Source organism: Acinetobacter sp. ABJ-A23_2 (assembly GCF_044538765.1).
GTDB classification, from domain to species: Bacteria; Pseudomonadota; Gammaproteobacteria; order Pseudomonadales; family Moraxellaceae; genus Acinetobacter; species Acinetobacter nosocomialis_A.
The window spans coordinates 1-57671 of record NZ_JBIUCP010000019.1 but is presented as its reverse complement, the minus strand read 5'-3'; the positions used below and the strand labels follow the sequence as shown (position 1 = coordinate 57671).

Sequence of the window (57671 nt, the reverse complement as noted above, 5' to 3'; positions counted from 1 at the left end):
ACGAATTAAGTCTTGCAACTTAAGCATGATGCGCATACGTGCCTGAATTGGGGTCTGACGCCAAGAAGCAAAAGCATCTTGTGCAGCCTGAATAGCAGCGTCGACTTCTTCAACCGTTGCAAAAGGCACGCGGCCAATCACTTCCTGAGTTGCAGGGTTAACAATGTCTTGCCATTCTTGTGTTTTAGATTCGATAAACTGTCCGTTAATAAGTAATTTAGCGGTGTCCAATTCGATTTTCTGGATTGTGTTCATAACCTCTCCGTAGGTCATATTTTTATTGTGTTCAGTTATTAGAAAATACTGATCTATGTATTTTCTTTATTCAGGTTTCATTTGAGACTAACAAAGAAAGCTTTGACCACCAACGGAAATTCATGCACGATTGTTGTGCAAATATGCACAAGGATGACAACAAAAATGAAAGTGGATTGGGATCATCTACATTTTTTTCTGGTTTTAGCTCGGACTAAAACGCTGACCAACGCTGCGCGGATTATTGGTGTCGAGCACAGTACAGTAGCTAGACGGATTCAGGCACTAGAACTTGCTTTGGGTACAACGTTGTTTAAGCGTGAAGCGACTGGTTATGAGTTGACACTCGAAGGGATGGCACTTGTTCCTCGAGTTGAGCAAATGGAACAAGCCTTCTTACAAATTGAAAAACCACATCAACCTTTGCAAGGTCGTGTGCGAATTGGCACACCTGAGGGCTTTGGAACTGCATTTTTAGCACGCTTACTGGCTGAGTTCTCAATTCAGTATCCACTGCTGACCATCGATCTAATTCCAGTACCAAAAATGATTAAGCTCTCACACCGTGAAGCGGACATTGTGGTATCGATTGAACGCCCAACCTCTGGGCCTTATATCATTACGCGGTTATCAGACTACTGCTTAAAAATTTATGGCAGCCAAAACTATCTAGCGCAAAACCCTCCTATTCGACGTCTAGAAGATTTAACCCAGCATCGCTTTGTAAACTATATTGATGATCTGGTGTATAGCCCCGAGCTGTACTGTTTAGAGCGGTTACCTTTAAAGCTCAATGCTAACTTCCGTAGCAGCAGTATTTTGGCCCAGCAAATTGCGGTCAGTGCGGGTGCAGGGCTTGCGATTTTGCCCAAGTTTCTAGCAGACGATAAACCTGAACTCGAAGAGGTATTAGAGCAGCAAGTTCGCTTTACTCATACCTTCTGGATGCTGACCTTTGTTGATTTACAGCATGAACCGCGCATTAAACTGGTCTGGGATTATTTGCGTAAACAAGCCGATAAATATCAGCACCTACTGGTCGATTAGACACCTCAATAAAAAAGCCAATCAATCATGATTGGCTTTTTTGGTAAATCGAGAAAGGATAATTAAAAGACTTCACGGCCTAGTTTTTTCATACGCGGCTTATAGAACGCATAGTAAGTTACGCTTAAAACCACTAACCATACTGGGCTAACGTAGAGTGCTTTCAATGTATCTGGCTCTAGTGCCAAAATCACTAAAGTAAACAAGAAGAATGCAATGACAACATAAGCCATCAACACTCCGCCCGGCATTTTAAAGGTCGATTTAGCATGTAACTCTGGACTCAACTTACGGTAACGTAAATAGCATGCCATGATCAGAAGCCATACACTAATAAAGAGAATCACACAGAGTGAACTTGCCAAAGTAAATGCTTCCATGGTGTTTGGAACAAAGTACTGAAGCACTGCTCCACCCATAATGAAAATACATGAAAAGATTAAACCATTTGAAGGTACGGCACGTTTTGATAAACGCCCCAATGCACTTGGCGCCTGACCATCTTTCGATAAACCGAACAGCATACGACTGGTTGAAAACACACCGCTGTTCATTGAAGACATCACTGAAGACAGTACGACCAAGTTCATGATGATGGCTGAAACAGGAATACCCGCATTTAAGAACAACTCAACAAATGGGCTTTTATCTGCACGAATGTGATCCCAAGGTGTTACTGACATCACCACAAAGAGTGCCAACACATAGAATAGAATAATACGTACAGGAATCGCGTTAATTGCCTTAGGCAGATTTTTCTCTGGATCTTTGGTTTCAGCGGCTGTTGTACCAATCAATTCGACGCCAATAAAGGCAAACACGGCAATCTGGAAACCTGCCAAAAATCCGCTTACGCCTTTTGGAAATATGCCACCATGCGACCAGACATTACTGATACTTACAACCTCACCATGCGGAGCTTGAAAATGAGTAAGGAGCATGTAGCCACCGACTCCAATCAGGCCAATAATGGCCAAAATCTTAATGAGTGCGAACCAAAATTCAACTTCACCAAACAACTTCACCGTAAGAAGGTTAAGCCCTAAAATGAATAGTACACAGCCTGTACTGATCATGGCCTGTTGCATTGGTGAAAAACTGGCGCCTTCGGGCAACCAGAAACTTAAATAGTTAATGACCGCAGACAAATCAGCAATACCGACCAGTACCCAGCCTAACCAATAGGTCCAACCTATATAATAGCCAGCCCATGGTCCAATCAAATCATATGCCATATCAACAAATGATTTGTAATGTAAGTTGGCAAGCAGTAGTTCACCCAATGCACGCATCAGAAAAAAGAACATACCACCAATTATCATGTAGATAACGAGGATTGAAGGACCTGCGAGGGAGATGGTTTTGCCCGAGCCCATAAATAGGCCGGTTCCAATTGCACCGCCAATAGCAATCATTTGTAGATGGCGATTATTTAATTTCCGTTGTAAATGATCAGGGGAGCTTGCCTCATCGGGATGATGAACCATTGTCATATTAGAAGTCCTTTTTATATTTGCTTAATTTCAATCAGCAACATATAGGGAGAAAATGAACCGTATATCATGGGTTGCTGAGTCTATACATCGGGACAATATGTTCAAGTATATTTTTTCCTTAATTGAACTATCTTTATCCCTGTTTTTTTAAATTGCATTATTTATGTACTGCCTTCACGGCAATTTTAATTATCCAATCTCGATTCACCAGATGAGCCGAAGTGTAGCATGCGATAATGCTTGATGTCGCTTTCCCTCCCCCCTCCAAACTGCACTAGTGATTCAAAAATAAACAACATTATTCCGATAAAAAATAGAAAGAAAATAAAAAAAGCCAATCATGTTCGATTGGCTTTTTAATAAAACTTAATGATCGTTAACGAGTTCACGTCCTAGCTTTTTCATGCGTGGTTTGTACAACATATGATAGGTAACACCTAAAATGATCAACCATACTGGGCTGACATACAAAGCTTTTAAAGTATCTGGCTCTAGCGCCAAAATAACTAAAGTGAAAAGCATAAATGCTAAGACAACATAGCTCATCCAGATGCCACCCGGCATTTTGAAAGTCGATTTTTCATGTAATTCAGGACGTAATTTACGATAGCGTAAATAGCACACCATAATGAGACTCCAAACACTAATGAATAGAATCACACAGAGTGAACTTGCTAACGTAAATGCCTCCATGGTGTTTGGAACAAAGTACTGAAGCACTGCTCCGCCCATAATAAAAGTACAAGAAAAAATTAAACCATTTGAAGGAACTGCGCGTTTTGATAAACGACCAAATGCACCCGGTGCCTGACCATCTTTCGATAGACCAAACAACATACGACTGGTTGAAAACACACCGCTGTTCATTGATGACATCACTGAAGACAGCACCACCAAGTTCATGATGATGGCAGAAACTGGAATACCCGCATTTAAGAATAACTCAACAAACGGGCTTTTATCTGCACGAATGTGATCCCACGGGGTTACTGACATCACAATAAAGAGTGCCAATACATAGAACAGGATAATACGTACCGGAATCGCATTAATTGCTTTCGGTAGGTTCTTTTCTGGGTCTTTGGTTTCAGCAGCTGTTGTACCTACCAGTTCAACCCCGACAAAAGCAAATACAGCAATTTGGAATCCTGCCAAGAAGCCTTCTGTACCTTTCGGGAATAAACCGCCATGTGACCAAACGTTACTCATACTTGCAATAGCGCCCTGTGGAGCTTGGAAATGACTGAAAATCATGTAGCCACCCACTCCGATCAGGCCAATAATCGCCAGAATCTTAATAAGTGCAAACCAGAATTCAATTTCACCAAATAGGCGTACTGTTAGGAGGTTAAGTCCCATCACAAATAATACACAGCCAGCACTAAGCATGGCCTGCTGTATTGGGGAAAAACTTGCACCATCGGGCAACCAGAAGCTCAAATAGTTAATGACTGCTGAAAGGTCCGCAATACCCACCAGCACCCAACCTAACCAATAGGTCCAGCCCAAATAGTAACCGGCCCAAGGACCAATCAGGTCATGAGCCATATCAACAAAAGATTTGTAGTGCAGATTTGCAAGGAGTAACTCACCCATTGCACGCATTAAGAAAAAGAACATGCCTCCAATAATCATATAAATAAAGAGAATTGAAGGGCCTGCGAGGGAGATGGTTTTACCTGAACCCATAAATAGGCCAGTTCCAATTGCACCGCCAATAGCAATCAGTTGTAAATGACGGTTAGACAGTTTTCGTTGCAGATGATCAGGAGAATTTTCCGTATCTGGATGACGAGCCGTTGTCATATTAAAATTCCTTTTTGAATTCCTTTGTTAAGATCAGCAACCTATGGCGAAAATCGAACCGTATGCCATAGGTCACTGAATCTGTTCACCAAAAAATGACTGGATAAACCGTATCTATCTTCCTTCTGTTAGATACATCATCATTTTTGGAGTAAAAACGAATTACTTTTGTGCTGCCATCACGGCAATTTCAATTAACCAATTTGGATTAACCAAATCGGCCTGAATTGTGGCACGCGATGGCGCAACACACCCTTTTAACCAATCAACCCAAATTGCATTTACGGTTGAAAAGTCAGAAAGATTTTTTAAATAGAGCTGTGCAGAGAGCAAACGAGATTTGTCGGTATTGGCTAATGCCAAAAGTTCATCAATTGTGGCAAGAATTTCACGAGTTTGGCCTGCCACGTCTTGCTCGGTATTTTTAGGTACCTGACCTGACAGATAAACCACTTTGTTAAAAACAGTCACGGCGCTCATGACTTCGTTAGTGTTAATCTTTTGTATATCTGAATTAGACATTCGGATTTCCTTATACCTGATTAATAAATTGAACACGGGCGGTGACGGCACACATCAGTTCATAACCCACCGTACCGGATGAAACTGCAACATCATCAATAGGTAAAACAACGCCTGTACTTGATTGGCCCCAAAGCACGACTTCACTGCCGACTTTGGCACTCTCAATGCCCGTTAAATCGACTGCCAACATATCCATGCTGACGCGGCCAATTGTACGAGTGCGGACAGAGTCCACTAAAACAGGCGTACCTGTTGGTGAAATACGCTGATAACCATCGGCATAGCCGCAAGCCACAATCCCAATCGTCATGGGCTGCTCTGCGACAAAGTTTGAGCCATAACCTACGCTTTCATTTGGTTCTAAATGCTGAACGGCAATAATTTCGCTGCGTAAGCTCATGGTCGGTTGTAAGCCCCAATCCGCAATACTATGCGTCGGGTAATCTGGCGAGCTGCCATAGAGCATGATGCCGCTACGGGCATAATCTGATTTGAGCTGGTCTTGATAGCGCAGAATTGCCGCGCTATTACTTACCGATCTTTCACCCGGTAAGTCCTTAACAATTTCTTCAAAGGCAGTGATTTGATAATCAATGCCTTGCTGGCCGAAACGATCAGCATCTGCATCTGAAAAATGCGTCATGTGCGTAATCTTGGACACATTTGCCAAGTTATTTAAACGTTCCCAAGCCTGAACATAGTGTTGTGGTTTAAAACCAAGACGGTTCATTCCACTGTTCATTTTCAAGAAAACATCAAATTGGGCCGAATAAGGATGCTTTTCTACCCACTCAATTTGCGCTTCACTATGAATGGTGAAACTAAGCTGATACTGCACACAATCAAATAAGTCTTGAGGAGAAAAAACTCCTTCGAGCAACAAAATTGGACCTGTCCAACCTAAAGCACGAATGCGTTTTGCTTCATCAAGATCAAGTAAGGCAAAGCCATCTGCTGCTTTAAATGCTTCATAAACACGTTCAATTCCGTGTCCATAAGCATTGGCTTTTACAACGGCAAAGACCTTACTATTTGGCATAGCCTTGCGTACCACCGCCAAGTTATTTTGTAAGGCTTGACGGTGGATTACTGCGGTAATAGGACGAGGCATGATTACTTTCCTAACGTCCGTTATGCAGCATGCGCGTGTGAATAACGCTGAATTGAAAGGCCATCGGTACTGATTTCAGTCTTATGATTCAATACGATGTCACTGATTAATTTTCCTGAACCACATGCCATGGTCCAACCTAAAGTACCGTGACCTGTATTCAAGAACAGATTTTTAAAGCGAGTCGCGCCAATAATTGGAGTACTGTCTGGTGTCATCGGACGTAGACCAGTCCAGAAAGATGCCTGTGCCATATCACCGCCCGGGAACAAGTCCTGAGTAACCATTTGCAAGGTTGCACGGCGGTCTTCGTTCAGACCTAAATTGAAACCACTTAACTCAGCCATACCACCTACGCGAATACGTTGATCAAAACGCGTAATCGCAATCTTGTAGGTTTCATCAAGCACTGTAGATTGCGGAGCAAAAGCAGGGTCAACAATAGGAATCGTCAACGAGTAACCTTTCACAGGATATACAGGCAACTGTAGATCAAGTGGTTTCAAGAAATCACGTGAATAGCTACCAAACGCTAGGACATAACGATCTGCAGTTAAAACTTTACCATTGACCAAAACGCCCTTAATTTGATCGCCTTCAACAATCAATTTTTCTACGTTCTGATTGAACTGGAAGTTAACACCTAGCTCTTTAGCAATTTGAGCTAAAGCATTGGTAAATAAATAACAGTCACCTGTTTCGTCATTTGGTAAGTGTAAACCACCAACCAGTTTATCTTGTGCATTAGCCAAAGCCGGTTCTACACGACCAAGTTCGTTGCCATTTAATAATTCGTAGCTTACGCCGCACTCTTCAAGCACGCTAATGTCGCGTTGAACCGCTTCCATTTGTGCTTCTTTACGGAATAACTGCAACGTACCTTTAGCGCGGTTTTCGTAGTGAATGCCTGTGTCTTTTCTAAGTTCACGTAAGCAGTCACGGCTGTATTCAGCCACGCGCATCATACGTTCTTTGTTCACAGCATAACTTTGCGGATTACAGTTTTTTAGCATTTGCGCCATCCACTGTAACTGCCACATGCTGCCATCTAAATTAATCGCAAGCGGTGCGTGATGTTGGAACATCCATTTCACAGCTTTAAAAGGGATTCCTGGTGCTGCCCAAGGGGTCGAATACCCAGGCGAAATTTGACCTGCGTTACCAAAACTTGTCTCTTCAGCAGGACCTGACTGGCGATCAAGAACAGTGACCTCAGCTCCTTGTTGAGCTAGATAATAGGCACTTGCCACTCCAATAACGCCGCTACCTAATACAATTACGCGCATTTCCATTCCCTCACGCACACCAGTTTATTTCACTAGTATATTTCTGCTTCAATAGTTTATTTCACTGTTTTTCAGGGTATAATCTAGGTAAATTTATGTTTTTCTCGCGAGAATTTTAAAAAAAGAGGAAATATCTATGCGCCCCTTAGATCGTATAGATCGCATGATTCTGGACATTTTGCAGCGTGAAGGACGAATTGCGATTAGTGAATTGGCATCGAGAGTCAACCTCTCTACCACCCCTTGTTCAGAGCGTGTAAAACGCCTAGAACGCGATGGCATTATCATGGGTTATTACGCACGGCTAAACCCCGCCTACGTAGATCGTAACCTGCTTGTCTTTTTAGAAATTAAGTTATCTGCCAAATCAGGCGATGTATTCGACCAAGTGGCTAGAGACTTAGTTGAGATTCCTGAAGTGCTCGAATGTCACCTTATTTCAGGTGAATTTGACTATCTTGTAAAAGCGCGCTTAAAAGAAATGAGCGCATACCGCCGCTTATTGGGAGATCTATTAAAGAAACTTCCTGCTTCGGCATCTTCACATAGTTATGTGGTCATGGAAGAAGTCAAAGAAACTTTATATTTAGATGTGAGTAAATAAAGCGAGCATTATTGAACTCGCTTTACTCAAGTTTTGAAAATTAGAAATATTTTAAAATCGAAATATGCTTGTTTTGGTGCTTGAACTTAGAGAACCATTTAACTGCTGGATAGAGTGCAAAAGACAGCACAATTGTGATTAACCACAGCATCCACACATGGCTGACCGACAAATAGTTTCCGTAGTTAGCTCCCCACACACTGAGTGCCAACAAATACATCAGTTTCAGCACATATAAATGCAGTAAATAAAAGAACATCGGCACCGAGCCAAACACGACCAATGGTTTTAGAAATGAATATTGCTGCATACGTTCAAAAGCAACGAGCACAAGCAAGCCAATTCCAACATTCAGCAAAATAAACAGTAAAGATGGCGGATACTTGGTGAGATTAAAAAAGCTCATTAACGTCAGTTGTAATGACTCAAAATGCTGCCACGGCTGGTCACCATAGACGTTGATTAAACGCAATAAAACAAATAGCCCAATACTTGCTAAACCAAGGCTGAGTAAAGCACGGCCTCTTTGCTTTGCTGTATATTTTGAACTAAAGAACTGACCTAAAACGTAGCCTAATAAAATTACCCCAATCCAAGGTAAAACAGGGTAACTTGTACGTAGCTTAATACCTGCAAACTCAAGCCAGCCACGTTCATGTAAAACGAACCATATATTCTGTAGGATGCCTTGTGAGAAATGCACAGAATCTAATAAGTTGTGCCCAAAAATAATGACCAACGCTACACCAGCAAGAACTGGCAAAGGCAAACTTACACAGCACGCTAGCACCACCATGCTAATACCTATCGCCCAAATCACCTGTAAATAAATGACTTCAGGCGGAAAAGTTGCTGTCCATGCAAAATTCACCAGGGTAAGCTCTAACACAATTAAAAATAAGCCGCGTTTTAATAGAAACGCACGTGTTTGTTGTAAGTCCTGTTTTTTTGATTGAAATAAAAATGCAGAAATACCGGTTAAAAGTACAAAAACCGGAGCGCAAATATGTGCCAATAATCGACTGCCAAATAATGCTGGTTCTGTTACTGTTACGTCCATTGGATCGGTAACCTGTTTATGTAAATAGAAAGTTTCTCTTACATGGTCGAGCAACATAATGATGATCACCAAACCACGCAATGCATCAATCGACTGTAAACGTTCAATATTCTTTTCTAAAGACATAGCGGTAATCAATAAAATAATGTAACGTTATACTATTACATTATAGTTCTTTTGTCTTTCATGGCTGATTATTTATGCAACACAAATTAGGATTGTTGTCTTCGTTGGGTCTATCATTTATATCGACATTCACTTGGGCAGAAGAAACGTCAACGGTACTTGAGACCATACGCGTTCAGGCTGAAAGCACCCAAGAAGGTGTGAGCCAAAATAGCTCGGCGACTAAATTTACTCACGATGTTTTAGATGTTCCTTTTAATCGTGCTTATGTTTCAAAACAAATGATAGAACAACAAGACGTTCAACGGATTGATGACGCATTAAGCTTGGTGAGCGGGTTTTTTCATCAAAACAGTTTTGGTGGCGGCTTTTGGGATAACTACTCTTTCCGTGGTTTTAGTACTGATCCCAATTTAGGTGCATCTATGATCCGTAACGGTTTGAGTGTCAACCGAGGGATTAATGCGCCAAAAGATGTCGTAAATATTGAATCTTTAGAGTTTTTAAAAGGGCCAATGGCAGCTTTATATGGCCGCGGCGAAACAGGTGGTTTGCTGAACCTCAACAGTAAAAAACCACAGTGGGAAAGCGAAAGTGAAGTTAACCTACGTGCCAATACCCAAGAACAATATCGAATTAGTCTGGAACACACTGCCCCTATTAACGATGAACTGGCTTATCGTGTAGCAGTGGCTCATGAAGATAATCAAAGCTTCCGTGATCATGTCAGTAGTGAACGCTGGTTCTTTTCACCGCAGCTCACATGGAAAATTTCAGACCAAACACAACTCGACTTTGACAGTGAATTTACAGAGCACAAAGGAACCTTTGACCGTGGTGTAAGTACAGTCAATCATGAGTTTGTGATGGACCCGAAAACCTTTACAGGTGAACCTGACGACGGCGATTTGAAAATAAAAGATTACTTTTACCAATTACGTCTTAGTCACGAATTTAACCCTGACTGGAAGCTAAATAGTGCAGTCAGTTATAAAGATGCCAAAATGGTCGGCTTTGCAACCGAACCTCGTCGTATGCAAGCCGATGGCCGTACTTTAGAGCGTCAACGTCGCTATCGTGATTATACAAGTCAAGATGTTCTAGCTCAGACAGAGTTACTTGGCAAGGTTGATACTTCGTGGGCGCGCCATGAAATTTTACTTTCAACCGAGCTTGGTCAACTCGACTATAAACAAAACCAGCTTCGTCGTAATCACAGTGCTGGCATGCCTAACACAATTGATATTTACCAACCTGAATATGGCAAATATTTACCAAACCTAGCACCGTTTACCAACACCAAAGAACAGCAGCGTTACTTTGCACTCAATATTCAAGACCAGATCTTCTTTAATGATCAATGGAGTGTGCTATTTGGTAACCGTTTTGATCAGGTCGAGCAAGACTTTAAAAATCATCTGACGCAGACTGAAAGCAACCAGATACTTCATCAAAATAGTCCGCGTTTCGGAGTAAATTTTAAAGCCTCTGAGCAATGGGCGTTTTATAGCAACTATGGCCGCTCATTTGCCATGAATAGTGGTATGAACCGAAATGGTCAGACTTTTGCCCCTGAAAAAGGCGAAAGCTATGAGGTCGGCACCAAATATAAATTGAATGACCAAAGTGTGCTGAGTCTCGCTTTGTTTAAAATGAAAAAACGAAATGTACTCACAACCGATCCGATCGACAGTAACTTTCAAACCGCAGCAGGCGAAGTGAGTAGTAAAGGAATTGAGTTTGACTTAAATAGCCAAATCACTGACCGTTGGTTCGTCAATGCCAACTATAGCTATACCGATGCTCAAATTGAAAAAGACCAGGACTTGCCAAAAGGTGCCCGTCTGAGCAATGTGCCAAAACACCAAGGTGCTGTAAGTACCAATTATGAGTTTCTACAAGAAGGCTCAACAAAAGCAGGTGTAGGTGCCAACCTTACCTATGTGGGTGAACGCAGTGGACATAACCTTGATAATGGCTTTAATTTACCGAGCTATACCCTCGTAAACTTAAATGCTTACTATGCTCCATCTGACCGTTTACGCTATCAACTGAACGTAAACAACCTATTTGATAAAACCTACTATGTCTCAAGCTATAGCGATTTATGGATTCAACCGGGTGAACCATTGAATGCTTCAATTTCGGCACAGTGGAAGTTTTAATTCATCTATAAAATAAAAAAGCCCGAATTATTTCGGGCTTTTTTATTAGAACATGCCATTTACATTCACAAGCGGTTCAGGCTGCATTTGTCCGATATCCCAAAGCTCAGCAATTTTTCCATTTTCAAAACGGCAAATATGAACCACAGCCAAAATGGTAGGTTTGTCGTTCATTTGCATTTCAAGTTTTGAATGCACGACGACCAAAGTCCCATCTTCAATGACATGTTGAACATCAAAGACTTTGTTAGGATTTTCAGCCGCGCTTTCACGCATTCCTTCCTTCAACGAAGTTGCATCACCCGCATAATAAGGATTGTGATGCTTGAAGTTAGGCGCAGTGTAATTGCTATAGGCTTCATCAACTTCGCCTGCTGCGGCAAGTTCTAAAAACCGTACCGCAATTTGTTTTTGAGATAAGTTCATGATTATCTCCTACTCTTTTTAGACCTTATTGTAAGAGGTCGTCTTCTTCAGTTTCTTCTTCAAAGACATAGGCCATACAGCCCCATCCGTCATATTCACCCTGAAATTTTTCAGCGATGCTGGCAAACCATTGTTCCAAATCAACGATATCTGAATACTCAGGTTCCATGTTTACGAAGATGGTAATTACCCATTCGTTTGGCTCAACAGAGTCATCTTGGAAAAGTGAAACTTTTTGTTCTTGGTAAAGTAAGTAAAGTGCACATTGCTCTGCATTTTTTTGATCTTGAAAAGCAATTGAAAATTCAATTTCATGCAGCTCGGTTAAGTCATCCCCATCTTCAACCATTTGCCAAAGTACATTGCCGTTATCGTCATCTGGAAATTGTTCGTAATCGCGGTTCATTAGATTGTCCTTGTTGTTGCTCTAATTTGTATTATTCGGACTTAGAATACCCGACTTTTATTGCAGTTTGGGTATATATTCCGTTCCCAATTGCATCAAATTGAATTTTTAATTGTATGTAAATTTTAAAACGGCACTTGCGATTCAATAACCACATCTGTTCCTTTCAATGGATGCTGAAAAGCCAGATAGGCAGCATGTAAAGCCATACGGTTTAAATGAAAACGTTTAGGCTCAGGGTGATACAGCTTGTCGCCCATAATCGGATGGCCAATATGCATCATGTGCACACGTAGCTGGTGCGAACGCCCTGTGACTGGTTCAAGCAACACGCGAGTTTGATCATTGTTTTCATCATAGGTGAGAGGCTGAAACAAGGTTTTAGCATGTTTACCTAATTCAAAATGTACAATTTGTCTTGGGCGATTTTCCCAGTCAGTAATGAGCGGAACTTCAACACTACCCTCTTGTGCGACTTGGCCTTGCACCAAAGCAATATAATGTTTTTTGACTGTTCTAGCCTGAAACATTTTACTTACCGCAACTTCTGCATCACGGTGCTTGGCAAACATAAGTAAGCCCGACGTCGCCATATCTAAACGATGCGTCACTTTAGCCAAAGGGAACTTTTCCAGCACCCTTAAATAAGCACTGTCATGATGCTCAGGTAAACGCCCCATGACTGACAACAATCCCGCAGGCTTATCGACCACAATTAAATCGTCATCTTCAAATAAAATTGAAAGCGGATCTTGTGGTGGAGCGTAAACAAAATTGTCGTTTAAAGGCATGGTCGTAGAAACAGCAAGGGAGCATGGCGGCAAATCATAAAGAAATTTCAGACCTACCGCAAAGCAATCTATAAGCTCTCATCATGTTCCACGTGAAACTCAGAAAAGCTTTATCGTTTTTTATTCATTTCAGCTAAAAGATCGAGCTGAATTTCTTGAATGTGTGCAAGCCTTTCCCACTGATGCGATAAAAGATGATCCATTTTTTCATGCAAATGACGTATCTCAAGTTCCGCTTTTAAATTAATTTGATAGTCATGTTGAGAACGCAAACGGTCTTTGGCTTCTTGACGGTTTTGGCTCATCATAATAATAGGTGCCTGAATTGCAGCTAAGCATGACAAAACCAGATTAAGTAAAATAAAAGGATAAGGGTCGACTGGACGTGTCACCATCACAACGGTATTTAAAATAATCCAAGCCGTTAAGAAAATAGCAAAGCAAATCAGGAAAGCCCAACTACCACCAAATGTCGCGATCTTATCTGCCAGTTTTTCCCCAAACGTCCACTTTTGATCGAAGTCAGATTCGGTATTTCGGCTAATTAGTTCATGGCGTTGCATACTGCCAATCACTTCATTTTCTAAATTAGAAAGTTCGCCCTTTTCGGAACGTAAAAGTGATTGAACGTATTTAATTCGATAATCTGCCAAATCGGCTCGACAAATAAAACTTGAGTAATTCCAATCTGGATGATCTTTTATAATTTCATCACTAATCACATTCCGAATGACTTCACCCGAGACCAGCTCTTTTAACGGGAAATTCTTTCCGCATACGGCGCATTGGCGACACTGGTTTTTATTCTCCATCTTATTCAGCTCGCAATTATAATAATAAGCATATTATATAAATGATTTCAGGCGACAACATCGTAAATAAAAATAATGCTTTAACCCAATATTTGTAAAGTTGCTGGCACTATTTTTCGATGTGCAGGAATCACCGGCATCATGTAGAGTCTTCCCAGCCAATTTTTAATATGTACCACTGTAGTTATGGTGAGTACTTGAGTCTTCTCATTCTTATAAACAGATAAAGTCACATTTAAATGCTTGTCATCGTCCCCAATGACTAACTCATTTTCGGTACGTTGCCGTAAGGTAAAAATTCCAATTCGGTCGCCTGCAACATACTCATTTTCTTTTTTATTCGAATCAATTTGCTTAAAACTTCCTAAATCTTTAAGTCCAATCTTGGAAGTAATTTTATTACGCATATTCATGCTCCACTCGACCCACTCTGGAGTGTGATGGAACAGTTTAATAAGTTGCTGAAATACATTTAGGTCGGGTTGACCCAGCACAATACTCCACGAGTCGTGGAAGTAAGCATTGTTCAATTGAGATGAGATTTGGCTATCGCTAGGTAAAGCAGAAAGATAAGGCTTATTCATTAAATTATATTCTTGTAAAGTATCGTTTTTATTATAGAGAATTTTTTAGGGTGTCAAGGGAAAACATCTATGGTTTACTTCAACAATCATAACTTTGTAAGTTATAACCTTGTGCCTATAAACTTTTGATCTATAGCGTCCTAAGCCGAATCGAGACCTTTTGGGTGAGTACACACTAACGTTATACGTTTTGGTGCATGCTACTCTTTTCGATCCCTATCACACCCTTGAGATATAGTTTAGCCAGCACCCTGCGGGATTGTTTTTCTAAGAAAAGCGAATTTTTAATATTTTTGGGAATTTTTACGTCATTAGACAAATTTAAAAGAATTTATTCCCATTTACCCATAATTAGTTATATTTAAATTCCACTTTATTTGTATTTTTCGGTTTATTTTACCAAAGCATTAACTGTTTTTGACAAAAGTGCATCAAACTATAAAAAGTAAATTACCCTTCATTTTTAGTCATGAAGGGCAAAAGTCTTTTATGAAGAAATAAAACCATGTTTCCGAGCATGGTAAACAGCAAATAACCCAGTCAGGGCAAAAGCCAGCATAAACCACGGAAAAGAAGCTGCCCCAAAACTTTCAAGCAGTCCTCCACCAATCATTCCACCAAATGCGATAGCAAAGTTAAATACCGTGACCAACATAGACTGCGCTACATCTGCTTCGTGTCCCGCAGTATTTGCCAAAGCTGTTTGTAATAATGTTGGAGCCCCACCAAAAGTAACTCCCCATAACACAACACCCGCCAGTACAACAAAACTTGAAGAACTATAAACACCCAAAAGCGCTGTTGCGATAGCAAAGATCAATAAGCTTAAAAGCGTTATTTTTCTTAATGAACGATCGATAAACATGCCTGTAATGAGAATGCCGACAATTGAAGAAATGCCGAATATAAACAGGATAGTCTCAACTTTGTATGTCTGCCCTGTCGAAGCCAAAAATGGTGAAATATAAGTATAGAGAATGCTATGCGCCAATATCCAAAGGAAAACAACTGCTAAAACAGCTCTAATGCCCGGCATTAAAAGAACTTTTAAAATGGGCAACCTTTTCTGTGCTGACTGCCCTGCAAAATCAGGAATACTAAAACGAATCCAGACAAATAAAATCAATGCCAATAAAGACATGATCCAAAACCCACCACGCCATTCAAACAATGTTCCCAACCACGCACCCAAAGGCACCCCTATTGATAAAGCTATCGGTTGCCCAACTCCAGCGATTGCTAAAGCTCGTCCTTGATACGATGCAGAGACCATGCGTCTTACATAACCCGCTAAAAGCCCCCAAATAACACCCGCTGCCATCCCTGCAATAAAACGAGCAATCAAAGTCAGCATATAGTCATTTGATAAGGCAGTAATCGCGTTAAATACAAGTAACCCTGCAATAGCACTGAGTAATAAGGGTCTCCGATTCCAACTACGGGTAAGGCTAATCAGCGGTATTGCCGCTAAAACAGAACCTAAGGCATACACTGCTATAAGCTGCCCTGCATAAGCTTCTGAAATATGTAAGCCTTGACTGATTTGGGGCAAAAGCCCTGCTGGCATGGTTTCTGTCATGATGGTCAGAAAGCCTGCAACTGTAAAAGCCAACAGTTTCCAAATTGGTAATTGAGTAGAGAATTCATCAGTTAACTGATGAGATGTTTCATTACTCTTAGTATTCATAAAGCTTTACTCTCAAATTCTTTTAAAGCGTACTTACTCTGCTCTGCATCGCTATATGCTTGTTTTATCAGGTTAGGATGGAAAAGCATTTGTTCTCCATGTGAACTAAAATCATTATTTTGGAATGATCATTCCAATTTAAGTTAAATAAAAACCTTAACTATTCAGCTCAACCATAGTTAAGGTTTAAATGAGTTTTATAAAACGTTTAAAGCAACCTCGACCACATCCATTAAACATTGCTTTCTTTGTTCAAGTGGGCTGCCTTTCCCTAGAACACGTAAACCTTGCATGGTGTTTAGAAAGAAACTTGCTAATGCACGTGGGTTTTGGGTAGAAGAAATTTCACCAGATTGTTGAGCTTTAATTAATAAACTCTCTAAAGCATGTTGAAGTTTCTGTAGGTTACTTGCAACGAATTGAGAGACATCTTCATCATGCCCAGCCAGTTCCAAACAAGCATTTGCAACGAGGCAGCCTTTGTGCTCTGAATCATTCAGCTCATCTTCAACCACATTTATTAGTAATTGTCGAATAAGGGCTTTCGGCGAACCTGAACCAGACAACAGCTTCACATTGTTAAGTGTTTTTAAAAGTTCATAACGCTGTAACGCTTTTTGATAAAGACCCTGTTTGTTTTGAAAGGTGCTGTAAAGGCTACTTCTAGATAGTCCCGTACCGTCAACTAAGTCTTGAACTGAAGTTGCAGCATAACCGCGACGCCAAAAAACCTGCATTGCAGCATCAGCAATTTCATCAGTTTCAAATTCTTTGGTTCGCATAAAACATATCTAACAGGAACGATCGTTCCAATTAATTTATGACAGACCGATAGAGAAGTCAAACTAAAAAATTATTTCATCAGCAAACATTTCTTCAATTCGAAAATCACTATCCTAGGTTTCCCATAAAGATAAAATTTTAATAAAAGCTATATTATCCAGACCATTCAAAACCAACTAACTTAATTAATGTTTTTCATATTTTTGTCTTGTTCTTTCTGCATTATTTTTAGATTTAATTTTTTCGCTTGAATACATTATAAAAACATATTATAAATTATTTCTAACCAAATAATTGGTTTTTTGGAACTTTATAATGAACAACAATATTATAATTTTTGGTTATGGAACAGGTATTTCCAAAGCCGTGGCACATAAGTTTGGTAAAGAAGGCTATAAAATCGGTTTAGTGGCGCGTAATGCTGAAAAACTTGAAAAAGCCATCTTAGAACTTAAGGCACAAGGTATTGAAGCTTATGCTTTTACATGTGATTTAGCGGTTCTTGAAGATATACCAAACCTTATTCAACGTATTAAAGATCGATTAGGAGAGATTAAAAATATTCATTGGAATGCTTTCCATGATATTGAAGGCAATATTCTAAAAACCCCTCCACTAGAGCTTACCAAAAGTTTTCATATTCGCGTTTCAAGCTATATTGCGACGGTGCAAGCTTGCTTAGGTGATTTAGAAAAGAACCACGGTAGCATTTTATCGACAAATGGAATTTTTGCTTTCGATGCAGTGGGCATCGACTTGGTTGCCAAAGAATATTCATCGTTAGCAACCACCGCTGCCGCTCAATACAAGGCCACCAACTTACTTGCTCATAGTCTTGCTGACTCAAATGTTTATGTGAGCCAAGTGATTGTAAATGGTTTTGTAGATGGAACACCTGAAGCGAAGGATAAAACCTACGCGGTGCATCCTGAAACAGTTGCGGAGCAGTTCTGGTACTTACACCAACATAAACAAGAAACTGTGTCTCTTTGTGGAGAAGCCATTCAAGCCGCTTAAACTATGTTTTATGAGAGAAAAAGCGTAATCCATTACGCTTTTCTTAACTATTTGAATTTATTTTTTCTAAAGCCCATATATTTCGAGTTTTAAACTACCCTTCCCACTTTCTAAAAACCAGACAAGTATTTACGCCACCAAAACCAAAGCTATTACTCATAACTGTTTTTAGTTCGGTTTCTCGGCTCGTTTGAACAATATCGAACCTTTTAGCTTCTTCGCGCAGTTCGGTAATATTAATACTCGGCGCGATAAAATTATTTTGCAGCATTAAAATAGAATAAATCGCTTCGTGTACGCCTGCTGCCCCCAAACTATGCCCAGTCATGGACTTTGTCGAACTGAGTGGCGGGACTTTTTCACTGCCAAAAGCTCGCTCTATGGCCAATAGTTCGGGAATGTCTCCTGCTGGTGTTGAAGTGCCATGCGTGTTGATATAGTCGATGATGCCAGAGCCATTTTGTTTGGCTTCTGCGAGTGCCAGTTTGATGCAACGGGTCGCGCCTTCACCGCTCGGGGCTACCATATCGACACCATCGCTATTGGCAGCGTAGCCAACCACTTCTGCCAAAATTTTTGCTCCGCGCTTTTGGGCATGGCTTAAAGACTCCAAAACCACCATGCCACCGCCGCCAGCGATCACAAAACCATCGTTATCTACTGAATATGGGCGTGAAGCCGTTTCAGGTGCATCGTTATATTTAGAGCATAAGGCGCCCATTGCATCGAATATTGCCGTTTGCGACCAATGGTCTTCTTCACCGCCACCTGCCAGCATGAGGTCTTGTTTACCAGCGGCAATAAGGTGATATGCATAGCCAATTGCATCGGCTGAAGTCGCACAGGCACTTGCGACCGATTGGGATACGCCTTTTAAGTTAAAAGCGCGTGATAGGTTAGAGCTAATGGTGCTGGTGAGGTAGCGTGGCGCTAAATCGGGCGATACCTCGCTTGCGCCTTTTTCTTTTAAGGTGTGCAGCATGTCGATGATAGACGCTGTTGAGGTGCCGCCTGTTCCGCCAATCACGCCATATTTTGGGTTGTTGGCAATATCATTTACATCAAGATCGGCATGTTGTAGCGCATCGAGTGCCGAGTTGTAGGCGTACATCGCGCAAACGCCCATGTGTTTTTTTAGTTCTGGATCAATATTTTCAAAATCCATTTCGGCAGTGGCGCTCACATGACTTCGAAAGTTCAGTTTTGCATAGACATCGTTATAGCGAATGCCAGAGCGGCCTGCTTTTAAGGACTCGGTTACTGTCTCTAATGTATTTCCAATACAGGAATTAATTCCCATACCTGTGATGACAACTCGTTCCATTCTTATCTCTATAAAAACGACAAAAATAGATCTTAACAATCAAGTTCTTTTTTGGAACTGGCAAAATATTTCTATATTTATTATTTTTTCTCATCGAATATAAATAAAAAGTTAATAATAATATTTTTATTTTTAAATCTATTTAGTTTTATTATTAAATCAAAAATATTTTAAATATTAAATTGACGTATTTAAAATCACCGATTATTATTTCGTTGCTGGCCTACATTGCCAGACGGTTTTGACAGACCGTAACTCGTGGCGGATTATAGTTCTACTATAAGTCGTTAGACCCTTGCGTCCCCTTTTCTTTGCGGTAGGACGGATGGGGGACGCCCCGCGCGTGCTGGTTCTACGAGTCCAGTCTGTCAACCCCTATTCGTTCTACCACCATAATCAATTGACGGTGATCTGGTGGTAGGACTCCATTTTTTAAGGAGTTGACCATGACACTTTTCAAACTCATTTTCTCTCTTATTTAACGATTTTATTGATTTAAAATTTAGGTTTTTACGCCTTATTTTTTTAAATTTATAAACTATTTTTATTTTAAAATTTTAATTATTTTATTTTCCTATGACTGTGGGAGGATTAGTTGTTATTTAAAAATTATTTTAATATTTATTTGCATCATATTTTTATTTTATTTAAAGATATAAATAATCATGAGAATAATATGAAACTTCATAAATTTATATGGGTTTTAAACCTTGTGGTTGGTGCTTACAGTATTACAAATGATGACGCCAATGCTCAGCAGGAATTTAAAAGAATTTGTTCACCTCAAACCGTACAACGTTTAAAACGCACCAGTTTGCAAAGTCCTGTTCTCCCACAGGACTTTGCCCCTAACTTGTTTAGCAGTATTCAACGCTGCGACAAAACTCAAATGGGCTAAGTTCACTTAGCTCCTTTATCTCTGTGTCGCAATGATCTCTCAAACTTTAAATCAGCGCAAAAGTAAAAGACTGTTGTGGCATAGAGGCCTAGGAGAGTCTGCGTTTTGAAAAGTAACGTGCTGGAGGGTCACCTAGTGCTTTTCGAAACATAGCAATAAAACTACTTGGTGATGTATAGCCCAACACTTCTGAAACTTCTGCAACTGAAGTACCTCGCGCTAGTAATTCCAGACTATGCTTTAATTGAGCCTGTTGACGCCACTGCGCAAAACTGAGACCAGTTTCTGCAAGAATGAGTCGTCGCAATGTTCGAGAAGACATAGCACCGTACGAGGCCCACTCATCAAGGCTACGTTGACAATCAGGTTCTGCCAGCATCGTTCTGAGCACTCGCTCTAAACGAGGATCTTGGGGTATGGGTAGATGGAGTGCTTCATGGGGAGCAAGACGAATTTCATCTTGAATAACTGCAATTATATTTTTTTGATCGAGTGCTAAATCACCCAACTTATTCCACTCAGAAGCTCTCCTTGCCAAAGCCCGTAATAGCTCACTGATTCCAATCACACAAGGATTCTGTGGCAAATCTGAACACAATATCGGGGCCATGAAAAGAGTCCAACCACTCAGAGCGCCGCTCACTTTAACTTTATGCGATATGCCTGGAGGTATCCAACTTGCTCTTGATGGCGGCAAAAGCCATGAACCATGAGATGTTTTTACTTCTATAAATCCCGTATCAACACACAATAATTGACCACGGACATGGTGGTGCCAATCATATTCCCGCGTGCCTAACCGATATTGATTATTCGGTTCATCTTCACCGCGAATTGCTATCAATGAAGGCCCCTCGGACCATTCACTGTAATCAATATCTACATCCGTACTATCATTCATATTGGCCAGATTTCTGTATTTATTGGCCAAATTACGTTATCACTGCCAAATTCCTCTATGCAATACTTTTTAGCACCAAGATTTATTTATCCTGATAGAAACAACAGGAATAACATATATGAAACAATTACATATATCGATTATTGGGGCTGGGCTTGGTGGATTATGCTTAGCTCAAATGCTTAAACGGGCTCATATTGCATTCGATGTTTTTGAACGTGATCCTGCGCCAAATAGCAGAACCCAAGGGTATCGGATACGTATTGATGCTGATGGTCAACGTGCTCTAGCTGCTAGTCTTCCCGAATCACTCTATACCTTGTTCCGCGAGACAGCATCTATTGCTGCATCGGCTGGGCAATTTTTAACGCCACAACTTGAAAGTACTCTAGAGGAACGCATACCGGAGAGCTGGCGATCAAATACAGACGAAGAAAACCCCATTAAAGATGAAGATCTTAGAGTTAATCGCCAAACTTTAAGAGAGATCCTCATGACGGGCATTGAAGACCACATTCACTTCAATCACGCATTTGATCACTATGTTTTGAAACAGGATGGTCGTGTCGAGGTTTATTTTGATAATAGAAGTCCAATTTCTTCAGATGCGCTAGTGGGTGCCGATGGAGTAAATTCGGCTGTTCGATCACAATTAGCTCCTGATGCACTACCTTTAGATACAGGCTCAATTTGCATTTACGGGAAAACACAACTAAAAAAACTCAATGACCATGCACTGGACAATGGTATGAGGGTCATTTTTGCAAATGGATTTACCGCCATTTTTGATGACATATGCTTTAAAGCCCCGTTGCCAGATATTGCCGCACGTATTGAGCCTCAATGTTCACTTACTCCCATAGATGACTATTTATACTGGGCGCTTATTGGCCCAAAATCACGCTTTGGCATTGGTCACTCAATGATGTCACAGCAAGAATTACAGGCAGTTCTTCACAAAGTCATGTTTGATGTCACAGAAGGCTGGCATCTCACCTTTCAGCAGATCATACGTCAAACAGACTTGTCCGCCGTCGCTATGCTACCGATACGAAATGGTCGTCCAGAAATTGTATGGAAAACGGGTCCTGTAACATTGCTAGGAGACGCTATACATGCAATGAGCCCCGCAGGAGGAGTAGGAGCCAATACAGCACTTAAAGATGCGCGTCTTTTAGGCAATATGTTTGCCAAAATAGCTTCAGAAAATGGTGAAATTACAAATGCTCTCAATCATTACGAGAAACAAATGCGAGCTTGGGCTATAGAAGCTATAGCAAGCTCAAACCGAGGAGCAGAAAGATTATTTAAAATGTCTACTGCGTGAAATAAAAATTGATTCCTCACTCATAGAAAAACCCAGCCTGCTTTTTAATCAGCATGGCTGGGTTTATCTGGTTTACAACTTTATTGTTCAAACACGCATATAGATAGCGTGTCTGATTATTACTCTACAGTTACTGACTTCGCCAAGTTACGTGGCTGGTCAACGTCTGTACCACGTAATACAGCAACGTGATAAGACAACAACTGAACTGGTACGCTATAAATGATTGGTGCAAGCCATTCGTTTACTGCTGGAATTTGTACAACGTGTTGACGATCTTTTTCAACTACGCCGCTATTTTCATCAGCGAAAACGAATAATTCACCGCCACGCGCCTGAACTTCTTCCATATTCGACTTGAGCTTATCAAGCATTTCGTCGTTTGGCGCAAGAATCACGATTGGCATTTCAGTATCAACAAGTGCCAATGGGCCGTGCTTTAACTCACCAGCCGCGTAACCTTCTGCGTGAATATATGAAATTTCTTTAAGCTTTAATGCACCTTCCAACGCGATTGGATAGTGTGTTCCACGGCCTAAGAATAAGCAGTGTTGTTTTTCAACAAACAATTCTGATAAACGTAAAATTTCAGAATCTTGCTTAAGCGTATCAAGAATGACTTTCGGGCTGTGCCACAATTCACGAGCAATTTCTTCAATCATGACGTTGCTAATACGCTGTTTTACTTGTCCAATTTTTAGAACGAGTAACATGAGCGCAGCAAGCTGAGTCGTGAACGCTTTAGTTGATGCAACACCAATTTCAGGCCCAGCAAGGGTCAATAAGTGATGGTCAGTTTCACGAACCATTGAAGACGTAGCAACGTTACAGATAGTCAAAGTTTGAATATCGATATTGTTTGCTTTCGCACGTTTTTGAGTTTCACGTAATGCAGCTAAAGTATCAGCTGTTTCACCTGATTGAGAAATACAGATATAAAGCGTATTTTCAACAATCACAGGTGTGCGATAGCGGAATTCACTTGCGATTTCAACTTGGCAAGGCACGCCAATCAGTTGTTCAAACCAATACTTCGCGATCATGCCTGAGTGGTAGCTTGTACCACATGCAATAATTTGTACGCTTTGAATTTTGCTGAAATCTGCCTCAGCATCTTGCAAGAAATCTTCGCGTAAGCTGTTGCCATCAAGTGCTTGAGAAATCGTTTGTTTGATTGCTTCTGGTTGCTCATAAATTTCTTTGAGCATGTAGTGCTTGTATTCACCTTTTGAAGCATTGCTTACTGTTGCGTCAAGCTCTTTCACTGGACGTTCAACAGGTTGACCGTTTGCAAATACTTCAATTGAGGTACGAGTCAGGCGAGCAATATCACCTTCTTCTAAATACATAAAACGGTTAGTTACAGGTAACAATGCAAGTTGGTCTGAACTGATAAAGTTTTCGCCAATACCTACGCCAATTACGAGTGGTGAACCTTCACGTACAGTGATTAACTCATCTGGGTAATCGCTATGGATAATACCCAGTGCGTATGCACCTTTAAGCTGAGGAACAACCGATTCTACTGCTTCAAGTAAGCTGTCAGTGCTTTTTAGTGCTTCTGCAACTAAGTGAGCGACAACTTCTGTATCTGTTTGAGAGGTAAATACATATCCTAAAGCTTGAAGGTCATCTTTAAGCTCTTGATAGTTTTCGATAATACCGTTGTGAACGACTGCCACTTTACCCGACATATGTGGGTGAGCATTATTTTCAGTTGGTTTACCGTGAGTTGCCCAACGTGTATGAGCAATACCAACTACCCCAGTGAGCTGGTGTTCAGCAACAGCATCGGCAAGGTTAATCACCTTACCTACACGACGCTCACGTAAAACTTCTTCATTATTCAGTACAGCAACGCCCGCTGAATCATAACCGCGATATTCAAGACGTTTTAAACCTTCGATTAAAATCTCGGTTACACAACGCTCTGCAACGCCTCCGACGATACCACACATAATTCAATCCTCTTATTTTTTAACCTTTTGGGGACGTTGATAATTTGCCTTAGAAATTTGTTGAGCACGTTCAAAGGAGAGACTTTGTTCAGCTACATCTTTCGTAATCACAGAACCCGCACCGACTGTTGCTCCATTTCCAATAGTCACAGGCGCAACCAGCGAGCTATTAGAACCGATAAAGACTGCATCGCCAATAGTGGTTTTGTGTTTATTTGCACCATCATAATTGCAGGTAATTGTACCTGCCCCAATATTTGAGTCAGCACCGATCTCGGCATCACCTAAGTAGGTGAAATGATTGGCTTTACTGCCAAGACCAATGGTTGTATTTTTGACTTCAACAAAGTTGCCAATGTGGACTTCGTTAGCCAATTTAGCGCCTGGACGTAAGCGTGCAAATGGACCAATTTGGGTGTTTTCACCAACAATCGCACCATCAAAAACGCTATAAGCCTGAACTTTGGTTCCTGCGGCAATTTTTGTATTTTTCAAAATACAACCCGCACCGATTTCTACAAAGTCACCGAGTTCACAGTCACCTTCAATAATGACATTTACGTCAATACGAACATCGTGTCCAACTTTTACAGAACCGCGTAAATCGAAACGGGCAGGGTCTGCAAAAGTTACGCCTTGTTGCATAAGTTCTTTTGCTTGCTGTTGCTGAAAATCACGCTCAAGTGCTGCAAGTTGTAAACGGTCATTCACCCCTTCAACTTCAAAAGCAAGTTCAGGCTGAATAGACGCAATTTCTAAGCCATCTGCAACCGCCATCGCAACGATGTCAGTTAAATAGTATTCGCCTTGCGCGTTTTCATTTGAAAGCTTAGGCAACCATTCATGAAGTTTTGCATTGCTTACACAGTAAATACCTGTGTTGATTTCTTGAATTTGGCGCTGAGCATCAGTTGCATCTTTATGTTCAACAATCGCTTGAATTTTTCCGTCTTGGCGAACAATACGGCCATAACCTGTTGGGTTTTCGACATGTAAAGTAATCATGCCAATACCGGTTTTACTTGATACTTCAACAAGTTGCTCTAGCGTTGTTTGACGGACTAAAGGAACATCACCGTATAAAATTAATGAAATACCGTCTTTAGGAAGTACCGGTAAAGTCATTTGTACAGCATGACCTGTACCTAATTGTTCTGCTTGCTCAACCCATTGAATGTTTTCTTGTGCAAACGTCTGTTTTACGTGATCGCCGCCATGTCCATAAATGGTAATGATATTTTCTGCTAATAGTTGTTTTGCTGTCTTAATAACATGTCCTAGTAGCGGGCGACCAGCTAAAGGCTGTAATACTTTAGGTAGTTGTGAACGCATTCGCGTTCCTTTGCCTGCAGCAAGGATAATGACGGTAGTTGACATGAGTAAACCTACTTAAATGGCGTTACGCCCCAGAAAGTAATAAATATGATGATACAAAGTGCCGCCCAAAGCCCTGCAATGATGTCATCCAGCATAATTCCGAAGCCACCAGCAACTTTCTGGTCGGCTACACGGATTGGCCAAGGTTTCCAAACATCAAACAGGCGGAATAAGCAAAAACCAATTAGTGCCCATTGTAACGACATTATATTAAAAAATATTAAAGGCAGAAGAGTAATTGATTGTCCTGCAAATTCGTCCCACACAATTCGCCCATCATCGTGTACGTCTATAACCTTTGCTGTTTGACCGCAAATATAAATACCCACCAAGGACATGATGATAATAGCGATTAAACTTAAGTTAAATCCGAGAGATAGCCAAATAGGAATGAAAAGTAAGGCAAAAGCAGAGCCAAAAGTACCGGGTGCTTTAGGAGCGAGACCAGATCCAAAACCAACCCCACAGAAAACGATGCAGCGGTTGAACCAAGACATGTTCTTAAAATGAATCGGCGGTTTATGCAAAGTGTTGGTATCCATGAATTTGCAATGGGTAATCTGAACCCAAATGCTCAAAAGTTAGTTTTGTTTGTTCAACGATCTGTCCAATCATTGTAATCTTAACGTCCAGTTGTTTTTGCAAAAGTTTTTCATAATTTTGCGGTGTTATTGTAAAACATAATTCGTAGTCATCACCACCTGCAAGTGCATACTGCCAACGTTGTTGTTCTTCGAGTTGTTGCAATACAGGGTCAACAGGTAATTTTTCCAAGACGAGTCGAGCTCCAACCTTGGATGTTTTTAAAATATGTCCTAAATCTTGAGCTAAGCCATCTGACACATCAATCATGCTAGAGGCAAGACCTTTTAGTTCTTGTCCAAGCTGACAGCGTGGTGTCGGATAGTCGAGTCTTTGTTGCAGCGGATGGCCTAAGTGCTGTAAACCGTAGGCTGCATCGCCCACCTGACCGCTCACACACACATAATCACCGACTTTTGCGCCTGAACGTAACACGGCTTTTCCGGTTTCTATCCAGCCCATTGCGGTAACGGTAATCGTGAGATGTGGGCCTTGGGTGGTATCTCCACCAATTAAGGCAACACCAAATTGATTACAACAGTCATAGATTCCCTGACTAAACCCTTCAAGCCACTCATGGTCAACTTGAGGCAAGCTGATTGCTAGTAAAATACTGTGCGGTTTGGCACCCATTGCAGCAATATCTGAAAGATTTACAGCAACACTTTTCCAGCCAATCGCATGAGGTGAGGTTTCAAGAGGGAAGTGACGTCCAGCAACAAGTGTATCTGCACAGATCACCAGTTGTTGATTTGGAGGGGGAGTAATTAAGGCTGAGTCATCACCAATACCAAGCGCGACATCGGAGTTTGACTGCCGATTAAAGTACTGGTCAATAATTGAAAACTCAGCCATAGAACACCAAGCCTATTAGTTTGCTTGTTGTTTTTCTGCGCTACGCAGTGTCGAACTTAGGCGGTCTAATACACCATTGATGTATTTATGACTGTCTGCTCCGCCAAAATGCTTAGCGAGTTCGATAGCTTCATCAAGTACCACACGGTATGGAATTTCTAAATGATCACGTAACTCGTAAGCACCTAAACGTAAAGTCGCGAGCTCTACACCATCAAGCGCGTCAATTTCACGGTCAAGTACCGGAATAAGTAACGCATCAAGCTCTTCGTGCTGAGCGATGACTTGAGTAAGTAGTTCGTGATAATAGCTTAAGTCTACCTTGTGCATTGCATTTTCAGCACGGGTACGTGCTTCAATTTCATGTACAGGGTTGTGACTCATTTGCCACTCGTAAATACCTTGTACAGCAAAACGACGTGCTTTGCGTTTTGCTGCGTAAGCGGCTTGCAGTGTTTGAGACATGCTTTAAATTGCCTTTAATAAATTAACCATTTCAATTGCAGTTAAAGCAGCTTCGCTACCTTTGTTTCCTGCTTTTGTACCTGAGCGTTCGATTGCTTGCTCGATGCTGTCAGTAGTTAATACACCATTGATAACAGGCAAGCTGCTTTCTAACGCAACTACACCTAAACCTTTTGCACATTCACCCGCAACAAAGTCAAAGTGAGGTGTGCTGCCACGGATCACTGCGCCAAGAGCAATAATGGCATCAAACTGGTTTGATGTAGCTAATTTTTTAGCAACGATCGGGAGTTCCCATGCGCCAGGAGCGTGAATAACAGTAATGTTATCTTCATTTACGCCGTGACGTTTTAATGTGTCGATCGCGCCTTCCAATAAGTGTTCAACAACAAAGCTGTTGAAACGACCCACTAAAATCGCATAACGACCTTCGCTTGCGAGATGTAATAAACCTTCAATACGGCGAATTGCCATAGCAACCTCGATTATTTCGTTGTGATTTGATCAGCAGTGACATATTCCACTACTTCTAAATTAAAGCCAGATAAGGCATTGAAACGCAATGGTGAGCTAAGAAGCTTCATTTTTTCAACACCTAAATCACGCAAAATTTGAGCACCTACACCAATGGTTTGATATTGATGTGAAAGTGCTGCATTGGATTTCACCGGTTTTGGCTTGTTTAAATCATCCAACGCTGGTCCCAAGTCTTGCAAATGATCTTGCCCGATCCAGACTAAAACACCGCGATCACTCGCTGCAATTGTCTGTAGTGCACGGTCAAGATTCCAAGCAGGTTCGCCGTCAGCCTTATTCAGCTTAAGCAAATCACGAATTGGGCTGAAACCATGTACACGTACCGTTGTAACACCTTCTTTAGGCTCGCCTTTAACTAAAGCCAAATGAATGTCCGGGTTACCAATCTCACGATAGCGATAGAGCTCAAATGAACCGTATTCTGTTTGAATGGTTTTTTGATCCAAACGTTCTACAGTCTGCTCATTCGTCATACGGTAGTGAATTAAGTCGGCAATTGTACCAATTTTTAGGCCATGCTTCTCAGCAAAAATTTCTAAATCTGCACGACGTGCCATTGTGCCATCTTCATTGATGATTTCACAAATGACAGAAGCTGGTTCAAGACCTGCTAAACGTGCCAAATCACAACCCGCTTCGGTATGACCTGCGCGGTGTAATACACCACCTGGTTGTGCCATGAGTGGGAAAATATGACCCGGTTGTACGATATCGCTTGGTTTAGCATGCGCTGCAACAGCAGCTTGAATGGTATGTGCACGCTCTGCTGCCGAAATACCAGTGGTAATACCTTCAGCAGCTTCAATAGATAACGTAAAGTTAGTGCTATGCTGAGCGCCGTTCTGGTCAACCATGAGTGGAAGATTCAACTGCTTACAGCGTTCACGGCTTAACGTCAGGCACACTAGACCACGTGCATGGGTAATCATGAAGTTAATATCTTCAGGACGAACATGCGTTGCTGCGATGACAAGATCACCTTCATTTTCGCGATCTTCGTCATCCATCAAGATAACCATTTTGCCTGCACGAATATCGGCGACAAGATCTTCAACACGACTCAGCGGCATTCGCTTTCACCTTTTTTTGTCGTAAGACAATTTCTATTGAATAAATTTCGCATAGTTTACGCTGTTTATAGAATTTTGCCTATGATTCTGATTTATCCAAATTTACCACCCAACATAATAGATCTGGATTTATTTATCTGAATAAATCATAAGAAAATAAAATTATTTAAACTAAATACCATGAATTTAAATAAAAAAAACCTAGCCAAAAGGCTAGGTTTAAATGCGCACAATGACTTTTTAAGAAGCTGCACTACTTGGACTGTCATTTTGTGGGATTGATTTTTTACCCATCAAAATTTCAGTTCTAATATTTTGCGCAAGCTCTGCACATTCAGCGTTCATGCCATTAATCATAAATGCATGACGAGTCATGATATTGCTTGGGTTTGGCATTGCAACAAGCTGATAACTGTCTTGAATAGCTTTAAGCTGATCATTCTCAAGATAAAGCGCAGACTCTTTTGCATGTAGATGTTGTGCTAAACGCTGAGCAGCTTCTTTCGCATCAATCTGCATTGCTTCTACGGCATGACATACAGCACTGCGGGTTTGCAGCGCAAAACGTTTATCTTCACGGTAACGTTTATATAAAACGTCTGACAGTAATTGGAAAACTGTACCTACCATAAGTAAGCATTCTACAGCGTGCGGATGTGAAGTTGAGATTGCGAGTGTTGCGCCTTCTGCATGAAACTCATCTACCACCTCAATATCAGTCGCCTTTAAATGATAATGCTTTGTGCATAGCTCGATACTTTTATTTAAGAAGAGCTGACAAAGTTTAAAATAAGGAACAGAAACAGACTGGTTAACACTACTTAATAACTGTTTAGGGTCATAAAACTGAATATTGAGTGCCAAACTGTCTTGGTTTGTAGATTCTGTGCTTTTTTCTGGTTGTGGGCGAACAAGTGGTTTCGCTTTAGCTTGTTGCTGAGCCTGTGCAACCAAAGTTACTGTATTTTGTTTTTCAAGCGCGAGAGCTTGTGTTAACTCTTGAATCTCATGTTTTAAACGATTTTCTTCGTTAATACGTGCTAGGTATTCACTACGGGTTGGACGAGCGATGGCACGATAAGCAAGCCATAATAAAACATGTAAGAATAACGAAGCTAAAATCGCAAGCCATTGGGTACGAAGGATTTCGCCAATACTTGGTTGAATAAGCGTAATTTCAATAGAACCGACTTTCTTCTCGTTTTGAAGAGCATCACGAACAAAAATTTCACCTTCGCGAGTTTTTGACATGCCGCTTGTTGCCAAAACTTGTTTATTGGCATCAAGAATACGGATAGATGCCACACTTGGATTGGTCGCATAGCGATTGGCAATAAGCGCCAAAGATACCGTATTGGCAGGCTCAAGCTCAGATAAGCTGTCTGCTACGAGTTGGCTGGTCATGAGCTGACCTTGACTCGCACGGTTTTCATTGAGCTGGTGTGTTGTTGCAATCACCAATAAAAAGGTATGCAATGCAAAACTAATGATCAGTAGGCTAGCAAATAGCCCTTGTCTAGGCGCAATCAAGTTAAACTTCCAAGGCAATTATATTGAAATTCGATTATGATTCTTACAATAGTTGTCACTCAGACTAGAGTCAATTCATGCGAGAAATCATTCTTATATCCTTTTTAGGACCGGACCAACCAAACCAGTTTACCCGATTAATGCAAGTACTATCCGTACATTCATTGCAAATACTGGATGTAGGTCAGGCCGTTATTCATAATCAACTGACATTGGGCATCGTGGTCGCTTCAGATAATGAAACTGCGACAGCGTTGGCAATGAAAGAGATTTTGATTTTAGCACATGATATTGGCTTAACAGTGCGCTTTAAACCAATCTCGGGCGCAGAATACGATCAATGGGTAAGCGAAGGTGGACGAACTCGTTATATCGTCACGGCTTTAGCGCCAGAACTGACTGCTGCACATTTACAAGCAGTTACACAAATTGTGTCTACACAAGGCTTTAACATCGAAACGATAACGCGTTTATCCGGCCGTGTAGACCTTGAAAAAGATAGTACATTGCCTCGTCGTGCTTGCGTACAGTTTGGTTTAAGCAGTGGTCCAACTTTAGATGCACAAGCAATGCGTGCAGCTTGTTTACTTCTTTCAAGCGAATTAAATATTGATGTTGCTGTTCAAGAGGACAATGCTTATCGACGCAACCGCCGTTTAGTGTGCTTCGATATGGACTCAACCCTAATTGAGCAAGAAGTGATTGATGAGTTGGCGATTGAAGCAGGGGTAGGCGCACAAGTTGCTGAAATTACTGAAAGAGCAATGCAAGGCGAACTTGATTTCCAGCAAAGCTTCCGTGCCCGTGTTGCATTATTAAAAGGGCTTGATGCTGCTGTTTTACCTAAAATTGCTGAGCGTTTAACCATTACCGAAGGTGCAGAACGCCTCATTTCAACGTTAAAAGCGCTTGGATATAAAACGGCTATTTTATCAGGCGGTTTCCAATATTTTGCTGAATATTTACAAGGCAAACTTGGTATTGATGAAGTTCATGCCAATGTTCTAGACGTACAAGATGGCGTTGTAACTGGTGAAGTAAAAGGTGTAATTGTTGATGGTGCACGTAAAGCTGAATTATTACGTGAGCTTGCCAACAAACTCGATATTTCATTAGAGCAGGCAATGGCTGTGGGCGATGGCGCAAATGATTTACCAATGCTTGCGATTGCAGGACTTGGCGTAGCATATCGTGCTAAACCGCTTGTTCGCCAAAATGCGAATCAGGCGATTTCAAGCGTTGGTTTAGATGGTGTGCTGTATTTACTCGGTATGCATGACAAAGATTTAAACCGTGCTTAAATAATACTGAACAATCATTAAGCGCTGCTCAAGAGTAGCGCTTTTTTTATGCAGAATAGTCATAAAAACAAGCAAGTTATGACAGAATTGTGCACAGAAAAAAGGCAATAAAAAAAACTGAAAAAAACTTATTTTCAAGCAAAAAAACAGCATAGTTTTTTGTAATGACACGCCAGAATTGATGCCATATAGGACGTAGAACTTTTTCAAATTTACAAAAATGTAATGACAAAAGAATGTTGCGACAAAGTATGTCGCATCGACAAATAACAGGTCTTTTTTTCTAAAAAAAAACATCCATAATGCTTTCTAAGCTTCAACACAAATCATGAATTAAAGTTGTTTTTGGAATGAGGTCTGGTGTTCAGACCGAATGTTTTTAGACGTTTTCATTAAGACGGAGGTTTCTATGGTAACAGCGAATTTTGCCGCTATCGCCGGATTCAGCTTAATTGCTGTCGCGCTTGTTGCTGTTTTCTTTTCTCCTTACCGTCGTTGGCTTGGTTTTATGCTTGCAGGGATGTTTTTTTGGGGGCTATTGGAAGTGGTCCGTTTTGGAGTTCAAGTCACTTTTGAAATGCCAGTCACATATAGTTATTTAACTGCACTAAGTCTAGCGATGGTAATGGTCACATTTGTTTTATTACGTGAGGATAAACAGGCACAGAAGGCTTTGGCAAATCGCCAATATATAGAACATACGCCAGTATATGAAGATGATCAGCAGCAATGTTCTAGCCGATAATTAAATTGTTATCTAACGGTAAAAAGGTATGCACAGCATGCCTTTTTTATTTACGAAAACATGATTTTTATTATACAAAGCATTTATTAAAAAATAGCCAGTTATGCTACGATAGGCTGGTCTGTTGACGTTTCATATATAGATTGCGTTGCCAATTAGAATATCATCAGTCGATGCACAAAACAGGCAATGGGGAGCCCTTGCTGAGTTTTGCCCCAAGGTTTTCATAAAAATACAATAGGCGTGAATGTTCATGAAACTTTCTTCTATACCTGTAGTCAAGTTACCACTTGTTGATGTCAGTACAGACCCGTTAGATTTATTGGTAGCAGGTTTGGCACTGCGTATGAAACAGTTGGCACGTACAAGTCCTAAGTTTATTGAGCTAGTGCATGACCGCGCATTCCGCATTCAAATTGGTACTGATTTAGGTGTTGCTCGCCAAATTATTATTAACAATGGTCACATCGATACAGTCGCTGGCTCACCTGAAAAAGCTGACTTTATTTTGCAATTTGCAGATAGCGAACAAGGTGTAAAAACTTTACTTAAAGGCGACCCAACTGCATTTATGACGGGTATGCAAGACGGTAGCATTAAAATGGAAGGCGATTTCAGCCTGCTCGTTTGGTTTAACCAAGCAGCTAAACTCATTCCACCAAGATTACCAAAACCAGTAAAAGATAAAGTACGCCAAGCACGTGCTTTTATTAAAGAAAAAACTGGTCGTTAAGATCTAATAAAAAACTCCCGATTGGGAGTTTTTTTATATCTATGCTTCAACTTCTAAATTGAAAGTGACTGGCCCATCATTAATGAGGTGTACTTTCATATCAGCAGCGAAAATACCTGTTTGAACATTTTCAAACTGTGAACGGGTATATTCAACTAACTGTTCATAGAGTGCTTTTGCATCGCTAGGTGGCATAGCTGGCCCAAAGTCTGGACGCAAACCTTTTTGGGTTTGAGCCATGAGCGTGAACTGAGAAACAAGCAGGACTCCGCCATTTGCCTGAGATACATTCCAGCCCATCTTGCCTTGCTCATCATCAAAAATACGATATTTTAAAATTTTATCGATAAGCTTCTGACCTATGGCTAAAGTATCGTCTCGGCCAATTCCTAAAAAAACCAATAAGCCATTCTGGATTTCACCGGTCGTTTCACCGTCTACCACCACTTTAGCTTCAAGAACTCGTTGTATTAAAGCGCGCATTGTTAGAGAGAGTTTCTGCAATTATTTGAATTGATGCAGTTTAGCAGAAATTAATTTAAATGATTTTTAAAAGGAAATTTCATGGAGTTGCAACAATGGTATAAAAGCTCATAATTCATCTATAAAAATATGCTTTAATGCTAAGAAGCAAGCGAATAATCATTGACTATGTCTCCAATTATCCATTCTTTACTTGATACAGACTTGTACAAATTTACAATGCTACAAGTGGTTTTGCATAAATTCCCGCAAACACATAGTGTCTACCATTTTCGTTGCAGAAATTTAGAAGATACTGTTTATCCATTAGTGGATATTTTGGATGACTTAAACGAGCAACTCGACCATTTATGTAATCTCAAATATAAAGAAGATGAACTACAATATTTAAGAAAACTACGATTTATTAAAAGCGACTTTGTCGATTATTTAGAACTATTCCAGCTTAAACGACGTTTTATTCAGGCCAGTATAGATGCCGAAGGCCGACTAGATATTCGTATTGAAGGGCCGATGGTTCAGGCCATGATGTTCGAGATTTTTGTCTTAGCCATTGTAAACGAATTATATTTTAGCCGTATTAAAACAGATGAAGTCTGGGCTGAAGGTGAACGCCGTTTAAAAGCCAAGCTTGAATTGATTCAGCAATATGAAAAATCCCAGCAGCCGAATGACCCTCCATTTTTAGTTTCTGATTTTGGTACACGCCGCCGCTATAGCTTTGAATGGCAAAAACATGTAGTGGCTGCATTTCATAAAACTGTTCCAAATGTGTTCCGTGGAACGAGTAATGTTTTGCTGGCTAAAGAATTAAATATCACGCCAATTGGAACCATGGCACATGAATTCCTACAGGCGTTTCAGGCGCTTGATGTCCGCTTACGTGACTTTCAAAAAGCTGCTTTAGAAACATGGGTTCAAGAATATCGTGGAGACTTGGGAATCGCTTTGACCGACGTTGTTGGGATGGACGCTTTCCTCAGAGATTTTGACCTGTATTTCGCAAAACTGTTTGATGGCTTACGTCATGACAGTGGTGACCCATATGAGTGGGGCGATAAAGCCTACGCGCACTACCGTAAATTAAAAATTGATACCAAAACTAAAATGTTGACCTTTAGTGATGGTCTCAATTTGCCAAAAGCATGGGAATTGCACCAATACTTCAAAGACCGTTTTCAGGTGAGTTTTGGTATTGGAACCAATTTGACCAACGATATGGGGCAAACACCGCTCAATATTGTGTTGAAACTGGTTGAGTGTAATGGTCAGTCGGTTGCCAAAATTTCGGATAGCCCAGGAAAAACCATGACCGACAATGATACGTTCTTGGCTTATTTACGTCAGGTTTTCCAAATTGAAGAGTTTGAAGAAGCTGTTTAATTACAATGTAGTTTTACAGCTTGGCAGGCACTTAACGCTTAAGAATGTGTATATCTGATTTTTTGCTAAACGGTAGCAGAAAATCAGAGTTTGATAGATATAAGCTTATGCTAAGATAAAATTAAGCTGGTATAAAAAGTAACCATGACGATGACACTCCCTGATTTTAAACTCAATTTATTAATAGAAGCAGAAGAGTTAGTGCCTTATTTAGGCAATGAATATATCCGTATTGTAGATTTGAGCCGCGCCTCGGTTTATGAACAACTCCATATTCCACATGCCATTCACTTACAACCTAAATGGTTGGTGGCTCAGCATGAAGAAGCCACTGGTATTTTGCCAGATGAAGCCGGTTTACAAGCGCTCATTGAAAAATTGAATATTTCACCAAATCACCATGTGGTTGTCTATGACGATGAAGGTGGGGCATGGGCTGGGCGTTTAATCTGGAATTTACATTGCTTAGGGTTTACCCGTACCAGTTTAATTAATGGCGGCATTCATGCATGGTTAGGTGCAGGTTTACCCACCACAGCTGAGGTTGAAGAAATCCCTCGAGTTGATGATTTAATTCAGATTGATTTATCACATGCTGCTCAGTTCCGAGTGAACTATGAAGAACTGCGCAAACAGGTTGAACAAGAAAGCATTCAATTGTGGGATTGTAGAACGAGTGATGAGTACAGTGGTGTCCGTTTAGCAGCACGACGCGGTGGTCACATTCCAAATGCACTCCATTTTGAATGGAGTACTGCACTTAATCGTCAAAATCATCTAAAATTGCATCCGCTTGAACGCACGCGGCAGCGTCTTGAACAACTTGGGTTCGATTTAAAACAACCTGTAGTCGTATACTGCCAGTCACATCACCGTTCTGGTTTGGCCTATATTTTGGCTAGACTTTTGGGTTGGGAAGCAAAAGCCTATGATGGTGCGTGGAGTGAATGGGGCAATCGCCTCGATAGTCCTATCATTACTGGAGAATCGCCGTCTTGAGTTTTACATCTCGCTTAAAAAAAGAATTATTTATTAAGGCACAAAATCTTGTTCCTCAGCATCAGTTAAGCCGTGTGGTGGGTAAAGTTGCTGCAAGTGAAAATCCAGTATTAAAAGCTGCGGTTATTCATGCATTTAAAACCAAATACGGCATTGATTTATCAATTGCTGAACAAGGCAATGCACTCAAATACAAATCTTTTAATGATTTCTTTACTCGTGCATTGAAAGATGGCGTACGTCTAGTTGATGAAAATGCTGATAGCATCGTTTCACCAGCAGATGGCGCAATTTCTCAAATTGGTAAAATCACTGCTGGCGAAGTTTTTCAGGCAAAAGGCCAAAGCTTCTCTGTAGAAAAATTAATTGGTGACCCACAACTTGCTCAACCTTTCCAAGAAGGTAAGTTTGCAACGGTTTATTTGTCTCCACGCGATTATCACCGTGTTCATATGCCATTTTCAGGCACATTAACTGAAACTTTGTATGTACCGGGTGAGTTATTTTCAGTAAACCAGGTCACTGCTGAAAATGTACCGGGTTTATTTGCCCGTAATGAACGCATGGTGTGTTTGTTTGATACTGAACTTGGTCGTATGGCTGTTGTTTTAGTCGGCGCTATGATTGTTGCAGGTATTGAAACTGTAGCAACAGGTAAAGTAAAACCGTCGGGTCGTATCGAATTACAGCATCATCAGTTGAAGTTAGAGAAAGGTGCTGAGCTTGGCCGTTTTTATTTAGGTTCTACCGCTATTATTTTATTTGAAAAAGATAAAATCGAGTGGGAAAAACGTTTTAAAGCCGAGTCAGTTGTTGTGATGGGCGAACGTATGGGCCATACGATCTAACCCAGAAATAAGATTTAAAAAGAGAGCATTTGCTCTCTTTTTTATTTACATTTCTATAATTAACTATATTTTTAAATATAATGTTTACCAGTAAATTAATTTTTAACTCATTATAAATACTCACGAAGAGAATAAAATGTCCCCAACTCCTATCATTAGTTTATATTTTGCTTCGGCTTTGACTTTCGTGGCCGCGTTACTTCATTTTATTTGTGTGTTTTGGGGAGCAAATGGTTTTCGGTTTTTAGGGGCTGGGAAAAGTATTGTTCAGATGGTCGAAAGGGGACATTGGTATCCGAATTTTACAGCTATAGCTGTGGGGATTATTCTAACAGTATGTTCTATGTATGCCTTCTTTGCAGCAAAAGGACTACAGCTATTACCTTTTACCGAAATTATTTTGTCACTTGTTGCAGCCGTGTTTCTTATTCGTGGTTTTGCTTTTCCATGGTTAAAATCAAAATTTGTTGGGAATAGTGATTTATTTTGGTATATCAGCTCAGCCTTTTGTTTAATACTGGGTACTTTATATGCCGTAGGCGTATATTCAATATCAAAGAATATATTTTAGCTTAGGCAGAGTTAATACTTTTCAAAATTAAAAAGGGAGTATGACTCCCTTTTTAATTATTTAGTCCAACCATATTTTTTGAAAATAGCATTGCCTTGTTGAGAGGATAGAAAATCCACAAAACGTTTAGCTTCAGTGTCTTTTAAACTATGCTTGGTTAAGGCTACACCTGTATCTCGATAAATAACTAGCTCTGGTTCAATCGGTATAATTTGTCCAATGTCTGGGTTACTGACTCCCCAAATATTAAAGACTAACCAAGCATCATAGCTGCTATTTTCTTCCCAGTTTTTCTTGGCAATTCCTGTGTTGGCTGCATAGGTGGCAATATTTTTTCGAAAAGATTTGGTTAATTGAATATTTCCAGTTCTGCCAGCAATATCTTCCCACATACCGACTTGACCTGCGCCATGTGTAACTAAAACCTTAACGCCGGGTTTAGCGAGGTCTTTAAAACCTTTAATATTCTTAGGGTTTCCCTTTCTCACTAAAATGGCTGCGGGACGTAAATATAAAGGCTCTACCGAGTCTTTTATAATTTGCTCAGAAAAAGCATTTTCAAAATCAGACATCATGGCTTCGGAACCGCTATATATAACATCGGCATCTTGTTTCGCTTTTTCCGACCATTGAGAAGTAGGTCCAGAAGTCACATGGACTGCTATGCCCGTTTTATTGGTGAATTGTTTGGCGGCTTCTTTCATTGCGGGTGCTGGACCACCAGGACCATACACTTGTACGTCTGCAAAGCTATGGATAGATATAGAACCGAGAATAAGACAAATTAGGTACGGTATAAATTTATATTGTTTTGACATTTTAATCGCTGTAGTAATTAGGAAAATATCAGCATATATTTTTTATTATTTAAACGGGATTAATTTTTGCAACTGTATTTATATTACATATTTTTAAAATATAGTTTTATTAAATTTCAGTAAATCTGTTTTAATGTGTTTTTAGATTGAATATAAATTATAGATAATTTTATGGTAATTTATATTTTATAAATTGATTATTTAAATAGATGCAATGTAAATAATAGAGGAGTAATCCCTTGATTAGAAAAAGTAATTCCTTTTTAAAAATTTTATTCAGCAGTATTTGTTTGACGTCTGGCTCTGCTATGGCTGCTCCAATTACAGATTTGAGTAAGCAAATAGTGAGTGAAAAACCGGGTTCAATACTGTCTATAGTACAGCAAGATGTAACGAATTTATTTCCTCATGCCGATCAGCGTTTGTTGATCAATTATCGTAGTCGAGGTGTGAATGGCGAGCCTATCGTTGCCTCAGCATTTATTTTATTACCAAAAGGAACACCTCCAAAAAATGGCTGGCCTATATTGGCTTGGGCGCATGGCACGACCGGAGTTGCTGACACCTGTGCACCTTCTGGTGACTATTTAGGTGGCCCTGTTCATTCTTATCAAGAAGTTGCTTCCAAAGCTTTAGATGGTTGGCTTGCACGTGGCTATACGGTCGTTGCGCCCGATTATCAGGGATTAGGTACGCTAGGTGCACATCCCTATATGAATGCCAATAGCCAACTGCATACGGTAGTCGATGCCGTACGAGCATTACATTTGCTTAAGCCAAAAGATTTTAATAAACAGTGGTTGGTGATGGGGCATAGTCAAGGCGGGGCTGCGGCAATTGCAGTGTCTGCCTATGGTCAAAAAGATGCACCTGAACTCGATTTAAAAGGAGCGATTGCGCTTGCGCCAGGTGGCTATCAATATGAAGGCATTGCAGAGTATGTAAAAACTAATCCAAACCCAGAACCTAGCGTGGCAGCTTTCTTCCCGATTGTGTTATTGGGAGCGCAAGCAGCAGAACCAAGCATTGTTCCTGAAAATTTAGTTAGTCCCGAAATGAACACTGTGCTCACACAAGCACGTAGCCGCTGTTTATCTGAACTTCAATCTGATTTGAAAAAATCTCCTTCTAGCATATTTAAAGCTAATGCAGATTTAAAACCTCTTTTGGCTTATCTAAAACAGCAATCCATTGAAAATATGGTACCGACTGTTCCGTTAATGATTGTTCAAGGTTCTAAAGATCATTTAGTCGACCCTAGAGGAACATCAGCTTATTACCAACAGCTATGTAAATTAAAAAAACCAGTGATTTATCAAACGATTGATGGTGGAGATCATCGCGATGCATTGCGCCAGAGCAACACTTTTGCCACCAACTTTTTAAATGTTATAGAGAAAAATCAGGCTAAATCTTATTGCTCTAATTTTAAATAAATAGATTTAAATGCGACAAAAAAGCCGACTTTCATGAGTCGGCTTTTTATATGTACGAGTGATAATTTTAGGTCATGTTATAGAGTCTTTCTTTTGGAAAAACTGCGGTAAAGGTTGATCCTTCATTTTCTTTAGATTGCACATCTAAATACGCGCCGTGTTGCATCAGCACGTGTTTTACAATCGCTAAGCCTAAACCTGTACCACCAGTTTGACGACTACGGTCGCTGTCTACGCGGTAGAAGCGTTCGGTCAGACGCGGCAAATGTTTTGGGTTAATCCCGATACCTGTATCTTGCACGCTAAAGTAAGCATGTTCACCATCGTCGTGCCAGCCAATGGTAATGGTTCCACCTTTTGGCGTGTACTTGATGGCATTGGTAATTAAATTACTAAATGCGCTGGCAATTTCCATGTCAGAACCAATTAAGTCACAGTGACTATCAATGTGTAAATTGAGCGTGTGTCCATAATCAGCATTATAGGCCTGAGCATCATCAAACAATTGATTCATTAAACTCGGCATTTCAATAATCTGGTTTTTTGCAATTTTCTTATTATTTTCTAAATTTGATAACAGCAGTAAATCATTCACTAACGCGTTCATACGCTTAGTTTGAGACTGCATCTGATCAAATGCGCGTTTCCAGCGTGGGCTAATATCTTCTTGGTCGGTAAATGTTTCGATATAACCACTGAGTACAGTTAACGGTGTACGCAGCTCATGCGAAATATTATCGACGAAGTCTTTACGCATTTGCTCAAGGTTGTGCATACGAGTCACGTCGTAAGCCACCAATAAACGACTTTCTCCACCGAACCGTGTGAGTTTGACCTGTACATAACGGTCATCATCAAGACTTGAATGGAGTTTTATCCCATCCGGTGCTTGATCAATATTGTTAAAATATTCAATAAAAGTAGGCTGGCGCAAAATGGTTAATAAGTTACGACCACGGTCGAGAGGGCTGATTCCCAATAAACGCTCTGCGGCAGGGTTCCACCATTCAATTTGATGTTGATCATCAATGAGTACTACTGCTTCAGCAAGGGCAACCAAAGAGGATTGAGCACGGTCAATCAGCCCCACCATTTCGGCTTGAACAATACGTTCCTGACGCTGAGCACGATACACATTAAATAATAATGCCCCCCAAATACCACTTAGGTTGGGAGGAACATCGTAAGGATTATTGGCAATCCAGTCATTCACCAAATATAAAGAACGCAACTGGAGTGCAAAAAACACCACGAAGGCGATAAAAATACAGCTCCAGAAATACCCAACCCCTAAACCGACTAAACCTGCAATAATCAGGAAAAATAATAAAAGTCGTAAATCTTGTTTAGCAAACGTCCACAAACTACTGTAACGGGAAAGCTTTTGTTCACGTACCTGTTCAGGGACGGGGTAGGGTTCATACATAAATTTTGGTTAACCTGCGGCTAAATCTGCACGTGTAGAGAAACGATAACCTGTACCACGTACGGTTTGAACAAATCGGTCAACACCAAAAGGTTCTAACACTTTACGTAAACGACGGATATGTACATCGATGGTACGATCTTCAATGTATACATTACCGCCCCATACCTGATCGAGCAACTGGGCACGTGTATATGCACGTTCCGGATGGGTCATAAAAAATGCAAGTAAGCGATATTCAGTTGGTCCCATATCTAAAATGCTGTTACCAAAGCTTACGCGTTGGCTTACAGGATCAAGAATTAAGCCATTGGCATCAATTGTTTTTTCTCCGCTTAATGCATTTGCACGGCGTAGAACAGCTTTAATACGAGAAACCAGTTCACGGGTTGAAAATGGCTTAGTCATATAGTCATCTGCGCCAGCGTCTAGACCTTGTACTTTGTGGTCTTCTTCTCCGCGAGCAGTGAGCATAATGACTGGAATTTCTGCTAGGTTTTCATCACGTTTTAAGCGGCGGCATAAATCCACACCACTTACGCCTCCAGGTAACATCCAATCAAGCAAGATAAGTGCTGGACGTTGGTCGACGATAATTTGATGAGCCTGTTTGGCATCTTCAGCCTGTAAACATTGAAAGCCTGCCATATCCAAAGAAGTATGGATCATTTCACGAATAGGAAGCTCATCATCGACAATTAAAATATAGTCATCTTTCACAGCGTAATACCTTGTAGATTTTAACGGTGAACCGTTTTGTAGTTATGACAGGCTTATTACAAAGATTAATTATGACAATTTCATTGCAGAAAAGTCTATAAAATCGAATTTAGCAATAATTTGTGACAAAAATACGGCAAGCACATGACCGAATGATGACAGGGCGACATAAATTTTCTTAAAGCCATTCAAGGTGTTACCAATTTGCTTTCAGCTAGGTTTTTGGACTTAAAGTAGTGTCAAAAAACTTTAATATTATTTTGAAACCTGAGCCAATAAAGACAAGAAAACAATACGGCAGGCTGTCAAAACTTGCTCGAGAGACTGCTCAAAGCCACCCATCACCCATCGAATTGCAATTTGCGTAACGTAACCATTTAACCCTGTTGCAATTAAAGAGAGCTCATTTTCCTTATGCTGTATTTGCGGCATGGTCAGCATAACGAACGCTTGGATCATACGGTCAAACTGAGCAAGGGTTTCCTGAATGGTGGCTTGATTATGTAATTCCTGAACCAGAACTGCATCAACGTAGACGATACGAGCTAAACGAGGATCTTCTTTTAAAGTCGTCAGCAGTGCTCTTAAGCCTGCATCGACCATTTTTTCTGGATCTGGCGCAGCTTTAATCACAGCTTGCATTAAGTTTTGCTGTAACTCTTCAATCATTTTTAAAAAGATGGTTTGGAATAAATCCTCACTCTTTTTAAAAGATTCATAAAAATAGCGTTCGGTGAGTTTTGCTTCTTGGCAGACATCCTTTACCGTCACTGAAAAAAAGCCAAGGGTTCCATAAGTCGCAATACCCGCTTCAATGAGTTTTTCACGGCGTGCTTCTTTACGCTCGGAAAGAGATAACCCTTTGAACTGACGTTCTTTACTCACAGTTTTTGTTTTCTTTTTACTGGTTGAGTCGTTTGTCGCCATAAATAAATGGTTTCCTGATTTATCGGTTTTTCGGCAAATATAAGGCCTATGATAAAGCGGTCAGCAGAATTGTGCCAATCTATCTGAAATTACAGTGTACTATATTGACAATGAATATTGTCAAAATTATATTAAAAGAGTCTAAAGTGCACATGCAATGAACCGATTGTGCAAATCGAAAAACAAAGGATGGACAATGAAAAATTTTAAAAACAAAGTCGCTGCAATCACGGGCGCAGGTTCTGGCATTGGGCAACAATTAGCAATTCTCTTGGCGAAACAAGGCTGCCATCTTTCGTTAAGTGACATTAATGAAAAGGGTTTAGAGAAAACTGTTGAGCTATTAAAACCCTACAGTAATATTACTGTAACAACCAAAAAGTTAGACGTTTCTGACCGCGAAGCAGTAAAGCAGTGGGCACAGGAAACCGTGCAAGATCATGGCTCTGTTAATCTCATTTTTAACAATGCTGGGGTTGCTTTAGGTTCAACTGTAGAAGGCGCAACCTACGAAGATTTAGAGTGGATTGTTGGAATTAACTTTTGGGGCGTGGTTTACGGGACCAAAGAATTTTTACCGTTTATTAAGCAAACTCAAGATGGTCACATTATCAATATTTCTAGCTTATTTGGTTTAACAGCTCAGCCAACCCAGTCTGGCTATAACGCGACTAAATTTGCGGTACGTGGTTTTACCGAATCGTTACGCCAAGAGCTAGATATTGAAAAATGTGGTGTAAGCTCGTTATGCGTACACCCAGGCGGTATTCGTACCAATATTGCGAAAGCTGCAAAAATGAGTGACAGCTTAAGCAGCTTAGGTATGGACCCGACTAAATCAATTCAAAACTTTGATAAGTTCCTACGTACCCCACCAGAAGAGGCGGCTCGTCAAATCTTAGACGCAGTTTTGAAAAATAAACGCCGGTTATTGATTGGTAGTGACGCAAAAATTCTGGATGCATTCCAACGTTTGTTCCCGACAGGATACCAACGTGCTTCAACCATTGTGACGAAATGGATGAAATAAGATTTAAATTAAAAAAAGCCATCAATTGATGGCTTTTTTTATAAGGTTCAAGCTTTTTAAATCAGGACTTTGATCTTCTTTTTCTTCCAAATAAACTGGTAATACAAGCCTTGAACAATACAGAGGCTGACAAATGCCAAGGCATAGGCAAACCAGATTCCTTTAAGTCCCCATATTGAGCTAAACCAGTAAGCACATGGAATTTCAATAAACAAAATAGCCGAGATATTAAGTAACATTGGGGCTGTCACAGTTCCGCTGGCACGCATGATGGATGCAAAAATAGCGCCTGCACCAAAGAATAAAATTGCCCAAAGTACAATAAATAAAAGCTGCTGCCCTAATACCACCACGGTTGGGTCGGTAATAAATAAAGCCATCAAATATTTTGAAAAGAGATAGCCCAGTGCAATTAGGGCACCTGTAAATAAAAAGTTCATACCTAGAGCCGTGCGGGTAACACGTGCAAGTAGGTCTGATTTACCTGCACCAATGGCTTGTGCTGCAAAAATTGAAGCCGCAATTGAGATTGATAAAGCAGGGAACTGAATATAGTTGAGTACTTGGTTTACGGCACCATACGCAGCTGTCGCATGCGCTCCAAAGCGGTTAACTAAACCTACAATCACGAGTCCCGCCATAGAAGTCGTAATCATTTGAATACCTGTTGGCACACCTAAACGTAAAATGATTTTGCTCAATTCTGGGTTGTGACGGATATGTTGCAAAAGCTGGCGGTTCGGTCGAAGCGGATGCTTTTTCTTGTTTAGGTAAATCGCAAGAAAAATTAGGATAGCAATATAACTAATAATTGATGCTATAGCGGGTGCAATAATGCCGAGAGCAGGAAAGCCAAAATAACCTTTAAGCAAAATTGGGGTAATAATTACGCCAATTACACTGGTTAATGCCAATGCCAGTAAAGGTGTAGTACTGTCACCCACACCACGTAAAATTGAGGTATAGATAATATAGACAAATAGAAGCGGACTACCCGCTAACATCCATTGTACATAAGGCAAAGAGAGATGCATGACCTTTGGGTCGGTGCCTAAAAGCTCTAAAATATTGTGGGCAAAAAATACACCAATAATCGCGGTAATGATTCCGCCAATAATGGTCATAAACAGGGTAGAACCCACTACACTTTGTACTTTTTCAAAATTCTGTGCGCCCCATGCTTGCCCTACTAACACTGTGGTGCCTGTTGAAATTCCGATAATAAAAGCAAGCAGTAAAAACAAAATCGGGAAATATACAGAAACTGCGGCAATTGCATCGACTCCCATCATCTGTCCAACAAAGATGGTGTTAATGGTGCCAGACAGATTTTGCAAAATATTGGTTGCAATAAGCGGCAATAAGAAAACAAAAAATGTTTTCCATAGATTTTGCTGATGAATTAAAGACTGTCTTGGTGGCATTTGTTCTCCATCGCCCATCTCTTTGATGAGCGGGGCGGATATTCAACTTAGCATATTTAGATAAGATTTCTTGTAGTGTTTTGCTAGGCTAAGTTTCTAAATTTATTAACATTCATTCAAGATTTCTCCTGCTTTTTGCAATGTCTCATCATTTTTAGCAAAGCAGAAGCGAATCAGACGTAAAGACTCTGGTGCTTGCTGGTAGAAAACCGAAACAGGAATAGCCACAATTTTATATTGCTCGGCAAGAAACTGGCACATTTCAACATCGTTTAAGTCGGGTCTAATTTGACTGTAATCCAAGTTTTGGAAATAAGTACCTTGAGATGGTTTAAGTAAAAAACGGCTATTGTGAATTGCCTGATTAAATCGATCTCGCTTAGTTTGATAAAACTGCGAAAGTTCCTGAATGTGTTCCGGATGTTGCTGCATATATTGCGCTAGCGCAATTTGACAAGGTGTCGTACCACAGAAATTTGCATATTGGTAAATCTGGCGGAACAGACGCATTAATTCAGGTGAAGCCACACAGTAACCAGTTTTCCAGCCTGTTACATGGAAGGTTTTACCAAAAGAACCAATCACAAAACTACGTTCTCTGAGCGCTGGAAAATGCAATGCACTAAAGTGTTGCTGACCATCAAAAACCAAATGTTCATAGACTTCATCGGATAAAACCACAATGTTTTTATCTTGAATAAGTTCAATGAGTTCTAACCAGTCTTGTTTTTCCCAGATAGTGCCAGTGGGATTGTGAGGCGTATTCACCACAATCATACGGGTTTTGTCATTAATCAAATCTTTGACTTGTTGCCAGTTCACCTTAAAGTCAGGTGCTTGCAGGGCAATACGAACAGCTTTACCACCTGCTAGCTGAACAGAAGGCCCATAGCTGTCATAACTCGGGTCAAAAATAATGACTTCATCACCTGTGTTGATACAGGCTTGTATAGCACAGAAAATAGCGATGGTCGCGCCAGGTGTAATCGTGATCTGGGTTACAGGGTCAAGTTGACGTTGATCACGCTGTTGAAACTGTAAAGCAAGCTGTTCACGGAGTGCGAGAATGCCATCACCAGGTGGGTATTGATTGTGTCCAGCCAAAGTTGCCTGTGAGAGGGCTTCGAGCAAAGCATGAGGGGCTGGAAAGTCTGGGAAACCTTGTGAAAGGTTAAGTGCACCCAAGCGCTGTGCCATTGCCGTCATGGTACTAAAAATAGTTACCCCTTGTGCGGGCAATTTTGACTGAAGCTGTAGCATGTTATTCTCTTAAGATAATTATTAACGTTATAAAATCGATTCAATCGCTGCGCGGATTACACCTAGAGTTAAACCGATAAATGCACCCACTACAACGCCATTTACTCGAATCATGTGTAAGTCGCCACCGACTTCATTTTCAATTTTTCCAATCATTTCACGTGAGTCCCATTCATGAATGCGCTCACTCACATAGCGTATGATTTTATGGCTATATTGATCCGTAAAGTTCATGGCAAGTCCTGTCATTTCTTTGTTGAGAACTTCGCGTACTTTTACATTTTGGACAAGGTTTTCACCCAATTGCTGAATGGCAGCTCTAAGGTTCATTGCAATGCCAGAATCTTCTTTCATTAGATCTGCTTTAATGGCATCACATAAAATGGTGACAGCACCACTAATGAAATTTAGAACTTGTGGACTATCTAACAGCGCATCTTTACCGCTATTGAGACGTTGACTGGCAACACTGTCAGGATTTGCTAATTCGAGCATAAGCGAATGAGCAACGGTTTCAATTTCCTGTCGCCAAGGGTGTTCGTGGTCGGCCAGCATTGATTCTACTTTTTCAACCAGTGAATCGATGGTACGTTGTTGAACATCAATACCAATCCAGCTTGCACCTTTTGCAAGAGACCAGACACCCAGCGCTTTAAACATTTTTCGGGTTAACTCACGGGTTTTATCCGGGTTTTGTACGACCCACTCATGCGCAATATCGAGACCACGTTGCAATACATCTTGGTGGAAATCATTTTCCAAGACCGCGCGTAGCATTTCACTGGCGAGTTTATTGACTTGAGTGTTACGCACCCATTGCACACTGTTGTTTTGCACAAAATTAGCAATTTGCTCTTGGCTAACAAATTCAAAAATTTTCGGGACAGTTTGCTGAATGAGCTGCACTACTTGTGTGTTGTTTTGTGGGCTGGCTAGCCATTGCCCAATGGCAAGGCTTAGGTCAGTTTTTTCTAAGCTTCGTTCTACTACTTGAGGTGATAGAAAATTTTCCTGCACAAATCGGCCCATTGACTCTGCAATACGAGCCTTATTGCGTGGAATAATTTCGGTATGATCCCGCAAAAATTTTGGGATAGGAAGCTTGCCAAATGGGTTTCGAAACAGGACGGTAATGGCATACCAGTCTGCGAGTCCACCCACTACGCCAGCTTCCGCGCCTAACATTAAAATATGAATTAAGTTGGTGTACTCTGGCAGAAAGCGATTGGCAATCAATAACCCAATCCACAGCACTACTACAATAATAAGTGCCAGCGTCGCAAAGTATTTGCTGCGCTTCAGATTGGGTGCATGGTGTACTTCTTCTGCCATATTCATACGGTCATCCTATTCATTTTTGTTTTACTGGCGGCTCAGGCGGCGGCAACAATTCTCCTGTCGGGCTTAAACCATATTTTTGTCCGATAGATTTGAGAATTAACGTTGCATCAAAAGCGTCCTGCGGAGCCTGCTTTTGATCCCGATAACATTCAATAGTATACGACACTTGAACAGGGTCGATATTGACCACTTGTGGGAAATCATAGAACGGATCATGCCAGAAGCCCGGATAACGGCGACCATAACCATACGGATAAAAACTCGGCGCAGATGGGTAAACCACGGCCTGACGAGGTGGTTTTTGGCTTTGATTACTTGGGTCATTTTGCACTTTAAAAAAGCGGAAGCCTTTTTGTACGGTCGTTTGTGCTGCTTTCACCAAGGTAATTTCTTCAGCTGTTCCATAGCTCATGTTTGAGTCAGCTTGGAAGCTGATTCGGAACGTTTGTGCATTTAACGGATAGGCTGAAAACTGGCCAAGCTGATTGAAGGTTTTGGGTTTGCTCGGTAGGGTTGAACAAGCACTTAAAGTTAAGGCAGTGCCTAAAGCTAAACAAAGAGAGAGATATTTCATGGTGAACTCCCAGCTGAGCATGGAAGAATGGATAACTCAGCATTAAAAAATAAAGCAGTCTTAAAAACTGCTGTTCGGTTCTAATAAAAATTCGGTTTCCTCTAGTGTTGAAACACGTCCAAGGATGGCATTGCGATGAGGATAACGTCCAAAGCGATCGATAATCACTTTATGTTTTTTCTCAAAGCTTAAATTTATTTCATTGCCGAGGCGTTGAAATAATTTTAAAGCAAACTCATGAATTAGCTTCGATTCACTATGCATAAACGGCATGTATAAAAACGAGCGCTGTTCAGGGTTAAGCTGTGCATCGAGTTGCAAGCTAATTGCTTCTTGTGACAAAGCTAAAGCGAGGCTGTCGTAAGCAAAAGATTCGGGTTGATCACGATAAATGTTGCGAGAAAACTGATCTAGCACAATAATCTCTGCAAGACGACCTTCTGCCGTTTTTCGCCAAGACCAAAGTTCTGCTCGAGTTGCCTGACGATGAATGTCTGCAAATTGATCACGAATTTTTGTGTCAAATTCATCACTTTTTGCAAACCAAAGTGAACGGTGTTCAGGTGAAAACCAGAAGTTTAAAATGTCTTGATCGTTCATGATATTGACAACTCTTTAGCAATTATTCTTCAATAAAATCACAATTCTTTCGTGTCTTAAATAACAAGATTGTGATAAAAATTGCCAAACTGAAATGATGTGATCATATCAACATCCATATCATGTCACGATTTTGTATATAGTGATCTTTTATAAGCGAGCAAATGCATGAGTCAACCCACTACACCATCTCAATCAGTTATTCCTGCTTGGGTGGATTCGTCGCTACTACAAGGCATGTTACGTGGAATAGAACGTGAAAGCCTACGTATGCAAAGTAATGGGTTCTTATCACAAGAGTTACATCCAAAAGCATTAGGTTCAGCTTTAACACATCCAAAAATTACAACTGACTATTCAGAAGCGTTGATGGAGTTTATTACTTCACCACAGCCAACGATTGGGGATGCCTTGCATGAGCTCACCGATATTCATGCGGTTGTACACCGTCATTTAGAAAATGGTGAAAAACTCTGGCCGTTATCTATGCCATGTATGCTAGATGACAATGAAGAGCGTATTCGTTTAGCTCAATACGGTACTTCTAATATTGGCCGTTTTAAGACGCTTTATCGCCGTGGATTGGGTATTCGTTATGGTCGCCGTATGCAGACGATTTCGGGCGTACACTATAATTTATCTTTTCCAGATTCGCTTTTTACTGCCTTGCAGGCACATGAAACTGACGAAAAATTAAAAGCACTCAGTCTGCAAGATTATCGTAGTCATCGTTATTTTGGGCTTATCCGTAACTTTATTCGCTTAACGCCACTGGTAATGTTCTTAGTCGGAGCGAGTCCTTCGGTTTGTCGTTGTTTCTTGACTGGACATGAACATCATTTGTTGCCTTTAATCAAAGGGTCATACTATTTACCGTATGCTACAGCCCTGCGTATGGGACGTTTAGGTTACCAAAACTCGGCACAAAAAAGTTTAGGCATTCACTACAACAACCTATCTGGTTATCTGGCTGGTTTACAAAAAGCCGTACATTCTCCTTACCCGCCATTTAGCCGTTTAGGGTTAAATGATGCCTCTGGTGAACCGTTGCAAATTAATGACCATGTTTTACAAATCGAGAATGAGTATTACAGTCTCGTGCGTCCAAAACAGGTGCCGCATGCGGGTGAAACACCATCTCAAGCCTTGCAAAATCGAGGAGTGGGTTATGTTGAACTTCGTGCAGTAGATGTAAATCCATATTCACCAATTGGTGTAAATGAAACAACGGCTGGTTTCCTTGAGGCACTGGCGCTTTATTGCTTACTCAGTGATAGTCCTGAGTTGCTATGTCCTGAGCAAGATTTGATTGAGAAAAACCAGACAGAAGTGGTTAACCGTGGCCGAGCGCCAAACGCAACCATTACTGATTTAAACGGGTCTTACCATATTGAGGACTGGGCACGTCAGCATATTTCGAACATGCAGGCTTGTGCCAAATTACTTGATCAGACCTATGCAACAAATCTGTACAGCTCGGCTTTGACCGTAATGCAAGAACGCATTGATGAAGTAGATGAAACATTATCTGCACATGTGATTGATGACACGTTAAAGCATGGTGGAACCTGGAGCTTTGGCAGTCATATGGCACAGATGCATGCTGAAAGTTATGAAAAGCATGAAATCAGTGCAGAGACTTTACAATATTTTGAACAATTGGCTGCACAATCTTTACAGCAGCAAGAACAACTTGAGCAAGATAGTCAGATCAGCTTTGATCAGTATCTTGAACAATATAGATAAAAACGAGGTTTTACATGCGATTAAGTTACCGTTTGGTGAGTGGACTGCTTGTACTGGCAAGCATTGTCGGCATGTCTTTTGCGTTATATTTGGAACATGTAAAAGGGTTAGAGCCATGTCCGCTCTGTATTTTTCAACGTGTTGGCTTAATGGCAATGGGATTTGTGGCGCTCATTGCATTTTTGCATAACCCAGTTTCCAATGCGATTAAACGCTTCTATGCATTTTTAGCAGGTATTGCAATTTTATGGTCAGTCGGCGTGGCAGGCCGTCATGTTTGGATACAGCATTTACCAGCAGACCAAGTACCAAGCTGTGGACCAGGTTTAAATTATTTAATCGATGCTTTACCGATGAAAGCAGTTTTACAAGAAGTGCTTTCTGGTTCAGGTGAATGTGCGGCAATTGACTGGACTTTTTTAGGTCAGTCTTTACCAGTGTGGTCATTGGTTTATTTCGTTTTGCTTTTGCTAGTCTGTTTATGGCAGTTATTCCGTTTTTATCCAGTATTTAAGACTACTAAAAAGTGAGTTTAACATGATTAAAAAAAGCTCAACTTAAGTTGGGCTTTTTTTAATCACATTAGAATAAGTGAGAATATAAGAAAAATTGATAAAAATAACGCATAATTTTGTAGACAGATAGTTCTGTTTTTTATAAAGTGCAGCCGTTTATATATCCTTATGATTATAAAAAAATGCTTTTTAATATATTTAGTGTCTTGGAAAAAATAGGGCTAAATGCCCAGAAACGTGCTATCCATGTACAGTTTTCTAATGAACTACTCAATAACCAAATATTCTTACAACGTATAGAAGGTCAACATCAGCTGAATGGTGGCCTAATGGCAGAATTGATCTGCCTTTCAACCAATGCCCAAATTGCATTGAAGCAATTTATTGGTGTTCAAGTCGCTGTTGATCAGGTCACAGATTCGGGACAATTGTTCCGAACAACAGGTATTGTGACCGAAGCCAGTTATGGACAAAGTGATGGTGCTTTAACGCTTTATAAGCTGACTATAGAAGACGCGACAAATTTATGGCACAAACGCCGTAATAGTCGTGTTTTTATGAATAAAAGTATCGTAGAAATTACCGAAGTTCTATTTAAAGAGTGGCAAGAAAAAAGTCCACTGTTTGCTGCGAGTTTAAGTCTAGACTTGGGTGGGTTAAGTCAAAACTATGATATTCGACCTTTCACCATGCAGCACAATGAGTCTGACTATGACTTTCTTACGCGCTTATGGCGAAGTGAAGGCATTAGTTGGCTCATTGATGAGTCAGAGCTTTTTGTTCCGCATTTTACTGCGCCAATACAAGCTCAAAAACTAAGACTAATTGACGACAATAGTCAGTATCAGGCTTTAGAGCGTCGTAGTATTCGCTATCACAGAAGTAGCGCAACCGAATATCAAGATAGTATTACTGGTTTTGTTGCAGTACGAAGTTTGCAACCGACAGCGGTACATGTACAGCGCTGGCAACCCGATGTCCTTGCACAAGAAGAGGGTAATGGTTCGGTTGTTACCACACATACACATTCAGACAGCTTTGACTCAGCCACTTTAAGTCTTGAGCAAGCATGGCATGTAAGCCCCGCTTGGATGCAAGATTTAAAAGGAGAAGATCAGGCAACCGCTTCGGGTAGTAGTCAGTTAGAAAAACTAAATCAGCACTTCACCGACATGCATGCGAGTCGGGCTAAATACTTTAAAGCTTATAGTAGTGTCCGCGATAGCCAAGTCGGTTATTGGTTTAATCTACGCGAGCACCCTGAAATTGATCAGCATGAAGGGGCAGATCAAGAGTTCCTGATTATTGCTAAAAACTTCTATAACCAAAATAACTTGCCTAAAGATTTACATCAGCAGGTTAGCCAGTTATTAACCCAAAGTCGTTGGGATCAACATGGTTATGATGATATAGAGCGTCAAGGTAATGAACTGACTCTAATACGCCGTCAAATCAAAACTGCACCTGAATATAATCCAGAACAGCACCGCCCCATTGCCTACCCACAAAGAGCGAAAGTCGTGGGGCCACAAGGAGAAACCATTCATGTCGATGAATGGGGGCGCATTAAAGTACGTTTTCTATTTACCCGTAGTGATGATCATGGCCATGACGGTGGTGCAGGTAGCAATGATAACGATACCGACTCGGCTTGGGTGGACGTACTGACTCCTTGGGCAGGAGAAGGCTATGGCGCACGTTTCTTACCACGTATTGGTGAAGTGGTTGTCATTGACTTCTTTGATGGCAATATTGACCGTCCATTTGTGACTGGGCGCATCCATGAAGCACAGCGCTCACCAACCAAGTTCGATATAAAAGGTCAGCTTCCTGCAACTAAAAAACTGAGCGGGATTCGCAGTCAGGAAATCAATGGAAGTGGCTTCAACCAATTACGCTTTGATGACACAACTGGACAAATCAGTACTCAACTCCAAAGTAGCCATGCTGCAACACAGCTGAATTTGGGTAATTTAAGCCATCCGAAAGAACAAGAGACGAGCCAAGGCCGTGGTGAAGGCTTTGAGCTGAGAACAGATGCTTGGGGAGCTGTGCGTGCAGGTAAAGGCATGCTCATTAGTACCTATGCACAAGAGCAGGCGATTGCCGACCATTTAGAGGCTGCACAAGCACAATCTTTACTTTCACAAGGCTATGAAAGCATGAAAATGCTCAGTGAGGTTGCAGCCAAGCAACAAACTGATGCTTTGAATGTGATTAATCGCTTACCTAAATTTATCCAATCACTTGAGCTAAAAACCACAGGTCAGGCATTAAATAGTACGGTGAACTTATTTAAAGAAGGGATTAATAACGACCCTATTCACGCTTTAAAAGACTGTGGCGGCTTTATTCAAGACATTGGTGCACTAGGTGGAAATGCAAAAGGCGTTGTAGATGAATTTAATGCTTTCTTTACCGATGCCAAAGATGCAGTGGAAAACTTAAAAGCGTTCATCGAAAACGTTGAAGAACATGGTGCCGATATCGTTAAAGGTAAACTTGCCAGCATTAAAGACCGTATTCATAAAAATCCATTTGAGAGTATTAAAGAGGTCGGAAAAGTCTTAGCCAATGTTGAGACTAAAGACTTTGACCTAATGAGTGTATGTGGCACTTTTAGTAAAGGCAGTAAATTGGAAGTGTCACCTTCTAAAGCATTGAGTTCTTTACAAGGCTTTATGGAGGGTTATACCCAAGGTTTAGAAAGCAGTTCCGATACTAAACAGCAAGAACAAGGCAAAATCTTTAGACAAGCGCTTATGTTATTAGCATCGCCAAATGGCATTGCTTTGACGACGCCTGAAAATATTATTCTGCAGGCGTCGCAAGATATTGCTGAAAGTGCCAGCGGCTCAATTAATTTGAGTGCACAGAAAAATATTATTGGGCACGCACAAGACAAAATTAGTTTGTTTGCCGCGCAAAAAGGTTTGCGTGCTTATGCAGCAAAAGGAAAGCTCGAATTACAAGCGCAAGATGATGCTATTGAAGCAATTGCCAAGAAGGTCATTAAGCTCATTTCTACTGAAGATAAAATCGAGCTTACGAGTCCAAAAGAAATTGTATTAACGGCAGGTGGATCACAGCTTAAAATTAATGCCAATGGTGTGTTTTCAACAACAGGCGGTAAGTTTGAAAGTAAAGCTGGGCAGCATTTGTTTACGAGTGGAGCCAAGGTTTCTTATGAGGTTCCTGAGTTGCCAAAAATTGGGCCATCTGCAATTAAATTTTTATTTACATCAATATTGGGAGAAGCAATTCCTGAAGCTAAGGTTATAGTGTTTGATGACTTAGAAAAACATACGCTATGGGAAGGGGTAACTGATAAAAATGGTTTAACTCCATTATTAGAAAGTGAAGATGCTAAAAAGTATTCAACATATTTAGGTTTTGATCAATGGTCTAGCTCTTTTTATGATGATGAAGTCGATGAAGAGAATAGTAACGATACGATTCTGGAGCCAGGTGAACATGGTTCACAGCTTGATTAAATTTTAATAGGTATGAATAAATGAATAAGAAAGTACATAATGTTGCAAAAGGCGAAACACTTTGGGGTATATCAAAGCATTATGGGATTCCTTTAAAGAATTTAGCCGATTGGAATAACTTAACTGGACGATTAATTCATAATATAAGTGTTGGGCAAAAAATATACTTATATCCACCTCAAGAAGAGATTGATACATTCCTAACTATTCGATTATTGGATTTAGCATTTAATCCAATTAATACTGCCACATTAAATCTAGAATATGATGGTTTAAAAAAAGAAGTTAAAATACTAAATGGAAATTCTCCTGTAATTGCTATTAAAGATCACACAAAGGGAATAAAAGTATATTTTAAAAGTAACTTAAAAGGCTTTTATTTAATTGCTGACCATAAAAAATTGCCATTAGGAAAAAAGAAATTAGTTTTAACTTCTAGAATGATGAAATCAACTGGTGTATATGGTTATAAAGAGGGTACTGAAAATCAAAAAGTAAAAGATGTTAAAATTGATTTAAAAAATAAAAATAAAGAGTTGGTAAAGGAAAAAGTTGAAAAATCGACCCCAGAGCCTGTAATAACTGAAGATAATAATGAGCTAAAAAATCAAAAAGGAGTTTTAATTGCTACGGGAGAGAATAATTCAGTTAGTGGGAATTCACAAAAACAGAAAGAAACACAACCACAAGTTAATTTACCTGAAACAATAGATAAATCGGTTAGAACTGAAGGAGGAGAAAAAACACATGCTATTGCCAAGGTTGGAATTGAAGGAAACTTGAGACTGGTTGCTGCAAATGAAATTTATAGAAAAGATATTCTTGATGCTGAAAAAAAATATGGCATAAGTGCAGCAACAATAGCAGCTCTTATTTGTATCGAAACGGGCGGAGGAAAAGTTGAAAATAAATGGGATCCAAATGCAGTAAATCCGCAAGGAACAGGAGTTGGTCTAGGCCAATTTTTTACCCCCACTTGGTTGGAACTAGCGACAGATAAAACAGGTAAACTGAATCAATATATAATTAAGAAGAAAGGGTATAAGGTACTTGTTGGAAGTGGTCGTTGGAAGAGCTATACACTTTCTGACGACCAGCGTACTGAAGAACAGAAAAAGAAAAAATTACAACAACCTATAGTTAAGCTGAATAGCAAAGATATCAGCTGGATAAACTCGCTAAGAACTGATGCTGGATTATCAATTGATACGATAGCTTTATCTGCAAAAAAAAATTTAGAGGGCTTAAAGCGTAGATTAAAGAATAATGGTTTAGCTACTAGTGGAGTTGATAATCTAAATCCATTAGAAATGAGTAAGCTTATATATTTTTGTCATCATGAATCACCTGGAAGTGCATATTTGATCATGAGAAACAGTATTGATAAAGATACTGCTAAGACTAATTTTGAAGCTAATGTAAGTAAAAAAGTTCAAGCTAAATATTTAAAGCAAGGTAATAATAACTATATTCAAGCATATAAAATTTGGATGTATGAAAATCTGATTGATACAAAAATTCATACTTTAGAATTTATGTTGAATACAAATGGATTACATGAATCCAATATGGTGGATATAGAAAAGAAAGTTTTAAATTCTAAAGAAGAACCAAAACCAAAACAGGAATCAAAACAGGAATCAAAACAGGAACCAAAACAGGAACCAAAACAGGAACCAAAACAGGAACCAAAACAGGAACCAAAACAGGAACCAAAGATTGGTGGTGCAAATGTTTGGTTTGATCCATTAAAAGTAAATAGAATGAGATCAGCTGGAAAATATGCCGCGGTCGCAAAATCTTGTACTTTCGGTATGGTGCGAAATGGTGGAAAAAGAGCACATCAAGGTATTGATTTAGAAGCAAAAGTTGGAGATGAGATAAGGGCGGTTGCTTCAGGGACTTTATATGCCATTAATAGAGATTTTAACGCTAAGGGAGATAGTAGTTTTGGGGCAACTATTACATTGCAAGTAAAAGTAGATGATTTACCCGAGAAACAAAAACTTTACATAAGAAAGCATTACCCAGATATAATATTTGTTTGGTTTTTTTATGCCCATTTGAGCCAAATTAATAGTTTTGAAAGCGATGAAGCTTGGATTGAGGCTGGAACTCCATTAGGGAAAACAGGATGTAGTGGAAACGCACATATAATGCCAACAGTTGAATTAGGCAGCCATTTACATTTTGAAGTTTGGTATTTGAAAGATCATGGGAAAGGTAATAAATCATTACCAACAAAGGATCAAGATGGTAGAGGATTGGTGGGTCGTTTTGATCCATACCCTTTGCTTAACAACCCATTACCTCCAACTAAAGAAAAGCGATGAGATTAAATATGAATCCAAGTAAAATATTTTTAGTATTAGCCCTATTAATACCAAACCTTTCTCAGGCAAAAAATATTATTTTATATGATGATTCAAATAGTATTATTTCTCAAGGATATAAAAGTATTAATGAACTTGGCCAATCTGTAAAAA

At 40.3% G+C, this 57671-nt stretch carries 52 protein-coding genes and 1 pseudogene (1 of these 53 running past the window's edge); 19 read left to right on the top strand and 34 right to left on the bottom strand.

Annotation, left to right across the window (positions count from 1 at the left end):
• Positions 1-255, bottom strand: partial view of a CoA-acylating methylmalonate-semialdehyde dehydrogenase gene (locus tag ACH63V_RS08740; protein ID WP_396463269.1) — the beginning only. It extends 1263 nt beyond the left edge of the window; only the first 255 of its 1518 coding nucleotides appear in the window; its start codon is at positions 253-255; the stop codon falls past the left edge of the window.
• A gap of 165 nt (positions 256-420) precedes the next feature.
• On the opposite strand from ACH63V_RS08740, the gene ACH63V_RS08735 reads away from it, so the two are divergent.
• Positions 421-1302: a LysR family transcriptional regulator gene (locus ACH63V_RS08735; protein WP_396463268.1), complete on the top strand. Its 882-nt coding sequence runs from the start codon at positions 421-423 to the stop codon at positions 1300-1302.
• 62 nt (positions 1303-1364) lie between these two features.
• On the opposite strand, the gene ACH63V_RS08730 is transcribed toward ACH63V_RS08735, so the two are convergent.
• The 5 genes from ACH63V_RS08730 to ACH63V_RS08710 all read right to left on the bottom strand — a co-directional run bounded on the left by ACH63V_RS08730 (position 1365) and on the right by ACH63V_RS08710 (position 7526).
• Positions 1365-2789: an amino acid permease gene (locus ACH63V_RS08730; protein WP_396463278.1), complete on the bottom strand. Its 1425-nt coding sequence runs from the start codon at positions 2787-2789 to the stop codon at positions 1365-1367.
• Positions 2790-3164: 375 nt separating this feature from the next.
• Positions 3165-4604 carry an amino acid permease gene (locus ACH63V_RS08725; protein WP_396463267.1) on the bottom strand — a complete coding sequence of 480 codons (1440 nt, stop codon included), beginning with the start codon at positions 4602-4604 and terminating at the stop codon, positions 3165-3167.
• A gap of 162 nt (positions 4605-4766) precedes the next feature.
• Positions 4767-5126 (bottom strand): RidA family protein, encoded by a 360-nt coding sequence (locus ACH63V_RS08720; protein WP_396463266.1) that lies wholly within the window; start codon positions 5124-5126, stop codon positions 4767-4769.
• A 10-nt stretch (positions 5127-5136) separates the two neighbouring features.
• Complete coding sequence (gene alr / locus ACH63V_RS08715; protein WP_396463265.1) at positions 5137-6240, bottom strand: alanine racemase; 1104 nt, start codon at positions 6238-6240, stop codon at positions 5137-5139.
• Positions 6241-6260: 20 nt separating this feature from the next.
• The gene (locus ACH63V_RS08710) at positions 6261-7526 is read right to left on the bottom strand and encodes a D-amino acid dehydrogenase (RefSeq protein ID WP_396463264.1); all 1266 of its coding nucleotides are present in this window, start codon (positions 7524-7526) and stop codon (positions 6261-6263) included.
• Positions 7527-7662: 136 nt separating this feature from the next.
• Between ACH63V_RS08710 and ACH63V_RS08705 the strand changes: the two genes are divergently transcribed.
• Positions 7663-8130, top strand: coding sequence for an Lrp/AsnC ligand binding domain-containing protein (locus tag ACH63V_RS08705; RefSeq protein WP_001247568.1), 468 nt, complete (start codon positions 7663-7665; stop codon positions 8128-8130).
• 40 nt (positions 8131-8170) lie between these two features.
• On the opposite strand, the gene ACH63V_RS08700 is transcribed toward ACH63V_RS08705, so the two are convergent.
• On the bottom strand, positions 8171-9316 hold the full coding sequence (locus tag ACH63V_RS08700; protein ID WP_396463263.1) for a DUF1624 domain-containing protein: 1146 nt from the start codon (positions 9314-9316) through the stop codon (positions 8171-8173).
• A gap of 74 nt (positions 9317-9390) precedes the next feature.
• Between ACH63V_RS08700 and ACH63V_RS08695 the strand changes: the two genes are divergently transcribed.
• The gene (locus tag ACH63V_RS08695) at positions 9391-11481 is read left to right on the top strand and encodes a TonB-dependent receptor (RefSeq protein WP_396463262.1); all 2091 of its coding nucleotides are present in this window, start codon (positions 9391-9393) and stop codon (positions 11479-11481) included.
• 45 nt (positions 11482-11526) lie between these two features.
• Here the strand turns inward: ACH63V_RS08695 and ACH63V_RS08690 are convergent, their stop codons facing one another.
• From ACH63V_RS08690 to ACH63V_RS08660, 7 genes are all read right to left on the bottom strand, one after another.
• Positions 11527-11907 (bottom strand): nuclear transport factor 2 family protein, encoded by a 381-nt coding sequence (locus tag ACH63V_RS08690; RefSeq protein ID WP_396463261.1) that lies wholly within the window; start codon positions 11905-11907, stop codon positions 11527-11529.
• A 25-nt stretch (positions 11908-11932) separates the two neighbouring features.
• Positions 11933-12313 carry a ribonuclease E inhibitor RraB gene (locus tag ACH63V_RS08685; protein ID WP_006581242.1) on the bottom strand — a complete coding sequence of 127 codons (381 nt, stop codon included), beginning with the start codon at positions 12311-12313 and terminating at the stop codon, positions 11933-11935.
• Positions 12314-12438: 125 nt separating this feature from the next.
• Positions 12439-13104: an RluA family pseudouridine synthase gene (locus ACH63V_RS08680; protein ID WP_396463260.1), complete on the bottom strand. Its 666-nt coding sequence runs from the start codon at positions 13102-13104 to the stop codon at positions 12439-12441.
• A 110-nt stretch (positions 13105-13214) separates the two neighbouring features.
• Positions 13215-13916 carry a DUF1003 domain-containing protein gene (locus tag ACH63V_RS08675; protein WP_396463259.1) on the bottom strand — a complete coding sequence of 234 codons (702 nt, stop codon included), beginning with the start codon at positions 13914-13916 and terminating at the stop codon, positions 13215-13217.
• 80 nt (positions 13917-13996) lie between these two features.
• Positions 13997-14500 (bottom strand): DUF2867 domain-containing protein, encoded by a 504-nt coding sequence (locus ACH63V_RS08670; protein ID WP_335864217.1) that lies wholly within the window; start codon positions 14498-14500, stop codon positions 13997-13999.
• Positions 14501-14987: 487 nt separating this feature from the next.
• Positions 14988-16187 carry an MFS transporter gene (locus ACH63V_RS08665; RefSeq protein WP_396463258.1) on the bottom strand — a complete coding sequence of 400 codons (1200 nt, stop codon included), beginning with the start codon at positions 16185-16187 and terminating at the stop codon, positions 14988-14990.
• Positions 16188-16384: 197 nt separating this feature from the next.
• Complete coding sequence (locus ACH63V_RS08660) at positions 16385-16969, bottom strand: TetR/AcrR family transcriptional regulator (RefSeq protein WP_022574348.1); 585 nt, start codon at positions 16967-16969, stop codon at positions 16385-16387.
• A 316-nt stretch (positions 16970-17285) separates the two neighbouring features.
• Between ACH63V_RS08660 and ACH63V_RS08655 the strand changes: the two genes are divergently transcribed.
• Positions 17286-17987 (top strand): SDR family oxidoreductase, encoded by a 702-nt coding sequence (locus ACH63V_RS08655; protein WP_045124640.1) that lies wholly within the window; start codon positions 17286-17288, stop codon positions 17985-17987.
• A 94-nt stretch (positions 17988-18081) separates the two neighbouring features.
• Here ACH63V_RS08655 and ACH63V_RS08650 read toward each other — a convergent pair whose 3' ends face one another.
• Positions 18082-19311 carry a beta-ketoacyl synthase N-terminal-like domain-containing protein gene (locus ACH63V_RS08650; protein WP_396463257.1) on the bottom strand — a complete coding sequence of 410 codons (1230 nt, stop codon included), beginning with the start codon at positions 19309-19311 and terminating at the stop codon, positions 18082-18084.
• A gap of 676 nt (positions 19312-19987) precedes the next feature.
• On the opposite strand from ACH63V_RS08650, the pseudogene ACH63V_RS08645 reads away from it, so the two are divergent.
• Positions 19988-20219: pseudogene (locus ACH63V_RS08645) on the top strand (hypothetical protein).
• 78 nt (positions 20220-20297) lie between these two features.
• Here ACH63V_RS08645 and ACH63V_RS08640 read toward each other — a convergent pair.
• Positions 20298-21053 (bottom strand): AraC family transcriptional regulator, encoded by a 756-nt coding sequence (locus tag ACH63V_RS08640; RefSeq protein ID WP_396463256.1) that lies wholly within the window; start codon positions 21051-21053, stop codon positions 20298-20300.
• A gap of 175 nt (positions 21054-21228) precedes the next feature.
• Here ACH63V_RS08640 and ACH63V_RS08635 point away from each other — a divergent pair, with 175 nt between their 5' ends.
• Complete coding sequence (locus tag ACH63V_RS08635; RefSeq protein ID WP_396463255.1) at positions 21229-22437, top strand: FAD-dependent oxidoreductase; 1209 nt, start codon at positions 21229-21231, stop codon at positions 22435-22437.
• 119 nt (positions 22438-22556) lie between these two features.
• On the opposite strand, the gene glmS is transcribed toward ACH63V_RS08635, so the two are convergent.
• From glmS to ACH63V_RS08595, 8 genes are all read right to left on the bottom strand, one after another.
• The gene (gene glmS / locus ACH63V_RS08630; RefSeq protein WP_199999757.1) at positions 22557-24395 is read right to left on the bottom strand and encodes a glutamine--fructose-6-phosphate transaminase (isomerizing); all 1839 of its coding nucleotides are present in this window, start codon (positions 24393-24395) and stop codon (positions 22557-22559) included.
• Between the two features lie 12 nt (positions 24396-24407).
• Positions 24408-25772, bottom strand: coding sequence for a bifunctional UDP-N-acetylglucosamine diphosphorylase/glucosamine-1-phosphate N-acetyltransferase GlmU (glmU, locus tag ACH63V_RS08625; protein WP_263614868.1), 1365 nt, complete (start codon positions 25770-25772; stop codon positions 24408-24410).
• Positions 25773-25780: 8 nt separating this feature from the next.
• On the bottom strand, positions 25781-26314 hold the full coding sequence (locus tag ACH63V_RS08620; RefSeq protein ID WP_000380679.1) for a phosphatidylglycerophosphatase A: 534 nt from the start codon (positions 26312-26314) through the stop codon (positions 25781-25783).
• Positions 26292-27209 (bottom strand): thiamine-phosphate kinase, encoded by a 918-nt coding sequence (thiL, locus tag ACH63V_RS08615; protein ID WP_396463254.1) that lies wholly within the window; start codon positions 27207-27209, stop codon positions 26292-26294. The genes ACH63V_RS08620 and thiL overlap by 23 nt, the downstream gene beginning before the upstream one ends.
• A 15-nt stretch (positions 27210-27224) precedes the next feature.
• Positions 27225-27674 (bottom strand): transcription antitermination factor NusB, encoded by a 450-nt coding sequence (gene nusB / locus ACH63V_RS08610; RefSeq protein ID WP_108679740.1) that lies wholly within the window; start codon positions 27672-27674, stop codon positions 27225-27227.
• A gap of 3 nt (positions 27675-27677) precedes the next feature.
• The gene (gene ribE / locus ACH63V_RS08605; protein ID WP_001007829.1) at positions 27678-28148 is read right to left on the bottom strand and encodes a 6,7-dimethyl-8-ribityllumazine synthase; all 471 of its coding nucleotides are present in this window, start codon (positions 28146-28148) and stop codon (positions 27678-27680) included.
• An 11-nt stretch (positions 28149-28159) separates the two neighbouring features.
• Positions 28160-29281, bottom strand: coding sequence for a bifunctional 3,4-dihydroxy-2-butanone-4-phosphate synthase/GTP cyclohydrolase II (gene ribBA, locus ACH63V_RS08600; protein WP_200027009.1), 1122 nt, complete (start codon positions 29279-29281; stop codon positions 28160-28162).
• 240 nt (positions 29282-29521) lie between these two features.
• Complete coding sequence (locus ACH63V_RS08595) at positions 29522-30829, bottom strand: hypothetical protein (protein WP_396463253.1); 1308 nt, start codon at positions 30827-30829, stop codon at positions 29522-29524.
• Positions 30830-30888: 59 nt separating this feature from the next.
• Here ACH63V_RS08595 and serB point away from each other — a divergent pair, with 59 nt between their 5' ends.
• The 3 genes from serB (at position 30889) to ACH63V_RS08580 (ending at position 33590) form a co-directional block, all read left to right on the top strand.
• Complete coding sequence (gene serB / locus ACH63V_RS08590; RefSeq protein WP_200027011.1) at positions 30889-32112, top strand: phosphoserine phosphatase SerB; 1224 nt, start codon at positions 30889-30891, stop codon at positions 32110-32112.
• 409 nt (positions 32113-32521) lie between these two features.
• Complete coding sequence (gene aciT / locus ACH63V_RS08585; protein WP_004704819.1) at positions 32522-32857, top strand: ciprofloxacin tolerance protein AciT; 336 nt, start codon at positions 32522-32524, stop codon at positions 32855-32857.
• A gap of 253 nt (positions 32858-33110) precedes the next feature.
• The gene (locus tag ACH63V_RS08580; RefSeq protein ID WP_263614865.1) at positions 33111-33590 is read left to right on the top strand and encodes an SCP-2 sterol transfer family protein; all 480 of its coding nucleotides are present in this window, start codon (positions 33111-33113) and stop codon (positions 33588-33590) included.
• Between the two features lie 39 nt (positions 33591-33629).
• On the opposite strand, the gene dtd is transcribed toward ACH63V_RS08580, so the two are convergent.
• Complete coding sequence (gene dtd / locus ACH63V_RS08575) at positions 33630-34073, bottom strand: D-aminoacyl-tRNA deacylase (RefSeq protein WP_001202028.1); 444 nt, start codon at positions 34071-34073, stop codon at positions 33630-33632.
• A 168-nt stretch (positions 34074-34241) separates the two neighbouring features.
• Between dtd and pncB the strand changes: the two genes are divergently transcribed.
• From pncB to ACH63V_RS08555, 4 genes are all read left to right on the top strand, one after another.
• Positions 34242-35456, top strand: a complete 1215-nt coding sequence (pncB, locus tag ACH63V_RS08570) for a nicotinate phosphoribosyltransferase (RefSeq protein WP_311070085.1) — start codon at positions 34242-34244, stop codon at positions 35454-35456.
• 150 nt (positions 35457-35606) lie between these two features.
• The gene (locus tag ACH63V_RS08565) at positions 35607-36455 is read left to right on the top strand and encodes a sulfurtransferase (protein ID WP_396463252.1); all 849 of its coding nucleotides are present in this window, start codon (positions 35607-35609) and stop codon (positions 36453-36455) included.
• Entirely contained in the window at positions 36452-37303 is an 852-nt protein-coding gene (gene asd, locus ACH63V_RS08560) for an archaetidylserine decarboxylase (protein ID WP_396463251.1), read from the top strand. Before ACH63V_RS08565 ends, asd begins: the two co-directional genes overlap by 4 nt.
• Before the next feature lie 136 nt (positions 37304-37439).
• The gene (locus ACH63V_RS08555; RefSeq protein WP_263614862.1) at positions 37440-37874 is read left to right on the top strand and encodes a hypothetical protein; all 435 of its coding nucleotides are present in this window, start codon (positions 37440-37442) and stop codon (positions 37872-37874) included.
• 56 nt (positions 37875-37930) lie between these two features.
• Here ACH63V_RS08555 and ACH63V_RS08550 read toward each other — a convergent pair whose 3' ends face one another.
• The gene (locus tag ACH63V_RS08550) at positions 37931-38692 is read right to left on the bottom strand and encodes an AcfC family putative adhesin (RefSeq protein ID WP_396463250.1); all 762 of its coding nucleotides are present in this window, start codon (positions 38690-38692) and stop codon (positions 37931-37933) included.
• Positions 38693-38931: 239 nt separating this feature from the next.
• On the opposite strand from ACH63V_RS08550, the gene ACH63V_RS08545 reads away from it, so the two are divergent.
• On the top strand, positions 38932-40128 hold the full coding sequence (locus tag ACH63V_RS08545) for an alpha/beta fold hydrolase (protein ID WP_396463249.1): 1197 nt from the start codon (positions 38932-38934) through the stop codon (positions 40126-40128).
• A 67-nt stretch (positions 40129-40195) separates the two neighbouring features.
• Here the strand turns inward: ACH63V_RS08545 and phoR are convergent, their stop codons facing one another.
• The 3 genes from phoR to ACH63V_RS08530 all read right to left on the bottom strand — a co-directional run bounded on the left by phoR (position 40196) and on the right by ACH63V_RS08530 (position 43201).
• Positions 40196-41554 carry a phosphate regulon sensor histidine kinase PhoR gene (gene phoR / locus ACH63V_RS08540; RefSeq protein ID WP_263614859.1) on the bottom strand — a complete coding sequence of 453 codons (1359 nt, stop codon included), beginning with the start codon at positions 41552-41554 and terminating at the stop codon, positions 40196-40198.
• Positions 41555-41563: 9 nt separating this feature from the next.
• The gene (phoB, locus tag ACH63V_RS08535) at positions 41564-42274 is read right to left on the bottom strand and encodes a phosphate regulon transcriptional regulator PhoB (protein ID WP_000650776.1); all 711 of its coding nucleotides are present in this window, start codon (positions 42272-42274) and stop codon (positions 41564-41566) included.
• Positions 42275-42529: 255 nt separating this feature from the next.
• On the bottom strand, positions 42530-43201 hold the full coding sequence (locus ACH63V_RS08530; protein WP_198071896.1) for a TetR/AcrR family transcriptional regulator: 672 nt from the start codon (positions 43199-43201) through the stop codon (positions 42530-42532).
• Positions 43202-43397: 196 nt separating this feature from the next.
• On the opposite strand from ACH63V_RS08530, the gene ACH63V_RS08525 reads away from it, so the two are divergent.
• Entirely contained in the window at positions 43398-44231 is an 834-nt protein-coding gene (locus ACH63V_RS08525) for an SDR family NAD(P)-dependent oxidoreductase (RefSeq protein ID WP_396463248.1), read from the top strand.
• Positions 44232-44287: 56 nt separating this feature from the next.
• Here ACH63V_RS08525 and ACH63V_RS08520 read toward each other — a convergent pair whose 3' ends face one another.
• The 5 genes from ACH63V_RS08520 to ACH63V_RS08500 all read right to left on the bottom strand — a co-directional run bounded on the left by ACH63V_RS08520 (position 44288) and on the right by ACH63V_RS08500 (position 49430).
• Entirely contained in the window at positions 44288-45655 is a 1368-nt protein-coding gene (locus ACH63V_RS08520; protein ID WP_368568256.1) for an MATE family efflux transporter, read from the bottom strand.
• Positions 45656-45760: 105 nt separating this feature from the next.
• Positions 45761-46915: a pyridoxal phosphate-dependent aminotransferase gene (locus ACH63V_RS08515; protein ID WP_396463247.1), complete on the bottom strand. Its 1155-nt coding sequence runs from the start codon at positions 46913-46915 to the stop codon at positions 45761-45763.
• 27 nt (positions 46916-46942) lie between these two features.
• Positions 46943-48253, bottom strand: a complete 1311-nt coding sequence (locus ACH63V_RS08510; RefSeq protein ID WP_263614855.1) for a DUF445 domain-containing protein — start codon at positions 48251-48253, stop codon at positions 46943-46945.
• Positions 48254-48266: 13 nt separating this feature from the next.
• Entirely contained in the window at positions 48267-48830 is a 564-nt protein-coding gene (locus tag ACH63V_RS08505; RefSeq protein ID WP_151761708.1) for a CC0125/CC1285 family lipoprotein, read from the bottom strand.
• A gap of 60 nt (positions 48831-48890) precedes the next feature.
• Positions 48891-49430 (bottom strand): DUF924 family protein, encoded by a 540-nt coding sequence (locus tag ACH63V_RS08500; RefSeq protein ID WP_311087274.1) that lies wholly within the window; start codon positions 49428-49430, stop codon positions 48891-48893.
• A 168-nt stretch (positions 49431-49598) separates the two neighbouring features.
• On the opposite strand from ACH63V_RS08500, the gene gshA reads away from it, so the two are divergent.
• The 4 genes from gshA to ACH63V_RS08480 all read left to right on the top strand — a co-directional run bounded on the left by gshA (position 49599) and on the right by ACH63V_RS08480 (position 57518).
• The gene (gene gshA / locus ACH63V_RS08495) at positions 49599-51176 is read left to right on the top strand and encodes a glutamate--cysteine ligase (protein ID WP_000082286.1); all 1578 of its coding nucleotides are present in this window, start codon (positions 49599-49601) and stop codon (positions 51174-51176) included.
• A 14-nt stretch (positions 51177-51190) separates the two neighbouring features.
• The gene (locus ACH63V_RS08490; protein WP_396463246.1) at positions 51191-51706 is read left to right on the top strand and encodes a disulfide bond formation protein B; all 516 of its coding nucleotides are present in this window, start codon (positions 51191-51193) and stop codon (positions 51704-51706) included.
• 167 nt (positions 51707-51873) lie between these two features.
• On the top strand, positions 51874-55185 hold the full coding sequence (locus ACH63V_RS08485; protein ID WP_396463245.1) for a type VI secretion system Vgr family protein: 3312 nt from the start codon (positions 51874-51876) through the stop codon (positions 55183-55185).
• A gap of 20 nt (positions 55186-55205) precedes the next feature.
• On the top strand, positions 55206-57518 hold the full coding sequence (locus ACH63V_RS08480) for a LysM peptidoglycan-binding domain-containing protein (protein ID WP_396463244.1): 2313 nt from the start codon (positions 55206-55208) through the stop codon (positions 57516-57518).
• The last annotated feature ends 153 nt before the right edge of the window (positions 57519-57671 follow it).

Excerpts from the sequence above, each read along its gene's own strand:
- ACH63V_RS08735 (WP_396463268.1), top strand. The coding sequence starts at position 421 with ATGAAAGTGGATTGGGATCATCTACATTTTTTTCTGGTTTTAGCTCGG.
- ACH63V_RS08730 (WP_396463278.1), bottom strand. The coding sequence starts at position 2,789 with ATGGTTCATCATCCCGATGAGGCAAGCTCCCCTGATCATTTACAACGG.
- ACH63V_RS08725 (WP_396463267.1), bottom strand. The coding sequence starts at position 4,604 with ATGACAACGGCTCGTCATCCAGATACGGAAAATTCTCCTGATCATCTG.
- ACH63V_RS08720 (WP_396463266.1), bottom strand. The coding sequence starts at position 5,126 with ATGTCTAATTCAGATATACAAAAGATTAACACTAACGAAGTCATGAGC.
- alr (WP_396463265.1), bottom strand. The coding sequence starts at position 6,240 with ATGCCTCGTCCTATTACCGCAGTAATCCACCGTCAAGCCTTACAAAAT.
- ACH63V_RS08710 (WP_396463264.1), bottom strand. The coding sequence starts at position 7,526 with ATGCGCGTAATTGTATTAGGTAGCGGCGTTATTGGAGTGGCAAGTGCC.
- ACH63V_RS08705 (WP_001247568.1), top strand. The coding sequence starts at position 7,663 with ATGCGCCCCTTAGATCGTATAGATCGCATGATTCTGGACATTTTGCAG.
- ACH63V_RS08700 (WP_396463263.1), bottom strand. The coding sequence starts at position 9,316 with ATGTCTTTAGAAAAGAATATTGAACGTTTACAGTCGATTGATGCATTG.
- ACH63V_RS08695 (WP_396463262.1), top strand. The coding sequence starts at position 9,391 with ATGCAACACAAATTAGGATTGTTGTCTTCGTTGGGTCTATCATTTATA.
- ACH63V_RS08690 (WP_396463261.1), bottom strand. The coding sequence starts at position 11,907 with ATGAACTTATCTCAAAAACAAATTGCGGTACGGTTTTTAGAACTTGCC.
- ACH63V_RS08685 (WP_006581242.1), bottom strand. The coding sequence starts at position 12,313 with ATGAACCGCGATTACGAACAATTTCCAGATGACGATAACGGCAATGTA.
- ACH63V_RS08680 (WP_396463260.1), bottom strand. The coding sequence starts at position 13,104 with ATGCCTTTAAACGACAATTTTGTTTACGCTCCACCACAAGATCCGCTT.
- ACH63V_RS08675 (WP_396463259.1), bottom strand. The coding sequence starts at position 13,916 with ATGGAGAATAAAAACCAGTGTCGCCAATGCGCCGTATGCGGAAAGAAT.
- ACH63V_RS08670 (WP_335864217.1), bottom strand. The coding sequence starts at position 14,500 with ATGAATAAGCCTTATCTTTCTGCTTTACCTAGCGATAGCCAAATCTCA.
- ACH63V_RS08665 (WP_396463258.1), bottom strand. The coding sequence starts at position 16,187 with ATGAATACTAAGAGTAATGAAACATCTCATCAGTTAACTGATGAATTC.
- ACH63V_RS08660 (WP_022574348.1), bottom strand. The coding sequence starts at position 16,969 with ATGCGAACCAAAGAATTTGAAACTGATGAAATTGCTGATGCTGCAATG.
- ACH63V_RS08655 (WP_045124640.1), top strand. The coding sequence starts at position 17,286 with ATGAACAACAATATTATAATTTTTGGTTATGGAACAGGTATTTCCAAA.
- ACH63V_RS08650 (WP_396463257.1), bottom strand. The coding sequence starts at position 19,311 with ATGGAACGAGTTGTCATCACAGGTATGGGAATTAATTCCTGTATTGGA.
- ACH63V_RS08635 (WP_396463255.1), top strand. The coding sequence starts at position 21,229 with ATGAAACAATTACATATATCGATTATTGGGGCTGGGCTTGGTGGATTA.
- glmS (WP_199999757.1), bottom strand. The coding sequence starts at position 24,395 with ATGTGTGGTATCGTCGGAGGCGTTGCAGAGCGTTGTGTAACCGAGATT.
- glmU (WP_263614868.1), bottom strand. The coding sequence starts at position 25,772 with ATGTCAACTACCGTCATTATCCTTGCTGCAGGCAAAGGAACGCGAATG.
- ACH63V_RS08620 (WP_000380679.1), bottom strand. The coding sequence starts at position 26,314 with ATGGATACCAACACTTTGCATAAACCGCCGATTCATTTTAAGAACATG.
- thiL (WP_396463254.1), bottom strand. The coding sequence starts at position 27,209 with ATGGCTGAGTTTTCAATTATTGACCAGTACTTTAATCGGCAGTCAAAC.
- nusB (WP_108679740.1), bottom strand. The coding sequence starts at position 27,674 with ATGTCTCAAACACTGCAAGCCGCTTACGCAGCAAAACGCAAAGCACGT.
- ribE (WP_001007829.1), bottom strand. The coding sequence starts at position 28,148 with ATGGCAATTCGCCGTATTGAAGGTTTATTACATCTCGCAAGCGAAGGT.
- ribBA (WP_200027009.1), bottom strand. The coding sequence starts at position 29,281 with ATGCCGCTGAGTCGTGTTGAAGATCTTGTCGCCGATATTCGTGCAGGC.
- serB (WP_200027011.1), top strand. The coding sequence starts at position 30,889 with ATGCGAGAAATCATTCTTATATCCTTTTTAGGACCGGACCAACCAAAC.
- aciT (WP_004704819.1), top strand. The coding sequence starts at position 32,522 with ATGGTAACAGCGAATTTTGCCGCTATCGCCGGATTCAGCTTAATTGCT.
- ACH63V_RS08580 (WP_263614865.1), top strand. The coding sequence starts at position 33,111 with ATGAAACTTTCTTCTATACCTGTAGTCAAGTTACCACTTGTTGATGTC.
- dtd (WP_001202028.1), bottom strand. The coding sequence starts at position 34,073 with ATGCGCGCTTTAATACAACGAGTTCTTGAAGCTAAAGTGGTGGTAGAC.
- pncB (WP_311070085.1), top strand. The coding sequence starts at position 34,242 with ATGTCTCCAATTATCCATTCTTTACTTGATACAGACTTGTACAAATTT.
- ACH63V_RS08565 (WP_396463252.1), top strand. The coding sequence starts at position 35,607 with ATGACACTCCCTGATTTTAAACTCAATTTATTAATAGAAGCAGAAGAG.
- ACH63V_RS08555 (WP_263614862.1), top strand. The coding sequence starts at position 37,440 with ATGTCCCCAACTCCTATCATTAGTTTATATTTTGCTTCGGCTTTGACT.
- ACH63V_RS08550 (WP_396463250.1), bottom strand. The coding sequence starts at position 38,692 with ATGTCAAAACAATATAAATTTATACCGTACCTAATTTGTCTTATTCTC.
- phoR (WP_263614859.1), bottom strand. The coding sequence starts at position 41,554 with ATGTATGAACCCTACCCCGTCCCTGAACAGGTACGTGAACAAAAGCTT.
- ACH63V_RS08530 (WP_198071896.1), bottom strand. The coding sequence starts at position 43,201 with ATGGCGACAAACGACTCAACCAGTAAAAAGAAAACAAAAACTGTGAGT.
- ACH63V_RS08525 (WP_396463248.1), top strand. The coding sequence starts at position 43,398 with ATGAAAAATTTTAAAAACAAAGTCGCTGCAATCACGGGCGCAGGTTCT.
- ACH63V_RS08520 (WP_368568256.1), bottom strand. The coding sequence starts at position 45,655 with ATGCCACCAAGACAGTCTTTAATTCATCAGCAAAATCTATGGAAAACA.
- ACH63V_RS08515 (WP_396463247.1), bottom strand. The coding sequence starts at position 46,915 with ATGCTACAGCTTCAGTCAAAATTGCCCGCACAAGGGGTAACTATTTTT.
- ACH63V_RS08510 (WP_263614855.1), bottom strand. The coding sequence starts at position 48,253 with ATGAATATGGCAGAAGAAGTACACCATGCACCCAATCTGAAGCGCAGC.
- ACH63V_RS08505 (WP_151761708.1), bottom strand. The coding sequence starts at position 48,830 with ATGAAATATCTCTCTCTTTGTTTAGCTTTAGGCACTGCCTTAACTTTA.
- ACH63V_RS08500 (WP_311087274.1), bottom strand. The coding sequence starts at position 49,430 with ATGAACGATCAAGACATTTTAAACTTCTGGTTTTCACCTGAACACCGT.
- gshA (WP_000082286.1), top strand. The coding sequence starts at position 49,599 with ATGAGTCAACCCACTACACCATCTCAATCAGTTATTCCTGCTTGGGTG.
- ACH63V_RS08490 (WP_396463246.1), top strand. The coding sequence starts at position 51,191 with ATGCGATTAAGTTACCGTTTGGTGAGTGGACTGCTTGTACTGGCAAGC.
- ACH63V_RS08485 (WP_396463245.1), top strand. The coding sequence starts at position 51,874 with ATGCTTTTTAATATATTTAGTGTCTTGGAAAAAATAGGGCTAAATGCC.
- ACH63V_RS08480 (WP_396463244.1), top strand. The coding sequence starts at position 55,206 with ATGAATAAGAAAGTACATAATGTTGCAAAAGGCGAAACACTTTGGGGT.